We start from the raw sequence: 57,671 nt of genomic DNA, 5'->3' as shown, positions 1-57,671 counted from the left end.
TCGCCGTGACGCGGGCGATCAGCCACTGCTATTGGCATGTGGAGGCGGCCAATGGCGAGGCAGCCGGCGTGCCTCGAGCCTCCAGCCAGGTCGATGGCCGGCAAGCCTTTTTCGAAGACTTGCGCGGCCAATAGCGCCTAGCCCAGGGCGTCCTGCTGACGGGTCAGGCGCGTGTAGAGCGCTTCGAGCTCAGCTTGGCGCTCGCTCATCAGGCGGTCCAGCGCAGCCTGGTATTGCTGGCTGTTGAGCGCCATGCGCTGCAGCCGTCCTGCGCCGTCTTGCAAGGGGGCGGGGAGCGCTTCAGCCAAGTGCTCACGTACCCGACCGTCCAGCTCGGTCACCGGCTCTGCTTCGGGGTCGAGGCAGTAGTCCAGGTATTCCATGCCCTGATACCAGCGCCTGTCCAGTGCACCGAAGTGCAGGGCGAAGCGCTGCCTGAGCAAGCGCCGCCAGCTCGGCTGCGCGGCAATCCATGCCTGGCGCGCGCGGCTATCCCCGTCGAGCTCGAGCACCGCCTGCTCGACGTTGAAGCTGGTGGTGCTGCTGATGTGCGCCGACTCGCGGTAGAGCATGTCCTGGCTTGGCTCCGGGAAATCCAGGGTCGGCGCCGTGGCCTGGCGCAGGGCCAGGCGAATCTCGATATCGTCGACGCCACCTTGCTCCAGCTCGGTCAAGCTGATGTCGTCGAGTTCGTCCAGCGCAGGCAGCTGTGGAAACTGCGTGCGCAGTTCCGGCGCTTCGCCCAGCCAGGTCAAAAAAGCGGCTTGACGCGCGAGCCGCGCAGCGTGGATACGGGCCGCCAGCACATTGACCTGCTCACGGCGGAACAGGCGTCGATAAAAGCCGAATAGATCAGCGGTGGGAATCTCGGCATTGCTGCTCTCGCGGTAGGCCAGCAACTCGACCTCCAGGGTGCTGAAACCATCGGCGCCGGCGTCGCCACACGATGGTGGAAAATCACTGGCTACCTCGTCCAGGCGTTGGCGCAAGCCCTGATCGTGGCTGGCGGCCTCTATCAGGCGCCACACCTGAGCGCCCAGCGACTGTTGATTGTGCTGGGCTTGTGCCGAGCGCCCGACCCGTTCCAGCACCTCTCGCAGCGCACGGTGGTTGTCTTGGTCGAACAGCGCGTCCCACTGCTGGCGCTGATCGGGGTTGGCACTGGCGCGCCAGTCCACCGTCTGGTCCTCGGCCAGGAAGTCAGCATGCTCGACGATGCCCACGCCGATCGCACGCAGCCGTTGCGCTTGTTCCGGGGCAAGTTGGTTGAAATGAAACTCCCAGGCCAACCTGTGTTCGCTCAGCAAGTCGCTGGCATAGGCAGACGCGAGGATCTCATCGAGCGTCGGCAACTCGTGTATGGCGTTCTCGCTCAGGTGCAGGGTGCGCAGCGCGTAGTCGGGCCGCTGCATCAATGCGCTCAGACCGTGCGGCCAGTCCTGCAAGCCGCAGCCACTCAGGTCCAGGCTCTGCAAATGCTCCAGCGTGGCCAGCTCAGGCGCCATTCCCAGCGGGTTGTGCGACAGGTTGAGCTCGGTGAGACGCGTCATCTGGCCGATCCGCGCAGCGGCTTGCGCGCTCAGGGTAATCGCGTTGTCGCTCAGTTGCAGGTGCTCCAGCGGCAAGGCTGCCAAGGTTTGCCAGTCGCCTTCGCCAAGCGCCAGTTCGACGCCGTGCAAGCGCAACGCTCGCAGCCCCCGCAAATGGGCCAAGGTGGCCCGACCGGCGTCGTCCAGTGCCCCAATCGGGCTGCCGGTCACGGCCAATGTGCGCAGCCGCGGCGCCTGTCTGAGCGCCTGCATCAGTGACTCAGGCTGCAACCGGGGGTTGCGTGAGAGGCGCAGATGCTCCAGGCGCGGGAAGCTTTGCAGAAATTCGCCCGACAGGCTTTGTAAACCAAGCCCCTGCAGGTTCAGCGAGGTTATGTGATCCAGGCGTGCCGGCAGCGCCGGCAGTTGCTCCAGGGTCATATGCTCGAGCGTGAGGGTGGCGCCATCATCGCGACGTGCGGCACGGGTGATAGCCTGTTCGAACTGTTGGCGGCTGTGCCGTGCCGCAGCGTCGGCCTCACTGACCCAACGCTGCAGATGGCGTTGCAAGCCGGTGCGCTCGCGTTGCAGATGACGGATCTGCTCGGCGGCATCGCCACGTTGGCGCAGGGTTTCCACCAGCGCGCGGCGCTCAGGTGCAGACAGTGCGGGATACAGCTCTTGCAGCCTGCGCTCCTCAATACTGGTGGTGGCTTGGCGAATCCACTCGCGCCATCTGCCGCGACCGCTCAAAGGGTAGCCAAAGCGCCCATCGGCCAGGCGCAGGGGTGAGCGATAGCCCGCGCGTTGCGGCTGCTGGCCGAGCAGTCGCGCCGTTTGACGGCGATCGAGCAGGGCATGCTGCAGGCGCTGCGCCGGGCTGGCCTCGGGATACATCGTTTGCAGCGCGTGCTGCAAGGTCGCGCTATCGGCATTGGCCAACCTGGGCTGGTACAGGCCGAGCAGGGCCCGGTCCAGCCGCCCCCGGGCTTGCAGGCTGCGGGCTTCTTCGGCGATGCGCAGCGGCACGCGTCCACTGCCCAGACGTGTACGTTCGAGCGCACTGGCGTGGGCCACCAGGGTTTCCAAGGTGCGCTGCGAGAGGCTGTTGAATTGGCGCTGTAGCACCTGCGCCTCTTCGCTCAGCGGTGGCTGGGCCGCCGTGTATATCCGCTCGATCAGCTCAGTGCGATGGGCGCCCAGGGCATCGGCGAGCACGCCGTTCAGCGCACTGGCCCGGTCGTTCGCTTCAGCAATGCTCGGTAGCAGGGCGCTCGCTGCCGACTCGTCCAGTTGGCTGAGCACGGTCTGGCTCAGCTGGCCCAGTTCCAGATCGTTGCGCGTCAGTGTCACGACGCTGGCTTCAGGGCGTGCGGCGCTGCCATACAGGGTTGAAGGTCCCCAGGCTTCAGGACCCTCGAACACCTCCACCATATGATCCGCTGGCCAGCCCGGCAGCTCGAGCAATTGGTCGACGACGTAACCCGGATAGTTTGCCACCGATGCGCCGTGCCGCAGCGCGCCAATCAGCTGGTCGACGTTCTGGTCGACCCGCAGCAGATTCAGGACATCGGCCAGCAGCGGCGGCGTGTTGCCTTCGCTCACATGCACATGGCGCAAGGTGTCTTCGTCCAGGCCTGTGCAGCGCAGCGCGGCATCCAGGTCGGCCTCGGCAAGGTCCTCGGCGTCGCCTGCCAGGCGGCTGAGCAGTTGTTGTCGCGGCCAATCCAGCGGTTGTTCGCCTTCGATTCGCCATGCGCCCTCGCCAACCTGACGCATGACAGGCTGGTAGGCGTGCGGGTCGGCCGGATGAACAAGCCGCCATTGACCGTCAGCGCCTAGGCGTTGCTCGTATAACCGCCCGTCCAGGCGCGCGTAAAAACGCCCTTGATGCAACAACTGTCCGCGTGCGTTGGCCGTGACCGATGCGGGCAGCGTGCGGTTTGTTGCGTAAGACGCCAGCTCCGGCCGCCATAGCCGCTCACCACCTGCGTGTTCGATGCTGATCAGCGAGTCGACGAACCGTGAGCTTTTCAGCACTGCCACACCACCGCCGATTGCGCCCATCAGCGCAATGTTGAGCAGGACCGACTCCAGCTGGGCGGCTGCCTGGGCCTTGTCATCCTGCTCCCAGGCTTCGATGCCATGAAACACGCTGTTCATCAACTGTGCACCGCCCACCGCCAGCATCACGCCATTGAGCCCAGGGACGAACAGCGCGGCCACATTGGCCAGGTCCAGGCCCACGGAGGCGATATGCTCCAGCAGTGCCAGTCGCGCCTGGGCGTCGACTTGAGCGGTAGGCACGGCCAGGCAGGCGGCGTCAGCCTTGAGCCTGGCGACATGGGCGGCGTACAGGCGGGCCCAGGGGGCAGCGGGCAGGGGGTGGGTGGCGAAGTCCAGATGCGGGTCGGGCTTAGGCAGCAGCGGCGGGACCGTGGGCGGTTGCGGTCGGTCGAACAGGCGCTCGGTCACCCGCTTGAAGAGCGCTGCCTGCAAAGCCTGCGGTGCACGGCGGATCATCCACTGCAGCATCGCGCTGTGCTGCATGCGTCGGGTGAGACCGGCGGCTGCGGCTTGGGCCGAACTGTACTGCTGTAGCGGCGCGTCTGGGGCGCCAGGGATGAACAGGATGCACGGGTTGGCTGCGCCGGGCTGCGCGGGGCCAATGACCAACACGTCGTGCAACGGCACCCCAAACAGTTCCAGTCGCCGGCACACCCAGGGCTCGCCGGAATGGGAGGGCGTTCGCGCGTGGGCACACAGCTGCTCGATGGCAGACAGGCCGAGCGCGTCGAGCCTGTCCTGCATGGCGGCGATCTGCGCGTGAACCCGCAGCTCGTCGCGGCTCGCTTGGCACCAGCGCGCTTCGAGCAGTGCTGCCTGCTCGCCGTCGTACAGGCTTGCGAGGTGATCTTGATAACGCTGCCCGAGGTCCAGTTCACGGCAGGTCTGGACAAATCCGGGCACGCTCAAGCCCACCAGCCGCGTGCTGTCGGTCTTGCTGCTGTGCAGTTCGCTGTAGGGGCCGGTTTCCGTGCTATCGACGAAGTTGTGCAGGGCCGCTTCGAGCAAGCTGACTTTGCGCGCGGTGCCGCTGGCATCGTACTCGAACTGCTCGTGCTCCAGCCCTGCCGCCAGTCCAGATTCGCCTTCGACCTGGACGAAGGGGCGGCGTTTGAACGGCTGGAAGAAATACACCGCCCGATCGACCGGGGCGGGAATCGCCAACGCCTGCTGCAACAGCGGCTGGCAAAACTCGGTCAAGCCCTGCAGCGGCTGCAGGGCCTTATGCAAGGCCTCGAGGCTGTGGTCACGCTGCTTCAGCGCCGCCCGCAGCGCCTCGCGCTGCTGCGCGGCGGCGCTCAGGTACCACGGTTCGGCCTGGCCATCGGCCTGAAGGTATGGGTGGCGTTGAGCGCTCATGATCGCCTCGACCGCACTGCTGTGCAGATGTGTGGTCCACGACGGCAGGCTGCGCGCCAGCTGCTGGGCATGATAAGGACGGACTGGGTTCATCGGGATGCTCCATGGTTTGCCGAAGCGCCCATTGAGCACAGAGCCCGCCCTGGCCCTTGGGGTAGATAGGTAGCACGGCATGCGTCGGTGTCGCCTACGCCTGTGTCGGTCAGGGAGCAACGTGACGGCGCTCATCGCGAGAAGGTAAGACGTCGAAGTCTCTTGCAGGCCCGGCCTGGTGGTTGCGCTCCGGCACGCGTGCCAGGCCTCCAAACAGGAAGGTATTCATGCGTTCATCATCGACACCCAGGGACCATCTGCTTGACCTCAATGGCATCGAAATCGCCGTGCGCTGTTGGGGCGAGGAGGGCGGTATCCCCGTGCTGGCCCTGCACGGTTGGCTCGATAACGCCGCCAGTTTCGAGCGCTTGGCGCCCATGCTCGACGGCTGTTTCGTGGTCGCCCCTGATCTGGTCGGGCACGGTCGCTCGGACCATCGCCGGCATGACAGCGGTTATTACCTGTGGGAACACGCCGAGGACATGCTTGCCGTCGCCGAAAGCCTGGGCCTTGCGCAGTTTCATGTACTCGCGCATGGCATGGGCAGCGGCGTTGCCTCGGTGCTGGCGGCGATGACCAGTGGCATCGCCAGCATGACCTTTCTCGACGGCATGGGCGCACCGTTCACGGTTGCCGAAGACGAGCGCGTGCAGCACCTGGCGCGGGCCTATCGGCTCAAGCGCATGGTCCAGCGCAGCCAGTTGCAAGGGTTTGCCGAGCCTGCGGCGAGCCGCTTCGACAACCTTGAGGCAGCCTTGGAGCAGCGGCGCAAGCGCCTGGATGGCGAGCTGAGCGAAGATGCAGCGCGGATCCTGGCGCTGCGTGATTTGTTGCAGTTGACCGACGGCTATTGCTGGCGCCACGACCCTCGGTTGGTGCTGCCCGAACCGATGCCACTCACCGAACGCGAGGCGTGCGAGCTGCTGCAGGAAATCCGCTGCCCGCTGTACCTGATGTTCGGTCGCCAAGGTGCGTTCGCCGGCACCGGCTTCGAGGCGCGCCGGGAGGCCTTGCCGGCGCAGGCCAAGGTTTCATGGCACCCAGGCGGGCATCATTTTCACCTGGAGGCGCCGGACCGGGCGTTGGTCGATCAATTGCTGCGTATCCTCGCGCGCCATGAGGGCGGGTTGCTGCAGCGGGCGGTGAACGAGTAACGCGCCAGCCACATTGGCCAGACTGTCGGCATGCTGGCCAGTGGATATCTCGGCAAAGCGGATTATGCTTGAGATGACCTTGCTGCGATCCGAGGCCCTGCGTCTCGTCGTGCTTCGCGCAACCAATGCTAGCCCTAGGGCCTGGGTGCGATGGTGAAAGGGGTACTGGGTACTCCGGCCTGCGAACACGACAAGACGGAGGCAACCCATGGCGGTTCTCGACAGCGCATCCACGGGCAGTAGCGCGCCCCAACGCGGGATCACCAAGGAGGAGCGCAAGGTCATCTTCGCTTCCTCCTTGGGCACGGTATTCGAGTGGTACGACTTCTACCTCTACGGCTCACTGGCGGCGATCATCGCCAAGCATTTCTTCGCCGGGGTCAATGAAACCACCTCGTTCATCTTCGCCTTGCTGGCCTTCGCCGCAGGCTTTGCCGTGCGGCCCTTCGGCGCTATCGTGTTCGGCCGCCTGGGCGACATGATCGGGCGTAAGCACACCTTCCTCATCACCATCGTCATCATGGGTATTTCCACCGCAGTGGTGGGTCTGCTGCCCAGCTATGCGACCATCGGCGTGGCGGCGCCGGTCATCCTGATCACCTTGCGCCTGCTCCAGGGCCTGGCGTTGGGGGGCGAATACGGCGGCGCCGCTACTTACGTGGCCGAGCATGCGCCCAAAGGGCGGCGAGGCTTTTTCACCGCGTGGATCCAGACCACCGCGACACTGGGGCTGTTCCTGTCGCTGCTGGTAATCCTCACCTGCCGCACCCTGATGGGCACCGAGGTGTTCGAAGCCTGGGGCTGGCGCGTGCCATTCCTGCTGTCGATCGTGTTGCTGGCGATTTCGGTGTATATCCGCCTGCAGCTCAATGAGTCGCCGGTGTTCCTCAAGATGAAAGCCGAGGGCAAGGCATCCAAGGCGCCGCTGACCGAGTCGTTCGCGCGCTGGGACAACCTCAAGGTGGTCATCATGTCGCTGCTCGGCGGGACTGCCGGGCAAGCGGTGGTGTGGTACACCGGGCAGTTCTATGCGCTGTTCTTCCTCTTGCAGATGCTCAAGATCGAGCCGCAGACCGCCAACCTGTTGATCGCAGGTTCGCTGCTGATCGGCACACCGTTCTTCATCATCTTCGGCAGCCTGTCGGACCGCATTGGCCGCAAGAAAATCATCATGGCCGGCTGCATCATCGCCGCACTGACCTATTTCCCAATCTTCAAGGCGTTGACCCAATACGGTAACCCCGATGTGTTCGTCGCCCAGGAGCAGAACCCGGTGGTGGTGGTGGCCGACCCGGCGCAGTGCGCGTTCCAGTTCGATCCGGTGGGCAAGGCCAGATTCACCAGCTCCTGCGACATTGCCAAGAGCTTGCTGGCCAAGCGCGCGATCCCGTACACCAACCAGGCGGCCGAGCCCGGCAGTACTGCGCAGGTGCGCATTGGCGAGCGGGTGATCCCAAGCTTCGAGGGGAGCGCCTTGACCGCTGGCGACCTCAAGGTCCGCAGCGATGCCTTTACCGCCACCCTGGGCGGCGCCTTGAAGGAAGCGGGTTATCCGGAAAAGGCCGACCCCACGAAAATCCACTACCCGATGGTGCTGTTGCTGCTGACCATCCTGGTGATCTACGTCACCATGGTGTACGGGCCGATCGCCGCCTGGCTGGTCGAGTTGTTCCCCGCACGCATTCGCTACACCTCGATGTCGCTGCCGTATCACATCGGCAACGGCTGGTTCGGCGGTTTTCTGCCGACGGTGGCATTCGCCATGGTCGCGGCGACCGGTGATATCTACTACGGGCTGTGGTACCCGATCGTGATTGCCGTGATGACCGCGGTGCTGGGGATCTGCTTCCTGCCGGAAACCAAGGACCGCGACATCAATCACACCTGAAGTGCGCTGCCAGTGAGGTGGCGCCAAGGCCTGCGGCCTTGAGCGCCACGCTCAATCGAAATAGCCGCGCAAGCTGAAGGCATAGCCAGTGTCTACCTGCTTGGCTTCGCCCCGGCTCCAGCGCTTGGTCAGCACGAACTCGAACGCCGGTTCGTACAGGCCGTCGCGGATCAGCGCCCCGGCCAGCACCTCGACGTCATACCAACCGTTGTCCAGCTCGATGATCGGCCGTCCCGGCACCTGGTAACGGGCCAGCAGGTCGCCCAGGGTCTTGTTGGTGAAGTGCTGCAGAATGCGCCAGGTGTACAGCATCACGGCCCGGTGCTGGACGTGCAGCACATAACCATTGCGCCTGTGCTTGAGGCGACTTCCAGGTTCGAGCAAGGCTGGCGTGGTGCCATCGAGGGTGAAGAGTATGTGATAGGGCAGGTTATCGACGCCGGCCAGTGGCACCACCACACCCTCGGCAACCGCCTGATCGCCGCTGTCGGTGCTGGTGAACGCACGGGCGAGGTCGTCTGGCAGCTGGTTTTCCTGCTTGAAGCGCTCGAGCATCTGGATATCGCCCAGCAGAAAATAATCCACCAGGTCGTTGAGCACGTCGCTGAATTCGTGGCGCATTGGTTTTCCTTGTTGTGGCGCACTGGCTACGGCAGCACTGTAGCCAGGGCTACAGCGCCTGTCATGGGGGCGATCAGTGTTTCTGCGCGATCTGGATCAGGTTGCCGCAGGTATCGTCGAACACCGCGACGGTCACGTCGCCGAGGCTCGTCGGCGCCTGGGTGAAGATGACGCCGGCCTTGCACAAACGGATATATTCAGCGTCGATATCGCGCACCGCGAAGGTCGTTGCAGCGATGCCGTCCTGCTTGAGCGCCTGCTTGTAGGTCTTGGCCGCAGGATGCGCATCCGGTTCGAGCAGGAGCTCGACGCCGTTGGGGTCGTGGGGTGAGGTCAGCGTCAGCCAACGATGTTGGCCCATGGGGTTATCGTGTTTGGGCATGAAGCCGAGCACGTAGTGGTAGAAGGCCAAGGCCTTGGCTTGGTCGTCGACGAGGATGCTGGTGACAACGATCTTCATAGGCGCACACCGTTCCTGGGGTCGTTATTAAGCAGTAAAGACGCTTTGGCTTGTTTCACCAGTCGTGTCGGGGTCTGCAGACGAGCGCGGAGGACATTCCAGCTGCGCGCGCGCGCCACGCAGCCCTAGCCTGATCACCCAGTTCAATCCCGATCAGGAGGTGACAGGTATGGAGATGGCTACGTTGATAATGCTGCTGGTGCTGGCAGGTGGAGTTCATGCGCAACGGGAACAAGCCTTGAGCGTCGATGCGGATGCCCAGCTGGCGATCAGCACATTCGATCAGCGCGACGCCTCGGATAGGCCGCAGCGTTGCAAACGCTCGGTAGCGCCGATCGTCGGCATGCCGTGTGAAGCAGGCTTCAAGCCGGTGGGGGATGACTGTGTCATGGTCAATGTCGAGTTCGAGTGAGAGCTGGCAGCGCTGACCGACAAGCGCCATCGATGCAGTAAATATATGCCCAAGCCATAGGCAAATCCTCGAACCCTCGGCCGTCCGCTGTGCGCCGCGCCGAGGTAAAGTGGTGGCACATCAGAACCAGGCGCCTGTTCCCAGCGCCACCGAGGTGCCCATGGCTTCCTATACCCTGCGACAACTCAAGTATTTCGTCACCACCGTCGAGGCCGGCAGTGTTGCCGAGGCGTCACGCCAGCTGTATATCGCCCAGCCGTCGATCTCCACCGCGATCAAGAGCCTGGAAGAGAGCTTCGGCGTGCAGCTGTTCATCCGCCACCATGCCCAGGGCGTGTCGCTAACGCCCAGTGGCAAGCGTTTCTATGCCAAGACCAAGTCACTGCTGCAGATGGCTCACGAGTTCGAGCAGAACGCGCTGGCCGACAACGATACGGTGGCCGGGCAGATCGACATAGGCTGTTTCGAGACAGTGGCGCCGCTTTACCTGCCGCGTTTGATCGCAGGCTTTCGCCAGCGTTACCCCGGCGTCGATATTCGCCTGCGCGACGGCGAACAACAAGACCTGATTCAAGGCCTGACTGCCGGCACATTCGACCTGGCGTTTCTCTACGAACACGACCTCGATGGCACCATCGAGGCCGAACCGCTGATGGCGCCGCAGAAGCCCTATGTGCTGCTGCCGGAAAAACACCGCTTTGCCGGCCAGGCCCAGGTGTCGCTGCGCGACCTGTGTCCGGAACCGATGATCCTGCTGGACGTCGCGCCAAGTCGCACGTATTTCGTCAGCCTGTTCAATGACCTGGGCCTGACGCCCAATATCGTGTTCAGCTCGCCGTCGATCGAGATGGTGCGCGGCATGGTCGGCCAGGGGTTCGGCTTCTCGCTGCTGGTGACGCGGCCACATTCGGAATGCACGTATGACGGGCAGAAGCTGGTGATGATCGACATCGCCGAGCCGGTGGCGCTGTCAGGGCTGGCGGCCGCGCATCTGAAGCGTGTGCAACTGACCAAGCCTGCGCAGTTGTTCGTGGAGTTCTGCCGCGAAGAACTGGCCAAGTTCTAAACACCAAGGGGCGCGTGGCGCCCCTTGGGTAGCGAATCACGGCTGATCCGGCACCACTGCAATGACATCGATTTCCATCAGCCACTCAGGCTGCGCCAGGCCCGCGACCACCAGGCCGGTGGAAATCGGGAACACTCCCTTGAGCCATTTGCCGACTTCCATGTACACCGGCTCGCGGAAGCGTGGATCGGTGATATAGGTGGTGGTCTTGACGATGTGCGAGAGGTCCGAGCCGGCCTCCTCGAGCAACTGCTTGACGTTTTTCATCGCCTGTTCGGCCTGGGCCCGTGGATCGCCCAGGCCCACCAGCTTGCCGGCGAAGTCGGTGCCGACCTGGCCGCGCACGTAGACGGTGTTGCCCGCCCGCACGGCTTGGCACAGGTCGTTGTCCAGGCTCTGATTGGGGTAGGTCTGTTTGGTGTTGAACATGCGGATGCGGGTATGCGTAGGCATCAGTGTGCTCCGAGGTGGCTGACAGTGCTGAGGGTTGGCTGCTGATCCGCTTCACGCTGCTCGCGGTCACGGTAGGCCAGGTAGGTGCGTTGGGTAGCGATATGGCCGGCGACGTGCTTGGCGTCATGCCACACCCCCCAGATGAACGACGAACCGCGCCGCGACAGCCATGGCAGGCCGAGGAAGTACACGCCCGGTTCCCGCGCCACCCCGCGCTGATGCTGCGGCTTGCCGTTGGCATCGAAGGTGTCGACCTGCAACCAGCTGAAGTCGACGCCGTAGCCGGTCGCCCAGATGATGCTGGTCACGCCGGCTTCGGCCAGGTCCAGCTGGCGCAGCGGCTCGACCATGCAAGCGGGGTCGGCCAGGCGCTGTCGAGCTTGCGGTTCCAGCGGCAGATCCAGGCCGTTGCGCTCGACATAGGCGTCGGCGGCGTCGAGCAGGGCCAGGTAGTTCTCATCGCCTCGCTTGATGTTGTCCACCAGGTTGTCCTGGAAGTGCGCCACGCCGTTGTCGAACGACTGGGTCAGGCCGACCAGGGTCATGCCCTGATGAGCAAGGGCGCGAAAATCCACGGTGTGGCCGCCACGGGCGCCGCTGACGGCGATGGTGACGTGCTCGCGTCCAGGCTTGGCGATTTCCGCGTCCCACTCACCCAGCACGCCTAGCCACCAGCAGAAATCACGGTTGCGGTAGGCACGCGGCGGACGGTCATGGGCGCCGACCGACAGGTAGACCTGGCGACCGGCGCGCATCAGTTCCTCGGCGATCTGCACCCCCGAAGAACCGGCACCTACCACCAACACCGCGCCCGCGGGCAATTGCTCGGGGTTGAAGTAGGCGGCGGAGTGGATCTGATGCAGGCTGTCGTCCTTGGGCGCGATCGCCGGGATCACCGGCTTCTGGAACGGCCCGGTCGCCGCCACCACGCGATTGGCGCGGATCACCCCTTCGTTGGTCTCGACGGTGAAGCCTGGGCGGTCGGCATTGCGCACCACGCGTTTGACTTCGATGCCCGTGCGTACCGGCAGGTTGTACTTGCGCACGTATTGCTCGAAGTAGTCCGCCACCTGGTCCTTGCCGGCGAAGGCGTCGGCGTCGAGGTTGAATTCAAGGCCGGGGAAACGGTCATGCCAGACCGGGCCGTTGGCCACCAGAGAATCCCAGCGTCCGCTGCGCCAGGCCTCGGCGATGCGGTTGCGCTCGAGCACCAGGTGCGGCACGCCAAGCTTGCTCAAATGTTCGCTCATGGCCACACCGGCTTGGCCGGCGCCCACCACGAGCGTGTCGATGTCGATGTTGTTCAGTGTCATGTCCGAGCCCTTGTTCAGGCGGTTATTGTCAGGTCGGTTGGAAGACCGCCATTGCCTGGGGCCAGACTAGGGATGCCCGGAACAAGGCGAAAATAGTATTTAGCTGGGGCTTGCCGATAAAACGGCGAAGGCCTTGGGATACATGGCTTGCAACGGCCCGATCGGTGCTGCCCGGCCGGGCTCGGAGGGCTTAGTTTTTTCCTGTTCAAGGGGCAGGAAAATGGTCGTTTGCTGGCGTGTGGCTTGCCTACAGAATGCGGGGTAACGCTTAAATCAACAGGAGTTGCACCATGACCTTTTCCATCGTTGGTCGCTGCCAGGAAACCGGCCAGGTCGGCATCGCCATCAGCTCGTCGAGCATCTGCGTGGGTGCCCGCTGCCCATGGGTGCGGGCCGGCGTAGGTGCGGTCGCTACGCAGAACATCACCTTGCCGGCACTGGGGCCGCAGATCCTCGATCTTCTGGAACAAGGCCAACTGGCGCCAGCGGCCGCGCTGGATCGCGCACTCAGCGCCAATGGCTGGAGCGAGTATCGCCAGGTCACGGTGATCGACAGTCACGGGGAAGTGGCACTGTTCACCGGCAACCAAGCGCTGGGCGTACACCACGCCGTGGCCGGCGAGCAGTGCGCGGCGGCCGGCAACCTGTTGTCCGGGGTCCAGGTGATCGAGGCGATGGTGGACGCTTTTGAGCACACCGGCGGGCCTCTGGCCGACCGCTTGCTCGCCGCCATGCAGGCAGCCATGGCCGCAGGTGGCGAGGCGGGGCCGGTGCACTCGGCGGCCCTGAAGATCGCCGGCGAGCTGACCTGGCCGCTGGTGGACCTGCGGGTCGACTGGGCCGAGCAGGACCCGATCGGCGAACTCGCTCGCCTTTGGCAAGCCTATCGCCCGCAGATGCAGGACTACGTGACCCGGGCGCTGGACCCCACCACCGCCCCGAGCTATGGAGTACCAGGCGATGCGTGAGTGCAGCAGCCGCGAACTGCTGGCGCGCCTGGTCGCATTCCCCACGGTGAGCCGTGAATCGAACCTGCACCTGATCGACTTCATTCGCGACTATCTCGCCGCGCTTGGAGTGCACAGCGAGCTGTTCCATAACGCCGAGGGCACCAAAGCCAACCTGTTCGCCACCATCGGTCCGCAGGACAGGGGCGGTGTGGTGTTGTCCGGGCATACCGACGTGGTGCCGGTGGACGGCCAGGCGTGGACGCTGCCGCCGTTTGCCCTGAGCGAGCGCGATGGCCGTCTGTATGGTCGCGGCACTGCTGACATGAAAGGCTTCATCGCCTCGGTGCTGGCGGCGGTGCCGGCGTTTCTCGCCCAGCCACTGCGCCTGCCCGTGCACATGGCGTTCTCTTACGACGAGGAAGTAGGCTGCCTGGGCGTGCGGTCGATGCTTGCGGCATTGCAGCAGCGCGCTTACAAGCCGCGCCTGTGCCTGATTGGCGAACCTACCGAGCTCAAACCAGTGCTGGGCCACAAGGGCAAGCTGGCCATGCGCTGTCATGTGCAGGGCGCTGCCTGCCATTCGGCGTATGCGCCGCAGGGGGTCAACGCCATTGAGTACGCCGCCCGGCTGATTGGCAAGCTGGGTGAAATCGGCGCTGATCTGGCCCAGCCAGCCCACCACGACACGCGCTTCGACCCGCCGTTTTCCACGGTGCAGACCGGTGTGATCAGCGGCGGTACGGCATTGAACATTGTGCCTGAGGCCTGCACATTCGACTTCGAAGTGCGCGCCCTGCCAGGGTTCGAAGCGCAGACCGTGGCCGATCAATTGCAAACCTACGCCGAGGCCGAGTTGCTACCGCGCATGCGCAAGGTCAGTGCGGCCAGCGCCATTCGCCTGGATGGCCTGAGCGCCTACCCAGGGCTGGCGACAGCGGCCGACAGTGAGGCAGCCCGCCTGGTGGCGCTGCTCAGTGGCTCGACGCAGTTCGGCACCGTGGCATTCGGCACCGAAGGTGGCTTGTTCGATCAGGCCGGTATCGCCACGGTAGTCTGCGGTCCGGGCAGCATGGAGCAGGGCCACAAACCCGATGAGTTCGTCAGCCTCGAGCAATTGCAAGGCTGCGATGAGATGTTGCGCAGGCTGGTCGACTACCTGCAGCAGGGCTGACCATGCGGGGCTGCAGCGCAGCCCCACAGGGGTTAGAAGCTGGCCTTGACTTGCAGGCCAAGCACCAGGGCGTTGTCGATGGCTTTGCCCGAAAACGCGCCAGGTTCGATGATGTATTGCACATCCGGGCGCAGGTTCAGCCAAGGCGTGGCTTGATAGCCGTAGCTCAACTCGATCAACTGCTCGGCGTGGTCGATGTCGGGGAACGGCGCGCCCGCATCGAACGCTGCGTCTTCGAGCACCTCGCGGCTACGCGGGTTCGGCACGGCACGCCCATAGCCCAGGGCCACGGTGTCGCGCGGACGGCCCGCGAATGGCTGGTACAGCACCACGCCTGCGCCGTACCACTTGGTGAAGGGCGAAGCGGCCTTGCTCGATGCCGAGTATTGGCCGAACGCATGCAGACTGCGCCCCGCCAGGCTTGGGTCATTCCATACGGCCTGATCGACCAGCAGGTAGTGGCCGCTGCGGCCGGACACCTGCCCGTCGCTGCCGATGCGTTTCACATCGGAGCTGTCGTAGTAGTAGCCGAGTTTGTATTCACCCGGCAGTTCCCCTTGCAGCTTGTACACCAGCTCCACCGGCAGCACGGTACCTGTGGTGTGCTTAGGCCCCAGGTGCCAGGCGCGGCTGGAGTTGCCGTTGCTTTGCGGATCAACGTTGAACGCGGCAACGCGCAGCTGCCAGGACGGCGAAAAGTCGTATTTCACCCGCGCCCCGAGGTGCGCGTTCGGGTAGTTACTCCAGCCGCTGCCGCCCGACATGTTCAACGGGTGTCCACAGAAGCCTGCGTTCATGAAATTGCACAGGATGCCGCTGTCCAGGCCGCCCAGGTCGTTGCCCATGGCCATGTAGCCGAGCTTGAGGTTCAGGGCCGGGGTGAACAGGGTGCGCTCGTAGCTCAACTCGGTCAGCCGGGTATACAGGCCGCCGTAGTTTTCCTGGATCGGCAGACGGTTGCCGACCAGGTCTTCGGAGGCGCTGTTACCGCGCCTGTCGTTGATCGTCAGCTGGACCTTGCCGCCATTGTCCAGGCCATACAGTTTCGACAGGTCGAACTGCACGCCCAGCTTGACGTTCTGCGAGTAGCGGGCGGAGCGGTGCAGGCCACCGTGGGCGTTGTACGCGGTTTCGCCGCTGTAATCGCCGGTGATCTTCACGCCGTCAGCTTCCAGCTGCTGGCGCAGGCCGCCCCAGTCGCCGGTCAGGGTACTACGGGCGAGCAGGTCGCCGTCGGCCACGGCGGTGCCGCTGACCAAGGCCAGCAACAGGGTAGGGGTGATGCGTATTGCGGATGGCATTGCGGTCTCTCGTGTTTTTCAAGGCCTGTGCGCAAACGAGCCCGCTCCTTCAAGCACTGCGCCATGGGCATGGGCATGGGCAGCGAAGGTCTTGAGGGAGCGGGCTCGGCCGCGCATGCAGCGACGCGGGGTTATGGCAGGGCGTACGAGATCACGTAGTCGCCGCGGTCAGTGGACTGGCGTGCGCCGCCTGCGGTGATCACCACGTACTGCTTGCCGGTTTTCGGCGAGACGTAGGTCATCGGGCCACCCTGGCTGCCGACTGGCAGGCGGGCTTTCCAGATTTCGTTGCCGTTGCTGCTGTCGTAGGCGCGCAGGTAGAAGTCCTGGGTACCGGCGATGAACACCAGACCGCCTTGGGTCGACAGGGTGCCGCCGAGGGTTGGCAAACCGATCTTGATCGGCAGGTGCATGCGGATGCCCAGGGGGCCTGTGTCTTCGACGGTACCGACCGGGACCTGCCAGGCGATCTGCTGGGTTTTCATGTCGATGGCCGTCAGCGTACCGAACGGCGGCGCCTGGCACGGAATACCGGCAATCGACAGGAAGCGGTTCTTGTTCACCGCGTAGGGCGTACCCTTGAGCGGTACCGCACCCATGCCAGTGTTCAGTGCTTCACCGCCGGCAGCAGCGTCGCCTTTGTTCTGCGAGGGGATCATCTGGATCCACAGGCCCAGGCGCATGTCGTTGACGAAGATGAAACCATGCACCGGGTCGGTCGACAGGCTGCCCCAGTTCATGCCGCCCAGCGACCCTGGGAAACTCAGCGACAGGTCGGTGCCCGGTGCAGTGTACAAGCCGTCGTAACGCATCTTCTTGAAATCGATGCGGCACAGCAGTTGGTCGTACGGGGTGGCGCCCCACATGTCCGCTTCGGTCAGGGTCTGCGCGCCGATCTGCGGCATGCCGACCGATTTAGGTTGGGTCGGGGAGTACGGTTCGTTGGGAATGTTGCTTGGCTTGACCGGGACTTCTTCGACCTTGGTCAGCGGCTTGCCGGTGGCGCGATCGAGCACGTAGATCTGCCCGGCTTTGGTGCCGATCACCAGCGCAGGCACCGAGCTGCCATCGTCCTTGGTGAAGTCGATCAGGCTCGGCTGCATCGGCAGGTCGAAGTCCCACAGGTCGTTGTGTACGGTCTGGTACACCCATTTTTCGTTGCCCGTGGTCGCGTCCAGGGCCAGCACCGAAGCGCCGTAGGTGTGATCCAGCTTGTTGCGTTCCACACCATAGATGTCGGTGGATGAAGAGCCCATCGGCAGGAACACGGTGTTCATCGCCGGATCGTAGGACATCGGCGCCCAGCTGTTCGGCGTGCTGCGCACATAAGTGTTGTCGCCTTCCGGCGCGTTGCGCTGTTGCGGGTTGCCCGGGTCGAAGGCCCAGCGCATTTCCCCGGTGATCACATCGAAACCGCGGATCACGCCACCTGGCATGTCGGTCTGGACGTTGTCGGCGACGCGCCCGCCGACCACTACGGTGGTGCCGGCCATCAATGGCGCAGACGACAGTTGATAGTAGGAATCTGGCACATTGCCCAAGCCGGCCATCAGGTTGACCTGACCGTCGTTGCCAAAGCCCTGACAGAACTGGCCATCGTCGGCATCGACCGCGATCAGGCGGCCGTCGATGGTATTGGTCAACAGTCGGCGCTGGCAGTTGGCACCTGGGGCCACCGTACCGCCAGTGACCGGCGAGCTGTCAGGCTGGGTCGGCTGGGCGACGGCGTTGGTGGCGTCGAAGTAGGCCAGGCCGCGGCAGCGCTGCCAGACCTTGGACTGCGCGTTGATTTCATTCTTCCACAGCTCCTTGCCGGTGTCGGCGTCGAGCGCGATCAGGTTGTTGTGCGGGGTGCAGATGAACACCTTGCTGCCGATCTGCAGCGGCGTCATCTGGTCTTCAGCGCCGTTGCCGTCGCTGAACGCCACATCACCGGTGTGGTAGGTCCAGGCCACCTTGAGCTTGTCGACGTTGTCACGGTTGATCTGGTCGAGCGCGGCAAAGCGGCTACCGCCTTCGGTGTTGCCGTAATGCGCCCAGTCTTTCTGCGCTTTGCCGGCTTCGACCGGCGTTATGCCAGGGCCTTTGCCGGTCGGTGCCACACTTGGGTGGGCGACGAACATGTTGCCGGCGGCGATCACCAGCGCGATGGCCAGCACCCCGGCGATGCCGTAGGCGCCGCGCCCACTGGTGACACCATTGGCACGCGCCAGCAGCGGGTAGACCAGGGCGACCACCAGGCCGATGGCGGCAAACATGAACAGGCGCGAGAACAATGGCCAGAACACCAGGCCGGCGTCGATCAAGGCCCAGAGTGCGGTACCCAGCAGGAACACTGCATACAGCCAGGCACCAGCGCGTTTGCGCCGGGCGATGAGCACGCCGGCGATGGCCATGGCCAGCCCGCCGATCAGGAAGTACCAGGAGCCGCCCAGACCGGCGAGCTTGATGCCGCCGGCAGCCAGGAGCAGGCCGAGCAGGGCGATGATCACGCCCAAGCCGACCAGGATGAAAGTTGTGGCGCGAGACGTGCGCGGTGTTTCGTTCATGCCAGGGATCTCAGCAGGTGGAATGCGCGCAGTTTAAGCCCTTAGCTTGCTAATTAACAAGTTAGTACAAAATAAATCGAGGCGGATTGTCGCAGGGCTGAACTTTACGTTTGATCAGTAAAAGTCTAGAACATGCTTGGAAAAACGCAGGAAAAACGGCATTTCTGCGATTTAAAGAAGGCGCTACAGACTTTGGTATTAGGCGTGATCAGCCGATCACCGGCTGAGCGGCAGGGCCACGCCGATGAGGGCGAACAGGCTCCCGCAGCAGCGATTGAACGCTTTGCCGCCGCGTGCCAGCCAAGGACGTATGCGTCCGGCTGCGGTGGCCAGGGCGAACTCCACGGCGCATTCGACGCAGACGAAAGTCAGCGCCATGATCGCAAATTGCCTAAGCAGGCCAAGCTTGGGATCGATGAATTGCGGCAAGAAGGCCGCGTAGAACAACACCACCTTGGGGTTGGCCAGGGCCGACAGCAGACCCTGGCGGAACATGCCGGCATTGCTCAGGCGCGCGGCGCCTTCGCTCAGTTCCAGGTGCAGGGCAGGGCTGCGCCAGAGCTGGATGCCGAGCCAGAGCAAGTAGCCGCCGCCGACCCATTTGAGCACGGTCAGCACCGAGGCCCCCGTCTGCAGCAACGCGCCGAGCCCGAACATCGCCAGGGCGATCAAGGCGCAAAAACCCAGCGCCCCGCCGCTGATGGTCAACAGCGTACGGCGCGCACCGTAGACTGCACCGTGGGTCAAGGCGAGCAGGCTATTGGGGCCGGGAGTCAAGGACAGGCCGATGCTCGCCAGCAGGTAGAGGATCCAGGTATCGAGTGCCATGTCCGAGTCCTCGCAAGATTGGACTGCGCTCAGTGTAGACCAGCCCGAAGGATCATTGAGCGGTGCCGAACAGGCTGGTCCAGTAGATCCCGGCATCGCTTTTCGGATCGACTGCGTAGGCGGCGCCCAGCTCTTTGAAGTCAGGATTCATCAAGGTCGCGCAATGGCCTGGACTGTCCAGCCAGCCCTCCACCACCTTCTGCGCCGAATCACGCCCGGCGGCGATGTTCTCGCCGATCTGCTGGTACAGGTAGCCGGCCAACTCTGCGCGATCGCCGGGGGTGCGGCCCTCTTTGTCGATATGATCGAAGAAGTTCTGATTGGCCATGGCCCGGGTATGCTCGGCCGCTACACCGGCCAGCACGCTGCTCCAGGTGAGCGCCGGTGCGGCGGCGAACGGTTGACCGCCGCATTGGTGCGGCGCGCTGCGCGCCGTATTGATGGCCTGCAACAGCTTCTGCCCCTCAGCCTGCCAGTCGCCCAGGCGCCCGCTCAGAAGCGGTCGGGCTAGCACGATGCGCCAGTCACGGCCCTCCTGACTCACGCCGATGTCGACGAACTGCGGGTCGAGCACGACCTGGCAGAAGCTCTCTTCGATGGCATGCATGGCTGCGGGTGCGTCGCGTGGGCCGGACAGGCTGATGGCCTGGACGTTGACCATCGGGTAAGCCGCGCGGCTCATGGCCTGCTGCAGGTCACGAGTGCCTTCTGGCGACAATGCCAGACGGGTATCGCTATTGAGCGGCGGCAGTTCCAGCGAAGCACCGCTGCCGCATGCTTGGGCCTGGCTGCGGTAGCTGTTGATCGAATCGATCAGTCGCGCCTCTTCGCCGGTAACGGCCAGGGCCGCGGTCGAGAAGACCAGCCCCAGCGACAAGGCGGCAACGGATGACAGGACGCGCATGTGGATCTCCCTGTGACTGGCAGCGTCATGGTATGCGCTGCTCATCCTACACAAGCGCGAGGGTTTTGGCCCGTCTCGTGCAAAGCGTGGAAAGCCCGCAAGGCTTGCGGGCGGCAAAAGAGCAAGTAGACCCGGAAAGCCCGAAAAAGTGCGACGGCGGCGCTAGCGCGCGAGGGCCTGATTGGGTTTGTAGAACAAAAAGTGTCGCGTCTCGCCGGTCTTGCGATAGGCCTTGATCCAGCTTGGGCGCACATTGCGGTCGTGAAAATACAGGGCGCCACCGGTGATGTCCTGGAGTTGCTGGTTGAGGGCCTTGCGTGCAATTTCCTTGGCGATCCCGTAGCGGTCCTCTTCCTCGACCTGATCGGGACGGCCGTCGCACCACCAGGAAAATTGGCATGACTTGCTCTCTAGACCCTGCTTGACCACCGCGCAGATGGTGTCGGGGAACCCGTCGTGGCCCAGGCGATTGAGCACTACGCTGGCTACCGCGCTCATGTCCTTGGCACCGGCACCCTTGGCTTCCCAGTAAATGGTGCGCGCCAGGCAGGTGATGCTGTCGTCGATGGCATCCTGGCCGGCCGGATCGACAGCCCGCACCTCTCTGGGTGACAGGGTTTCGGCCTCTCTGGGCAGTGGACCGTCTTCTACCACTTTTTCTTCCAGGACCTGGGCCTTGTCCTGCGCCACTGCGGCTGAGGCGCCCTCTGCGCCGTGTACGGGGCAGGCCAGCGCAACGCAGATGAAGCTAACAGTGATCCAGGAGCGACACATGATTGAGCATCCACGACGGGCGATACCTGATAGTCTAGCCAAGCGGCTTCAATTAAGCGTAAGCATTAATACCAAAGGCAGTGTCAGGCCTGCCAAGAGTGTCTGTAGTGCAATGATCGTCGCCATCAAGGGCGCATTGCCACCCATTTGCCGAGCCATCACATAAGACGAGGACGCCGTCGGTAATGCCTGGAACAGCACCGCCACCACTGCTGCCGGCCCGCTCAATCCAAAAAGCCTGCACAGCCCCCAGGTGATCAGCGGCATCGCCAGAAATTTGAACGCCGAGGCTGCCGCGAGGGGGCGTAGGTGCTGGCTCAACCGTGCGCCGCCAAGCGCTGCGCCCACGCACAGCAGGCCCAAGGGCAGGGCGGCTTGGCCAAGCGCCTTGATGGTAGGCTCCAACCCTTCTCCCAGGCCTGTTCCAGTGAGCCGCAGCAGCAGGCCGATGACACAACCGATGATAAGTGGGTTGGCGAAAATCGCGCGCAGGACGTGGGCCACTGAACTGTGCCGTGCGCTGAAACGGGCAAATACCAGCACGCAGAGCAGGTTGACCAGCGGCACGATGGCCGCATTGGCCACGGCCGCCAGAGCAATCCCTGCACTGCCGTAGATCCCGGCAGCCAACGTGGCGCCGATGTAGTTGTTGAAACGCACCCCACCTTGGAACAACGATGTGAAGTCGGCACCCTCATGGTCGGCGATACCTTGATAGAGCATTAACAGCCCGCCACCGAGCAGCGTAGCCAGCATGAGTACACCGACCATTCCCAGCACGGGTACGCCTTGAAGATCGGCGGTCGCCAAACCATGCACGAACAGCGATGGCAGTAACACGTAGTAGCTCAAACGCTCGGCACCGGGCCAGAACGCCTCGGCAAGAAAGCCGCGGCTGCGCAAGAAGGTGCCCAGGCCGATCAGCAAGATGATCGGAAGGAGAGTGTTTAGAAGCAGGTGGATCATGGGCGCGTTCCGTTGTCGGCAGGCGGCACAGATTAACCCGGTCTGCCCATGCGATTAAGACCCATCAGCAGCGTGCTTGAGAACGGAAGGAGCGGGGTGCACATAAGGTGTTACAGTCTGTGGCCCAAGGGAATGCCTTGCACCTGGCATAGTCCTATCCCATATGTGGATAGCCACCTGCCGATTTCACACCATGGAGAACACACATGAAAGCAGTCGTCTTCACCGCCTTGCTGGCCTCGGCCGGCCTCGCCCAGGCCGCCCAGACGGTGGAACTGAAGCTGGCCGGGAGCGATGGCCCCGGCAAGTCGATCGGCACCATCACTATCGAGCAGAACAAATACGGCACCCTGCTGACGCCGGACCTCAAAGACCTGCCGCCAGGCGTGCATGGTTTCCACCTGCACCAGAAGCCGTCCTGCGCGCCGGCCGATGACAATGGCAAGGCGGTGCCGGCCGGTGCTGCCGGGGGCCACTGGGACCCAGATTCCACCAATGCCCACAAAGGTCCGTACGATGACAGCGGCCACCGTGGCGACCTGCCCGCGTTGTACGTCGCAGCTGACGGCAAAGCCACTTACCCGGTTCTGGCGCCGCGTCTGAAGGCCGAGGATTTCAAAGGCCACGCGCTGATGGTGCACGCCGGTGGCGACAACCACAGCGATCATCCGGAGAAACTCGGCGGCGGCGGTGCCCGCTTCGCCTGTGGCGTGGTCGAGTAAGCACCCTGCACAAACGACTGAGGCCGCAATGCGGCCTCAGTCGTTTTCAGCAAGCAACCAGTGTCAGCGCTGCGGGTTGAGCGTCAGGTGCACGTGACGGTTGACGTCCTTGTACAGCAGGTAGCTGAACTTGCCTGGGCCGCCGGCGTAGCACGCTTGCGGGCAGAACGCGCGCAGCCACATGAAGTCGCCGGCTTCGACTTCGACCCAGTCCTGGTTCAAGCGGTACACCGCCTTACCTTCCAGCACATAAAGGCCATGCTCCATGACGTGGGTTTCGGCGAACGGGATCACGCCGCCCGGCTGGAAGGTGACGATGTTGACGTGCATGTCATGGCGCATATCGGCCATGTCGACGAAGCGGGTGGTGACCCAACGGCCTTCGGTGCCCGGCATCTCGATGACCGTGGCGTTGTCGCGATGAGTGACGAACGACTCTGGCACGGCCAGGCCTTCGACTTTCTGGTAGTGCTTGCGCAGCCAGTGGAAGGTGACGTTGGCCTGGCTATTGTTGCGCAGGCTCCACTCGGCGCCTGGCGCCAGGAACGCGTAACCGCCCGGGGTCAGGGTGTGGTGCTTGCCTTCGACGGTGATGTCCAACTGGCCTTCGACGATGAACACCACCGCTTCGGCGTTAGGGTCCAGCTCAGGGCGCTCGCTGCCGCCTTCCGGCGCTACTTCGACGATGTACTGCGAGAAGGTCTCGGCGAAGCCGGTCAGCGGCCGGGCGATGACCCACATGCGCATCTTGTCCCAGAACGGCAGGTGGCTGGTGACGATGTCACGCATCACGCCCTTGGGAATCACGGCGTAGGCTTCGGTGAACATGGCACGGTCAGTCAGCAGCTCGGTTTGAGCCGGGTGCCCACCGTGAGGGGCGAAGTAGGAATGGTTCGACATGAGCGGTCTCGATTTGTTGTTCTCTCCCCGTGCCTTGGACCACACCGGCCGGTGCGCGCAGGGAAGTTGCGCACAGCATAGGGGGCCGTGCGCGTCATCCACAAATTAAATGTTGTAATACTCGACATTCAATTAACGAATGGCGGTGCGCCGCCCGACGTGACGGTCGGGCAACTGGTCGCCTGCCGCGAACAACTTGTGCCGCAAGGTACCGTCACGATAAGTCGAAGGGTAGCGGCCACGACGTTGCAACTCCGGCACCAGCAGCTCCACCACATGGGTCAGATCGTCAGGTTGCACGGCATAGGTCAGGTTGAAACCATCGATACCGGTCTGCTCAAGCCAGGTTTCCAACTGATCGGCGACGTCGCTGGGCGAGCCCACCAGTACCGGCCCGCGTCCACCCAGGCCAATGAATTGCGCCGCTTCAGCCACGGTCCAGCGCCGGTTCGGGTCGGCGGCGGTGAAAGCCGCCAGCGCCGCGCGGCCGGCGTCGTTCTCGACATATTCTATGGGTGCCGTACGGTCGAGCCCGGCCAGGTCGATGCCGGTCCAGCCCGATAGCAGCGCCAGGGCCGCGTCCACATCCACGTAATGCCGATATTCGGCAAAGCGCGCCTCGGCCTGCTCGGTGGTCGGCGCTACGATCAACAACGCCTGGGCGTAGATCAGCACCTCGCCCGGCGCACGGCCGGCGGCGGCAACGGCGCTGCGAATGCCGTCGGCGTAGCGCCGCAGCACGGTGGTCGAGGGGCCGCTGATGAATACGCACTCGGCGTGGCGGGCGGCGAACTGCTGCCCGCGCGGCGAAGCGCCGGCCTGGAACAGTACCGGGGTGCGTTGTGGCGAAGGCTGGCACAGGTGCATGCCCGGTACCTGGAAATGTTCGCCGTGATGAGCGATCGCATGCACTTTGCTGGGCTCGATGTAGCGTCCGGTGTCGCCCTCTAGTTGCACCGCGTCGTCTTCCCAGCTCTTCTCCCAGAGCTTGTACAGCACTTCAAGGTATTCCTCGGCCAGCTCGTAGCGCTGGTCATGTCCCAACTGCCTGGGCAACCCGAGATTGCGCGCCGCGCTGTCCAGGTAACCGGTGACGATATTCCAGCCGACCCGGCCATTGCTCAGGTGATCGAGCGTGGACATGCGCCGGGCGAAGGGATAAGGGTGCTCGTAGGTCAGCGAGAAGGTCACGCCAAACCCCAGGTGTTCGGTCACGGCGGCCATGGCCGGCACCACCAGCAAAGGGTCGTTGACCGGCACTTGCACGCCGCCGCGCAAGGCGGCCTGTGGGCCGCCCTGGTAGACATCGTAGATGCCCATGACGTCGGCGATGAACAGCGCATCGAACAGACCGCGCTCCAGCAGGCGGGCCAGGTCGGTCCAATAGTCGAGGCGGTTGAACGCCACGCTGGTATTGCGCGGGTGACGCCACAGCCCCGGCGACTGATGGCTGGCGGCGTTCATGCTGAACGCATTGAAACGGATCGGACGCGGCATCGTCAGCACTCCCGCTCAAGGCAGCACGGATGAGGGGTAGACCGCGTCGGCCACCTGCAGCTTGCGCGGAATCAGGCCCAGCCCCTGGAAGGTATCGGCCAGCTTCTGCTGTTCGGCGATGATCTGCGGGGTGATCGCCACCGCATTGTAGTTGCGTCGTTCGCTGGCTACCTCCAGCACACTGGCGCTGATGCCCAGCTGCGGCGCCAGCAATGCCGCGACTTCGCCGGGTTTGGCGTTAGCCCACTGGCTGACCTTGGTCAATTCGCCGAAGAATGTCTTGAGCAGGTCCTTGTGCTGGTCGGCAAAGCTGGCGGTCGACAAGTAGAAGGTACGGTTGTTGGACAGGCCGCTGCCATCGCGCAGGTTCTTCAAGCCCGGCTGGCGCTCGGCCGCCGCCAGAAACGGATCCCACAACGTCGCGGCTTGCACGCTGCCGGACTGCAGCGCCGCCACCGCATCGGCGGCATTGTTGACATAGGCCGGGGTGATGTCCTGGTAGCTCAGGCCGGCTTGTTCAAGCGCCACCGCCAGCAGGTACTGGGCATTCCAGCCGCGACCAGTGGCCACCCGCTTGCCCTTGAGCGACTGGACACTGCTGAGTTGGTCCTGCTCACGCACGACCAAACCGATGCCACGCGGATAGGGTTGTTCAGCGGCGAGGTAGACCACCGGTTTACCGGCCGCCTGGGCGAACACCGATGGCGCATCGGCGGCGTGCCCCAAATCGATGGCGCCGGTACTCAGTGCTTCGAGCAATTGCGGGCCAGCAGCGAACTCATGCCAACTCACCTGCACGCCCTTTGGCGCAAGGGCTTTCTCCAGGGCGCCGCTGCTTTTCAGAATGTTGATGCTGTTGAATTTCTGGTAGCCGATGCGCAGTGTCTTGGCTTGCTCGGCCAGTGCCGAAGCGCTTGGCAAGAGGCTGGCGGCGAGGCTGGCAAAGAGGCCGCCGAGCAACACTCGGCGCAGGGAAGAAAAGGGCATGGTGCAGGTTCCTCGAGATGGGCAACGGTGACCCAAGCGTAAGGAGGCTGCAGCGGCCTTTCAATTTGTTAATTCCATTTGGTTAGATTGTTTTGTTCTTTTTATATCATTTTGTGTTTGTGTCGTATGATGACGAAATTTTCACATGCTCTTGCTAGCATTCGCGCCAGTTTCAAGGAGTCCAACCATGTCGATTCTCCACTGGCGCAGCACGCGCATCGTTCTCATTGTCACCGCGGGCCTGTTGTGCGCCACCCTCGGGTTTTTCGCCTGGCAATCGTTCTACCCCGTTCAGGCAGCCGATGGCTGGAACGTCAGTGTGTTGCACCGCGATGTGGCCAAGGCCGCCTCGCTGCTGCCCCAAGCCGATGGCAGTCTGCTGGTCAGCCGCGAACTGGATGATGGCAAAGGCAGCATCCTGAAGATCACCGCCAACGGTCAGCGCCAGGTGCTGATCGACAGTTTGTCCAAGCCCGATGGCATGACCGCCGCGCTTGGCGGCTGGGTATTCAGCCAGGAAGGCGGCAGCGCACCGGTCAGCCTGTCGCGCAACGGCACAGTCACTGACCTGTTTCACGGCGAGAGCGTCCAGGGGCTGTGGAACGACGGCGACCACCTCTATGCCATCGAAGATCGCAAGGGTAATGGCCGTCTGATGCGCTACGACTGGGCGAGCGGGGAGGTTGAGGTGTTGCGTTCCGGCCTGACCGAGACCGAGGGCCTGGCGCGCTGCGATGGCGGCCGCCTGCTTTACACCGAAAAAGGCACCGGTGTGGTCCGGGCACTTTCCGAAGACGGCAATGACCCTGTCGTGGTCGGCGGCTTGAGTCATCCGACATTCCTGATGTGTGACCAGCGCGGCTTGTGGATCAGCGAAGACAACACGCACCGCGCACGCCTGCTGCGGGTCGACCCGGACGGTACACAGCACACCGTGTTGACCTTCCTCAAGGCGCCGCAGTCGATCGTCGCCGACGGCCACGGCGGCTACTTGCTTGCTGAAGGCGGCCGCGACCGGGTATTGCAACTGACGCCCCCTGACCAGCCGACCGAGGCGCAGCGCTGAGCCGAGCGTCTAGCCCGCAAGCGCCTGGCGGACGATGTCGGCGCCCTTGACCAGTGCCTCCAGCTTGCCCCTGGCCACCTGCCGGGGCAGCGGTGCCATGCCGCAGTTGGTACAGGGGTACAGCTTGTCGGCATCGACGAATGCCAGCGCCTTGCGCAAGGTGTCGGCGACTTCCTCAGGCGTTTCAATGGCATGGTTGGCGACATCGATGGCGCCAACCATGACCTTCTTGCCGCGGATCAACTCGAGCAGCTCCATGGGCACCCGCGCGTTGTGGCACTCCAGCGAAATGATGTCGATGGCCGATGTCTGCAGTTTGGGAAACGCCTGTTCGTACTGCCGCCATTCAGACCCCAGGGTCTTTTTCCAGTCAGTATTGGCCTTGATCCCGTAGCCGTAACAAATGTGCACCGCTGTTTCGCAGCGCAGGCCTTGCGCAGCGCGTTCCAGTGTGGCGATGCCCCAGTCGTTGACCTCATCGAAGAACACATTGAAGGCCGGCTCATCGAACTGAATGATGTCCACCCCCGCAGCTTCCAATTCACGGGCTTCCTCATTGAGGATCTCGGCAAATGCCCAGGCCAGCTTTTCGCGGCTTTTGTAGTGGCTGTCGTACAGCGTGTCGATCATCGTCATGGGGCCGGGCAGTGCCCACTTGATCGGCTGGCCGGTCAGTTGCCGCAGACGCTTGGCGTCCTCGACGAACACCGGTCGTTGCCGCGCCACGCTGCTGACCACCGTAGGCACACTGGCGTCATAGCGATCGCGGATTCTCACGGTCGCGCGCCGGTCGAAATCGACCCCATGCAGATGTTCGATGAAGGTCGTGACGAAGTGTTGGCGGGTCTGCTCGCCGTCACTGACGATATCCAGCCCGGCCTGTTGCTGATCCAGCAGGGCCAGGCGCAACGCGTCATGTTTGCCGTCATCCAGTGCCTGGCCCTGCAACTGCCAGGGTGCCCACAAGGTTTCAGGGGTCGCCAGCCAGGCAGGCTTGGGCAGGCTGCCGGCCGTGGAGGTAGGAAGCAATGTGTTCATGGAAAGTAGCCTTGTTGAAGTGCCTGGGTCAGGCAGCGTGACGGGCGAGCCACTGCTGCAGCAGTGCCTGGTGAGGTTTGATGAAGTGCGCTTCGGCGAAGCGTCCTTGTTCGACGGCCAGGCGCGCGCGTTCGGCGCGGTCGTAGACGATGCGCGTCAAGGAGTGGTCCGCATGCTGCAAACTGGGTTGGAACACCGCGCCCGCCGCTGCGTTGGCGTTGTAGATCTCCGGGCGGTAAATCTTCTGGAAGGTGTCCATGGTGCTGATGGTGCTGATCAGCTCGAGGTTGCTGTAGTCGTTGAGCAGATCGCCTGCGAAATAGAAGGCTAGCGGCGCGACGCAGCCGGTGGGCATGAAGTAACGAACCTGCAACCCCATGTGAGCGAAGTACTGGTCGGTCAGGGAGTGGGCATCCTGGCGGTATTCGACGCCGAGTACCGGGTGGTGATTGTCGGTGCGTCGATAAGTCTTGCTGGTTGAAACGCTCAAGCAAATGACCGGTGATTTGGCGAACTGCTCACGATAGGCCGCCGAGTTGACGAACTGCTTGAACAGTTGCCCGTGCAGCACGCCGAAGTTTTCCGGTGCGCTGAAGTTAGGCCGTTGCTCATTATGCTGCGCCAACAAGACACTGAAGTCGTAATCACGCACATAAGATGAGAAGTTATTGCCGAGCATGCCAGCAGTGCGCGTCTGGGTATGCCGATCGATAATCGTCGTTTGCAGTATCTCGATCAGCGGCAGGGGCGCAGCAGCACTGTTCGAATCCAACTGCACAGCGCCGGAAACAATCTCGAGCTCAAGCGCGAAGCGCTCTGCCTTGGGGTTATCCCAGCACGCCAGGGCGTTGAAACGGTGGTTGATCATGGCCAGCGTATTGCGCAGATTTTCTTGCCGGTGCTCGCCCCGCGCCAAGTTGGCGAAGTTGGTGGTAATGCGCGTGGTGTCGGCCGGCCGGTAGTGTTCATCGAACGCTACGCGACTGAGCGTGAAATCAAAGGCTGGGCTGTTCATGACAAGTTCCGCGAATCCTTACGGGCTCAATAAAGTGAGTTGTAGTGTAGGGGCGGCCGCTGTCACTTAATACTGAATTGATTTCACTGCTACTTCGATGATGTTCATGACGGCGCATCGTTGGCGTCAACGGCTGCGCCGTACTGTTTGCGCGATTATTTGAGCGCTTGCAGCTGATGTTGCAGGCGTGATGCAGCCCGAGCCGGCAGGTCTGCTGGCAATGCCGGGGCTTTCGCTTGCGCAGCGCCTACCTGAATGAGCATGACCATGCCCATTCCCAGGTGAGGGATGCACTGGATGCCGTACAGTCCCGGCACCGCGAACCTGTGCACGAAGGGTTGGCTGATCTGGCTCTTGAACGGCTCGGCACCGGCCGGTAGCAGCGATGGCATGCTGGCTGCGTTGTGGCTGCTGTGGGTGGGCACGAAGCGCACGCTGTCACCCGGCGCAATGCGCAGATGGTCGGGTTCAAAAACCATGGCTCCACCAGCCCCACGGTTGAGCATCTTCACCTCGAAGGTTGCGCCGAGGGCAGCGGTGGCAGCGCTGGCCGCCGCGAGCAGTACCAGCACTGCGCCTGTGGTACGGCCGTTCATTGACCGCCCTCACCGCTGGCAAATGCCGTCGACAGGGTTTCCAGGCCGCGGAACAAGCGAATCCCGGCCTGCATTGCATCGGCGTCGAGAATCACGATGCGCCCGTTCTTCACCGCCTCCATCTGCCGGGTGACCGGGTCGTTGCGCAAGAATTCCAGCTTCTTGTGATAATCGTCGGCGGGGAAGCGTCGGCGGTCCATGCGCGCGATGATGATCCAGGTTGGATTGGCCTTGGCCAGCGTTTCCCAGCCCACGGTCGGCCACTCTTCGTGGGATTGCACGACGTTGCGCACGCCAAGGGTTTGCAGCATGAAATCGGCCACGCCTTGGCGACCGGCGACGTACGGATCGATCTCAAGATCCGCGCTGGAGAACCAGAACATCGCCGAGGTGTGCGACAGGTCCTTGCCGGCCAGATGCTGCTTGGCGCGCTCCAGCCGCCTGCGCAGGTCGTTGTTCAAGGCTTCGCCACGGTCTTGTACGTCGAAGATCGCGGCTAGCTCGCTGACGCTTTTATAGACCGTGTCGATGCGAAACGGCTGCAGGCGAGTGCCGTCTGCGCCGACCAGGTTATCCTTGCCTTCGCAGTCGGAAGGCAGCAGGTAAGTGGGGATGTTCAGCTCGCTGAACTGCTCGCGGGTACCAACTACACCCTGGGGCCCGACCATCCATTCGAACTGCACCGTCACCAGTTGCGGACGCTTGTTGACCACTGCCTCGAAACTAGGATCGTTGTCGGCCAGGCGCTCGACCTGCTGATCCTGCGCCTTGAATTCAGGCAACACATTGTTGAACCACAATGAAGTGCCGGCCACCTTGCTGCCCAGGCCCAAGGCGTAGAGCATCTCGGTACCGGCCTGGCCGATGGTCACTGCGCGTTGCGGCGCCTGGCCGAAGGTCTGCGCTACGCCACAATTCTCCACCGTAAGTGGGTAGTGCGTGGCTTGGGCATGGGCCAGCGCGGGGGCGCTGATGGCGGCGAGCAACAGGTACAGGCGGGGCAACATGGGCGATCTCCTATCGAGCGGTGCGCGGCAGGCACGCAGGACAGGCATCGCCAGGCTCCATGGACACATGGAACAGAACCCCAGGCAGGGCAGAGGATGGCCATCCCGGACACCCCGCCGGTTGGTGATATGTGCCGGCAGGTCTCCTGACTGATGCGTCATGGCCCGGCTCCTGCCTTCCCGGAATTCATCCAGTGGCGTTGATGGAGCAGGCTCGGCACCTACAGTTGCGGGGGCAGTTCCGTTTCGCTCACCGGGGGCGAACGACGGATTCCCTATTAATTCCGTGATGGAAACCGGCGAGCGGCATCCTAGAGCATCGAGCCGCCCAGGGAAAGGGCGTGCAAGCCCTTTATGCCAGCGGCTCTGCCTCGGTGCCGGCCTGGCTGGCCTGATCATCAAGCTTCAACCGGTCAGCCTTGCTGATGTACCTGGGCTTGTTGCTCTTGGGCGCGAGCTTTGCATTGGCTTTCTTCTGGTGGGCTTTGAGCAGCTGTTTGAGTTTCTTCTGGCGGTTCATCTTCCGGCTCGCTGTGCAACAGGTGCGCGCATTGTACCCGGGCCTGATGCGCAGCCGGGTTTATTAATTAATGAAATGAGTTCATGTCAGTTGGGATAAAACACCATAAATCATCATTTAGGGAATGAATAAACTGAGTGGCCCTCTGTCGGAGCCCTTCAATGTCTGTTTATGAAACATCCGCCCAAGTGAGTACTACCTCCCGGGCTGCAGGCGTCAGCATCTTGATTCTGGCGTTTTCCGCATTCCTGATCGTCACCACCGAGTTCCTGATCGTCGGGTTGCTCCCGGCGTTGGCCCGGGATCTTGGTATTTCCATTGCGCTTGCCGGGCAGTTGGTGACGCTGTTCGCGTTCACAGTGATGATCTTCGGCCCACCGCTGACGGCGATGCTGTCGCACCTGGATCGCAAGAAGCTGTTCATTGGCATCCTGTTGCTGTTCGCCGCATCCAATGCCGTGGCCGCCGCGTCGAACAGCTTCTGGCTATTGGCGCTGGCGCGCGTGGTGCCTGCCTTGGCACTGCCGGTGTTCTGGGGCACTGCCAGTGAAACCGCCGGGCAATTGGCCGGGGCGCAGCGCGCCGGGCAGGCGGTTTCGCGGGTGTACCTGGGAATTTCTGCAGCCATGTTGCTGGGCATACCACTGGGCACCGTCGCGGCCAGTGCCGTTGGCTGGCGCGGTGCATTCTGGCTGCTGGCAGGGCTGTCGCTGATCATGGCCGTGGCCATGTGGGTGTACATGCCCACGGTTGCGCGCACGGCCAAGGTGGACCTGCTCAAGCAGGCGCAGATCTTCAAGCAACCCGTGTTTCTCGGCAACGTGCTGCTGTCGGTGCTGGTGTTCAGCGCGATGTTCATCGCCTACACCTACCTGGCTGATATCCTCGAGCGGGTCGCGGGGGTGGCGCCGCAACAAGTAGGCTGGTGGATGATGGGCTTTGGCGCCATCGGCCTGGTCGGCAATTGGATTGGCGGCAAGGCGGTGGATCGTTCGCCGATCAACGCCACCATCGGTTTCCTGGCCCTGCTGGGGTTGGGCATGGCTGCCACGGTGGCCCTGGCTGGCAGCGGCTGGCTGTTCTGCGTGGCGCTTGGCCTGTGGGGGATTGCCAACACGGCGCTGTATCCGGTGAGCCAAGTGCGGGTCATGCAGTCGGTCAGTCAGGCGCAGGCATTGGCAGGCACGACCAATGTATCGGCGGCCAATGCCGGTATCGGCATCGGCGCGATCGTTGGCGGCATGACAGTCGCCAATCTGGGCGTTGCCTGGCTCGGCTACGTGGCCGCCGCCGTGGCCGCCCTGGCGCTGCTGTTGGCCGTGCTGGTGCGCAGGCTCAAGCCCGGCCGCTAGGGCAGGGCACCAGGCTGGCTACCGTGCGGCGCCAGCCTGGGTAGCAGGTAGTCGAGCAGCGCTCGCACCTTGGGCAGGTTCTCACGGCTTTTCAGCCACACCAGGTGCATGGGCAGGCCATCGGTGGCCAGCTCCGGCAGCACCTCGACCAGGGTGCCCTGATCGATGTGCCGCTGGGTCAGCCAGGTTGGCAGCTGGCCGATGCCATGCCCGGCGAGCACCGCCGCCACTTCGCCTTCGCCATCGCCTACGGCAATACGCGTCTGCAGCGTGCGCCGTTCCATCTCGCCGGGCTGGCGACCCTTGAAGAACCACGGGCTGACCTGGCCATCGCCATGGCCGTAGCCAACACAGTGGTGCTGGTCCAGATCCCGCGCGGTGCGTGGCCATCCGTGCTGCGCGAGGTAGGCGGGTGAGGCGCAGAAGATCAGGCGTTGCGCGCCAAAGTACTGATGACCCAGCGCTGCCGACCAGGTATCCGGCCCACCGATGCGCACGACGATATCGATACCCTCGTGGACCGGGTCGATGAACCGGTCAGAGAACGAGATGTGCGGTTGCAGCAGCGGATGCTGGTGGATGAACGCCAGCACCAGCGGCAGCACGTGCAGGCGACCATAGGACGCGGGCAGGTCCAGGCGAACCTTGCCATGGGGCTCGTCGCCCTGGGCACCAAGGGCATGCTCGACCTGCTCCAGGTCTGCCAGCACCGAGGTACAGGTGCGGTAGAAGGTGACGCCCGCTTCGGTCAGCGCCAGGGTCCGCGTGGTGCGGTTGAACAGCCGTACGCCCAGGCGCTGCTCGAGGCGCGCCATGCTCTTGCTGACCGCAGAACCGGTCAGGTTCAGCCGGTCGGCCGCTGCGGTGAAACTACCAAGATCGGCCACGGCGACGAACACGTCGAGCCCTTTGAGCCGTTCAGACGAAAACATCACCCAGTTCCTTGAGTATCATCAAAGCCGTTTTATTCGCACGATGGGGTGCAAACCGCAACTGCCAATGAGCCGCGACACCTGGGCGAAGTTCCAGCAACCCGGTGCCAAGGGTATGGATGACGTGCGCAGCGGTGAGTAGCTCGAGCATTGCGGCTATACTCCGCGGCCATTTGTAGTGTTCAGGAGCGGTTCATGCAGCAAGCTTTGCTGATCGTCGATGTGCAGTCCACCTTCAGCCCACCGGAGTGGCTGGTCGATGGCATCCGCTTGTTTTCGGCGAACATTCCGTCGATCGCCTCGATCGAGTTGCACGATGAGGCGGTGACGCCGTTTCAACAGCAACTGGGCTGGCACCCGGCCGCCGAAGATGAATGCCTGATCGAGGTGGACCAGGTGTTCGTCAAGCACGGTTACGGACAAACCCCTGCAGCGATCGAATACCTCAAGCGACTGGGGGTGGCGCGTGTACTGGTGTGCGGCATGCAAACTGAAACCTGCGTGCTGGCCGCAGGCTTTGCGCTGTTCGACGCAGGCCTTTGCCCGACACTGGTCACCGACCTGACCGTCGGTTCGGCGCTGGACCGCTCCGGCAAACTGGGTACAGAGCTCTGGCAGCATCATTTCGGGCGCCTTACCACTCGGGCCGAGGTGATGGCTGACATCGCCCCATCATACGCTTGAGAAAACCGCGTCATACTTGCGTGCCTGGTTTAGCATGCACACGCCGATGCTTCGGTTCTTTTATCCACCAGCGCCATTTCTAGCGATTGCCCACGCCAATGACTGTTTTCTACCTCAAGTTCTTGATCACCCCGACCTTGATGCTGGCCATTTCGCTGGCGGCCAAGCGCTGGGGGACGCACATCGGTGGCTTGCTGTCAGGGCTGCCGGTCACGTCCGCGCTGGTAATGCTGTTCCTGAGCCTCGAACAGGGGCCTGGCTTTGCCTTGCAAGCCGTACCTGGGGCCTTGGCGGGCCTGGCTGCGGTACAGGCGACCTACCTTTTCTATTATCAGATGACAAAGCGATCAGGAGCGCTCATCGGCAGCATCGCGGCGCTGCTGGTCTATGCGCTCAGCGCTGTGCTGATCAGTCATGTGGGCAAGGTGAGTGTTTCGGTGGCGCTGACGCTGTTGTTGCTGAGCGTCATCATCGCTGTCACCACCAAGCCATCGCACAGCGGCGAAAGCAAAGTCGTGAGCCTGCCGCGCTGGGTCATCCCGATGCGCATGTTGACGGCGACGGCGCTGCTGCTGGTCATCACCGCCTGCGCCCAGTGGCTGGGGCCGGTGCTCAGCGGCTTGCTGGCGCCGATTCCAATCATTGCCTGGCCGTTGGCAGTGTTCGCCCACGTCCAGGGCGGCCATGACGAGCTGGGGGCGATCGTGCGCGGTAATGCTATCGGCGCCATCGGTGTGCTGGGTTTCTATCTGGCGATCAACATGACCATCGTGCCATGGGGCACCGTGCCAGCCATCGCCGCTGCCGTGGTGCTGGCAGTAGTGGCCACTTTCGCTGTGGCCAAGCTGCTGCAGCGCCGCTGAGCGGCGGCGCTGGGTGATTTACCGACGGTAGTGGCGGTGATCGCCGTCGTGACGATGTGCCCGCGAGTGATGGCGTTCCCAGTCACGGCGCCGTTCTGCTTCGCGACGCGCCTGCTCGCGATGCCACTGGGCGCGGCGCCATTGTTCGCGGCGCCGATCATCGCTGTGGTAGTGCCAGCGGCCGTCATGCCAGTAGCGGTCGTTGTGGGCCAGCAGCGGGGTAGCCTGGATAGCGCGGTTGCTGGCCAGCGCCGGCCAGGGGTTGGCTGCTGCGTGGCCTGGCGCCTGAGCTGTGTGGGCGCTGGGCAGATCTGCCGGGATAGCGCGCATAGGCGTCGCGTTGGCCTGGCCGAGGGCCACACAGGCAAGGCCTGCAGCGAGCAGTTTGATCAAGGTATGTTTCATGTGCGTAGGCAACCCCAGGTTGTCATCGGACTGCGCTGGCGCGGCCTGCTGCGGCGGCGCCAGCGCTCGTTAGAGCATGCCCAGATAGACAAGTTATTGGGGAAAAGTTCTATCCGCTCAGGACCTTAAGCGTCCATGGCAGGCAGATTCGCCACGCCGGGGGCAGCGCTTGCTCAACGTCCGAGCATCACCGTGCGCAGCTGAGTCTGCGCCTGTTGCACCGTCTTGGCCTGGTTGGTCAGGTCTTGCAGCATGGTGTTCAGCTCGGCCTGGACCTGCGGGTCGTTGACCTTGACGATGGCACCGTTGATCTCGATCTGGGCTTTGTGCGCTTCGACGTAGTCGGCCACGTTCAGGCTGCTGTCGAGGGTGCCGTTGATTTGCGGCAGCACCTGCAGGAAGGTATCGGCCGGGGCGGTGACGGTGCGCTCATAGGCTTTGTCATACACCGCCTTCAGGTCCTCTGGCTGCTTCAGCGCGGCGTGGGCGCTATCGGCCTTGGCCTTCTGCTCTTGCAACTGGCTGCCCATGTCGTTGAGGCCGGCCTGCACCGCCTTGAGATCGTCACGGCGCGCCGTGATGTCGCCCAGCGAGCGCACGGCGCCTTTTTGCAGCAGGTTGCCCAAGGGCTTCACGGCGTTGTCCATGGCGCCGTTGAAATCGGTGATCACCGCGTAATGCTCGGTGTACGGACCAAATGCCTCGGACTGCTCGTTGTTCAGCTTGGGCACGTGGATGCCCGGCTTGTCGATGATGCGGGTCTGGAGGAACTCGCTGAAAGCGGCGCGCTGCTTCGGTTCATTGTCGCCACAGGCGATCAGCGCCAGGGGCAGGGCTAGGGCAAGCAGCCAGTGGGGACGAATCGAGACGTTCATGTCAGTGCTTCTTCCTGTGTGGTAGGCAGGCGCCGGGCAGAAGATCCGCCTGGCGCGGCGAGCAAGAATAGCCTCTGCTCGCACCCAAGCCAAGCGTCTGCGCGGCCGACGCTGACTGCCTGCGTCACTTAACGAGCAGCCTGTAGCGGCACCTCGCGTAGCAGCCAGGCCAGGGCAAAAGCCACGGCGGTGATCGCTGCGGCCAGCATGAACACACCCTGCATCGCCCCGGAAAACGCCTGCAGATAGGCTTCTTGCAGCGGCGCCTCCAGGGCATGCACCGCGCTCGGTGACAAGCCCCCCGAGCCGGCGCCACGGGCGGCGAAGTCCGCAGGCAAGCCCGCCAGCAGCGTATGCGAGAACAGCGCGCCGAACACCGACACGCCGACGGCGCCGCCAATCGAGCGAAACAGCGTGGCCCCGGAAGTCGCCACGCCCATGTGGCGACGTTCGACACTGTTCTGCACCGCCAGGATCAGGACCTGCATCACCAGCCCGAGGCCCGCGCCCAGCAGCCCCATGTACAGGTTCATCTGCCACATCGGCGTGTCCACCTGCAGGCGACTGAGCAAACCCAGCGCCACCACCTGCAACAAGGTGCCGGCGATCGGGAAGATCCGGTACCGCCCCCAGCGGCTGATCAGCCGCCCGGTGATGGCCGACACCACCAGCAGGCCGCCCATCAAGGGCAGCATCTGCAGGCCTGCACTGGTCGGCGAGGCGTCTTTCACCACCTGCATGTACAGCGGCAGGAACGTCACCGACCCGAACAGCGACATGCCGACGATCAGGCCGATCAGCCCGGCGAGCACGAAGGTGCGATGCCTGAACAGGTGCAGCGGCAGGATCGGCTCGGCCGCGCGGCGCTGTTCATGGACAAAGCCGACCAGCCCGATCACCGTAAACAGCACCAGGCACAGCACATCCAGCGACGCCCACGGCACTTGGCTGCCACCCAGGCTGGTCAACAGCACCAGCGCACCGAGGGCGATGGTGAGAAAGACAACGCCGATGTAGTCGATCTGATGTTTGACCGGCGCTACCTGGGTTTGAAACACGCTGCCAATCACCGCCACGGCCACCGCGCCCAATGGCAGGTTGATGAAGAAGATCCAGTGCCATGACAACTGTTCGACCAGAAAGCCGCCGACCAGCGGACCGACTACCGTGGCCAGGCCGAACACGCCGCCGAACAGGCCTTGGTAACGGCCGCGCTCAGCTGGTGTTATGACATCACCGATGGCCGCCATCGCTACCACCATCAGGCCGCCACCGCCCAAGCCCTGCAGGGCACGGAAGATGATCAGCTGAGTCATGTTCTGGGCCAGGCCGCACAAGGCCGAGCCGAGCAGAAACAAGCCGATGGCGATCTGCAACACGCGCTTGCGTCCGTACAGGTCGCCGAACTTGCCATACAACGGCACCACCACCGTGGAGGCCAGCAGGTAGGCCGTGACCACCCACGACAGCCAGCGCAGGCCACCCAGGTCGCTGACGATGGTCGGTAGCGCCGTGGAGACGATGGTCTGATCCAGGGCCGCGAGGAACATCACCAGCATCAGCGCGGCCAACAGCAGAGGCAGCGAAGCTGGCGTGGGTGTATCGGCCGTGGCCGGGGCAGTCGTTTCAGGGGGTATTTGCGGCATTCAAGTACCTGAAGGCTGGGGAAGGCGTTCGAGTGGGCCTGGCCGATAGCGCAGGAGACTAGGGATAGAGACCTCAGGTGTGATATACACGTTCTATATCGCCAGCACCAATGCCCTACGCCCGGATGCGTTTTGGCCCATTCGGTGCATTTCTGAAACTGCTGTGAAACGGAGATTCCAAGATGACCGCCACCGACCGTCTGAGCCTGCTGCAGTACGAGCACCTGGGCCTGGACGATGTTGCCGCTGCCGAATTCAAGGTCGCCCTGGAAGAGCTGCGCAAACTGGCGCTGGAAGACCGTTACGAACACCCTGCGGCACTGCACCTTGGTGATATCGCCGATGCCCTCGATCGCCAGGAGCTGGCCGAAACCAAAGGCTGGGGTATTGGTTTTCTGCAAGGCCTGACCTGCGCCAAGGCGCTTACTCAAGATCAGCTCGAAGCGCTGCGCCGGGTTTTCCAGGCCGCCGCCGAGCGCGCGATCAAGCGTATGTGCAGATAAACCTGCGCCACGCGCCCCAGGTCATGTTCAAGTCCATGCATCGGGGCACCCTGGCGTCTGGCCGATCCTCAGCCAAACTGTGAACAGCGCGCCACTGGCAGGTCGCCCGCGGCCCAACCCGTGGCAACCCCCGCCCCCCGTCCTGGCCGCCACACGCCACGGCCAGCGAGGGGTTCAGATGATCCGGTATCGAGCTTGCGAGTGTTCGTCGCTGATCGCGGTGTTGATGCTGCCGTTGCTTGCTCTGGCGCAACCGCCCTGTACCCGGCTGACAGCGACCGGTAATCCGGAATATCCTCCTTATCTGTGGCGCGACCCGCAAGACCCGCAGCACCTGATTGGCGCCAACGCCGAGTTGCTCAAACGGGTGGGCAAGGTGCTTGGCTTGCAGGTCGAGGTGCTGTACGGCGGGCCATGGTCGCGGGCGCAGGAAGAGGTACGCAGCGGTCGAATCGACCTGATGGCCGGGTACTTCCAGACGCAACAGCGCCAGGCGCAGATGGACTTCATCCAACCGGCCTTCCTGCATGTGAACAGCGTGGTCTGGGTACGCCAGCACGATGCGTTTGCCTATCGCGAGTGGGCCGACCTAAAGGGGCGCCGCGGCGGGACGCTGGTGAGCAACAGCCATGGGCAGCAGTTCGACGACTACGCCAAGGCCAATCTTCAACTCGAAGCCGTGCCGGGCGCTCGCCAGGCGTTCGAGAAGCTGCTGCTCAAACGCAATGACTACCTGATCTACGAGCAATACCCGGGCATGGCGCTGGTGCGCACCCAAGGCTGGCAAGCACAATTGCAGGTGCTCGAACCTGCAGTCGCCAGCGAGGGGCTCTACCTTGCGATGTCGCGCGAGTCTCCCTGCAACACCCCTGAGCTTCGCGAGCAGCTGGCGCGCAAGATGAAAGAACTGGCAGCAGGGCCCATGCCTGAGCGACTGGTCGAGCAGCACCTGGAACGTTGGCGCCAGCAGGCCGAAGCCGCCCCCTGAGTCGCGGCGTCATTCGTCGGTTTCGAGTGCTCGTTTGGCTTCGCTGACCCGCACGGCACCGGGCAGCGCCACATCATTCTTCACCGCGAGAATCTCGGCCATCACACTGACCGCAATCTCTGCAGGGGTCTTGCTGCCGATGTAGATGCCGATCGGTCCATGCAGACGCTGCAGTGACGCCTGGGTTTCGCCAAAGTGCTCGATCAGGCGCTCGCGGCGCAGCTGATTGTTGCGTCGTGAGCCGATCACGCCGATGTAGAAGGCCGGGCTTAGCAGGGCTTCGAGCAGCGCCAGGTCGTCCAGTTTGGGATCGTGGCTCAAGCCGACGATGCAGCTGCGCACATCCGGGGCGAAACTGCGTACCACGTCATCGGGCATGCCGATGATCTTCTCGACCCCGGCAACGTTCCAACCGTCCATGTATTCCGGGCGCGGGTCGCAGACGGCCACCTTGAATCCATTGAACAACGCCATGGTGGCCAGGTACTCGGCCAGTACCCCAGCGCCGATCAGCAGCATGCGAAATCCCGGCCCCAGGGTATTGAGCATGTGCCGGCCATCGAAGCTGAACTGCTCTGGCGCGCGCGTGGCGCTCAGTTCGACCCGGCCATCATTGACGTCCACCTGCCGGCGCACCAAGTTGCCGCTGTCGAGCAGCGGCAGCAGACGCTCGAAGCTGGCAAGGTCCGGATTGAACTCCAGAATCAACTCCAAGGTGCCGCCGCAGGGCAGGCCAAAACGCTGCGCTTCATCGGCGCTGACGCCGTAGCGCACCACCTGCGGCGCACCGTTGGGCATGCCCGCGCCTTGATAGGCTGTGGTGTAGCGGTGGATCAGGTCATCCTCGATGCAACCACCAGAGACGCTGCCGATCACTCGGCCATCGCCACGCAAGGCCATCATCGACCCCACCGGGCGCGGCGACGAGCCCCAAGTGCGGGCCACCGTGGCCAACAGCACGTCGTCGCCCGCGCGCAGCCAATCTCGGGCGGTGCGCAATACCAACAGGTCAATACTTTCCATGAAGCCTCTTCAGCGTGCTGATTCAATCGTTAGCGGCGCGGCTAGCGCATGTGCAAGATGATCGGACTGCTGCTGGCGGGGTCGGTTCGTTCGCGCAGCTTCGAGACCGCCTCGGCGTCCACCGCGCTGGCCTGGTTACCCCAGGTGCTGCGGACAAAGCTCAGCACCTGGGCGATCTCCTGATCTGACAACTGCTGGCGGAACGCGGGCATGCGATAGGCATCCGGCACGCCGCCGGCGACGATGCGTTGCGAGCCGTTGAGGGTGATGTTGATCGCGGAGGCGTCCTCTTTGGCCAGCGCTGAGGTGGCACCGGCCAACGGCGGCATCCACTCGGCCTGACCCTTGCCGTCCAGGCCATGGCACGTCGCACAGCGAGTGACATAGGTGTGCGCGCCAGGCTGGTCCAGGCGGGTGGCGGCGGAGACGGCCTGGTACTGCCACGGCGCGCCATCGCGCTGCGGGTCACCGGGCAGCGACTTGAGGTAGCGGGCGATGGCGCGCAAGTCTTCATCGCTCATGAACTGCGTCGAGTTGTTGAATGCCTCGGTCATCGAGCCGTAGACCACCGCGTGCTGGTTACGCCCAGTCTTGAGAAACTGCACGATGTCCGCTTCGCTCCAGCGCCCGAGCCCGGTGTTGGGATCATCGCGCAGGCTCGGTGCGTACCAGCCATCGAGCAGCGCCCCGGCCAGGTACGGCTTGCCGTTCTCATCCAGGGCTTTCTCATTGAACGCCAGGCCTCGCGGTGTATGGCAACTGCCGCAGTGACCAGGGCCCTGGACGAGGTAGGCACCGCGATTCCACAGCGCATCCTGTTCGGCCTTGGCCGCGTAGGGGGCATCGGCGGCGAACAGGCCGTTCCACACGGCGATGGGCCAGCGCATGTTCAACGGCCACGGTATGTCATTGGGGATATTTGCCTGGCGGGCGGGCTGCACGCTTTTCATGAAGAAGGCATACAGTGCCTTGACATCGTCGTCGCTGAGTTTGGCGTAGGACGGGTAGGGCATTGCCGGGTACAGGCGGCGACCACCGGGTGCGACACCCTCGCGTACGGCGCGGTCGAAGTCAGCCAAGCTGTAGTTGCCGATGCCGGTTTTGCGGTCCGGGGTGATGTTGGTGGCGTGGATGGCACCCAGTGGAGTAGCCATCTCCAGCCCACCGGCAAAGGGCTTGTGCTCGGGCAGGCTGTGGCAGGCCACGCAATCGCTCAGGCGTGCGACATACTCGCCGCGGCTGATCAACGCAGCATCGAAGCTGGCACTGCTGTCGCCGGCGAACGGTGAAGCAGGCTCGCGGGTCACATACCAGGCCAGCAGCCCAGCGGCCGCCAGGCAGGGCAGTACCAGCCAGGCAGCGGTTCTCTTGAAACGACTGTGGGTCATGGGGCGGTCCTGGTCCGGTCAGCTGAAGGTATGGCGGCTCAGCGGCAAGCTGCGTACGCGCTGGCCGGTGAGCTGGGCGACCGCATTGGCGACGGCGGGGGCCACGGCCGGCAACGGCGGCTCACCAATGCCGCCCATCTTCGCCCCACTCTGGACGATGCGCACATGCACCCTGGCCATCAGCGCGGGGGGCAGGATGGGATACAGGTCGTAGTTGCGCGCCCGTGGTTTGCCGTCCACGTACACCGCCTCCTCGACCAACGTCTGCGAGAGGCCCAACGCGACCGCGCCGTTGACCTGGTGCTCGATGATCGCCGGATTGACGATGCTGCCAGGGTCGATGGCCTGCCAGATGTCGTGCACCCTGACTTGGCCGTTTTCGATCGACACCTCGGCGATCGCTGCCGCCTCCGAGCCGAACGGCGACGCCATGGCGATGCCTCGGGCGCGTTTGCTGCCGTCTTCGGCGGTGAACGGTCCACGCTTCCAGCCACCCGACAATTCGGCAACCGCCTGCAGCAGCGTGGTCAGACGCCGGTTGTCGCGCAGCAGGTGCAGGCGCAGTTCGTACGGATCCTTGCCGCCCTTGTCGGCCAGTTCATCGAGAAACGACTCGTAGAAGAAGTCGTTCAGCGAATTGCCCACCGAGCGCCAGTAGCCGAGCATGGCCGGACCTTTGACGTAGATCTGGGCGATGCGCTTGTTGGCGATTGCGTAGGACTTGCCCGACAGCCCCTCGAGCGCCGTCGGGTCGACCTTGTCGCCTTGCTTGCCGGCCAGTGCCTCGGTCGGCCCTTCGGTGGCGCTGATCGCCTCGATGGCCACTGGCAGGCCATCGGCATCGAGCCCGGCGCGGAACTTGACCACCGCCAGCGGCCGCAGCACGTCGCGCAGAAACTCCTCTTCACGGCTCCAGATCAGCTTGACTGGGCGACCCACAGCCTTGGCCAGGGCAATGGCCTGGGGGTAGGGGTTGGCCGAGTCATAAAGGAAGTGGCGACCGAAGAAGCCGCCGAGCAGCGGTGAGTGCAGGTTGATCTGCGCAGCCTCAAGGCCGGTGCGCTTGGCAATGTCGTCGCGGAACATGTCCGGTGCCTGATTGGGCAGCCAGACGTCCAGGGTGCCGTCGGCGTTGAAGCGGGCCAGGGCAGAGGGCGGTTCGAGTTGCGCGTGGTTGAGGTACTGGTTGTGGTAGCTGGCTTCGACCTGGGTCGTGGCCTTGGCCAATGCTCCGGCGACGTCGCCCTGGTTCTCTTCGTCGCGGGCCGGGCCATCGACGCTGGCCAGGTGCTCGCGCCAGCCATCGCTGGAGAAATCGGCTGGCATCACGCGCAGCGGGGTATCGGCGGGTGGTTCTTGCCAATCCACCTGGATGGCCTCGACCGCGCGCTTGGCATGCCACCAGCGCTCGGCGACCACCGCCACGGCACCGGGCAGTGAGTGCACCGAGTGCACGCCTTTCATGGCCTTGACCTCTGCTTCGTTGCGCAGGCCGCCGACGGTCATGCCCAAGCGCGGCGCATGCTGCACGGCTGCGTGAAGCATGCCGTCAAGCTTGATATCGATGCAGTACTGGGCTTTGCCGGTGGACTTGTCGTAGGCGTCCAGACGCGGCACGGGTTTGCCGATCCAGCGAAATTGACTGGGGTCGCGCAGGGCGATGCTGGAAGGGTCTGGCACCGGCAGGTCCATGGCCCGGCTGGCCAGTTCGCCGTAGCTCAGCGAGCGTCCGGAGGCTGCGTGGATGACCTTGCCTGGTTCGGTGCTCAGCTCGCCCATCGGGACCTTGAGCTGTTCAGCGCCGGCCTGTATCAGCATCGCTCTGGCCAGCGCGCCGAGGCGGCGCATGGTCGGGTAGCTCATGCGCACCGACATGCTGCCGCCGGTGATGCGCATGCCGTTTTCCATCACTACATAGGTATCGCCCGGCGGTGCGCTGTCGACCAGGAAGTTGGCCGGGTCGACGTCGAGTTCCTCACCGACGATCTGCGCCATGGCGGTGAAGGGGCCTTGTCCGCCTTCCATGAAGGGGCTGAGCAGGCGCACTTTGCCGTCTGGGCGGATTTCCAGAAAGGCCGGGACTTGCGTACCGCGTTCAGCGGCGGCAGGCGCCGCTGCTTGCACGCGCGCCGAGCCCAGCGGCAGGCCGAAACCGAGCACCAGGGCGCCGACGGCCGAGCCTGCGAGAAAGCGTCGGCGCGACAGGTTGACGGTTTCGCCGTGTTGCAGCTTGAGCAGTTCCGGGGGCAGATCGCGGGGCGTGTTCATCAGGCCTGCTCCTCTTGGGCGAGGGCGTGGACGGCGGCATGGATGGCGTTGTAGGTGCCGCAGCGGCAGAGGTTGACCATGGCGGCGCTGATCTGCGCGTCGGTGGGCTTTGGTGCATGCTTGAGCAGGGCGGTGGCGGCCATCACCTGGCCGGACTGGCAATAGCCGCATTGGGCGACCTGGTGTTCGACCCAGGCGGCGACCACGCGTTTGCCGACGGGGTCGGCTTCGACGGCTTCGATGGTGGTGACTTCGCGACCGACCACGCCGGCGACGGGGATGACGCAGGCGCGTACGACGTTGCCGTCGACCAGCACCGAGCAGGCGCCGCATTGGGCCAGGCCGCAGCCGTACTTGGTGCCGGTCATGCCCAGGTCGTCACGCAGTACCCACAACAAGGGGGTGTCGGCGTCGGCATCGACCTGATAGGTCTGCTGGTTGATACGAAGTTCCATGACTCACCTGCTGATCAACGGTTGGGGGCGTTTTTATGGAGGTAGGGAATGCGTTGTTCCCCGATTGTGGAACGCTAGCACAGGGGTACGATCATGGGTTTATGGCAGCGTGCGGGTTCGGAGGATCAGGCAAGTAATTCGTTGAAATACGCAAGCGACACCGTGCATGCACGCAGCGCAGCGCAGCGCAGCGGTTGCTGTTGCTGTTGCTGTTGCTTCTAAGCGCGCGGTAGTTCAGGCAACGCAAATTGCGACTTCAGGAGGCCGAACGTAGGCGCCTGGAGGGCCCAGGGTGCGTAGCACCCCCGACGGCGTAGCCGGAGGACGCGAGCTGTACGACTTGCGAAGCAAGTTGTGGCCGCGCAGGGCCCGCAAGGTGCCGGAGTGAGGGGACCCCGGAGCGCAGCGCAGGGGCCGTATGTAGGAGCCCAGCGTTTTTTGGTTACTTTTTGTCGCGTTTGACAAAAAGTGACTCGCCGTAAGGGCGAAAAGGTGAGTGTGCGTCGCCATCGTCAATGAATACTGTTGCAGTGTTCAAAACCATCACGGCTTCTAGCTTCTAGCTTCTAGCTTCTAGCTTGAAACTTGAAACTTGAAATCTGAAATCTGAAATCTGAAATCTGCAATCTGGAACCTGAAACTTGAAGCCTGACAGTAACGCTACGTAGTGAGCGCTTTCATAGCGCACGCGCATTCATTGGCGATGGTGGCGCTTACTCACCTTTTCGCCCTTACGGCGAGTCACTTTTTGTCAAACGCGACAAAAAGTAACCAAAAAACGCTGCGCTCCCACATACGGCCCCTGCGCTGCGCTCCGGGGTCCCCTCGCTTCGGCGTCTTGCGGGCCCTGCGCGGCCACAACTTGCTACGCAAGTCGTACAGCTCGCGTCCTCCGGCTACGCCGTCGGGGGTGCTACGCACCCTGGGCCCTCCAGACGCCTACGCTCGGCCTCCTGAGGTCGCAATCCGCGTTGGCTGAACTACCGCGCATTTGAAGCAACAGCAGAGCAACAGCAGAGCAAGAGCAGGGCAAAGCAACTGCAACAGCAGAGCAACAGCAGGGCAAAGCAACTGCAGCAGCAGAGCAACAGCAAGAGCAGGGCAGAGCAACTGCAATAGCAAGAGCAGTGCGGGTTGGGCAGGGGATTGGTGTTGGCTATGGGTCGCATCGCGACTCGGATTGTCCCTGCTTCCCATGTCAGACCATCAAGTCACGATCCTTTAGCGTGTCGGCGATCCTTTTCCAGGCAAAGCAGGATGCTTACCGATGCTCTTCAGCGAACTGATGGCTGCTCTCTCCACCCATGCAATCCGACTCCAGCGCGAAGACCAGGACCTGATCGTCCAGGGCAGCGACGAAACCCTGGATGACACCCTGTGGGAGGCGCTGTCCCGGCACAAGCCGGCCTTGCTGGAGATGCTCGCCGAACGCAATGACGACTGGCAAAGCCCCGCCCTGCGCATTACCCCCGACATGCTGCCGCTGGTCAGCCTCGACCAGCAAGCCATCGACCGTATCGTCGCCACCGTCCCAGGCGGCGCCGCCAATGTGCAGGACATCTACCCACTGGCCCCCCTGCAGCAAGGCATGCTCTACCAGCACCTGGCCGCCGACGCCGGCGACCCCTATCTGGCACAGGTGCAACTGCGCTTCGCCAGCAAAGACCACCTCGAAGCCTTTGCCCAGTCCCTGCAGTGGGTGATCCAGCGCCACGACATCCTGCGCACCGCCTTGCACTGGCAATACCTGGACGAACCCGTGCAAGTCGTCTGGCGCGAAGCGACCCTGGTGCGCGAGGCCCTCGACACCCACGGCGACGATCCGCTGGCCGAACTGTGCACGCGCTTCGATCCCCGGCACTACCGCTTCGACCTGCAGCAAGCACCGCTGATGCGGCTCATGCACACCCCAGGCGAAGACGGGCAGTGGCTCGCCTTGCTCATGTTCCACCACGTCATCATGGACCACACCGCCCTCGACATCGTCCGCCGCGAGATTCAAGCGCACCTGGCAGGCCAGGCCGCGCAACTGCCGGCACCGATGCCATTTCGTAACATCCTGGCCGCCGCCCGCCAGGCCCTCGACGAGCAGGCTCACGAGCGCTTCTTCCGCGACATGCTCGGCGATATCGAGGCGCCGACCCTGGCCTTCGGTGTGCAAAGCGCTGGCGACACCCCTTTGCAGCAGGCCCGTATGACCTTACCCGCGAGCCTCAGCCTGCGCCTGCGCTACCTGGCGCGCCAGCTCGGCGTGAGCCCGGCCAGCGTGCTGCATCTGGGTTTTGCCCGCCTGGTCGGGCAACTGTCGGCGCGCCAGACCGTGGTGTTCGGCAGCGTGCTGCTCGGACGCATGACCACCGGCGATGGCAGCGAGCAGGCCCTGGGCATGTTCATCAACACCCTGCCGCTGCGCATCGACCTCGGCCAGCACAGCGTGCGCCAAGGGCTGCTGGCCACGCATAAACGCCTGAGCGCCTTGCTCGGTCACGAACAGGCATCGCTCGCCTTGGCCCAGCGCTGCAGCGCGGTCGCCGCACCGGCGCCGCTGTTCAATAGCATGCTCAACTACCGCCACAGCGACGCCGGCGATGCCCAGCAGATCATTCCGGTAGCACCCGGCATCGACATCGTCGGCGCCGAAGAGCGCACCGACTACCCGCTGACCATCAGCGTCGATGACCTGGGCGAGGACCTGCGCCTGACCGTGCAAACCCTGCCGCAGTGGGGCGCCGAACGGCTGTGCGCACAGTTCGAGCAGGTGCTGGCGAGCCTGGCCGAGGCGCTTGAGCGTGACCCTGACGCACCCTTGCAGGGCTTGCCCGTATTGCCGCCCGCCGAGCGCGAGCAGGTGCTTGAAGCGTTCAACCTCACCACTGAAGCCTACCCGCAAGGGCAAACCATACACGCGTTGGTTGAAGCCCAGGCGGCCCGCGCGCCGCATGCGCTGGCCTTGGTGCAGGGCGAGCATTCGCTCAGCTATGCGCAACTCAACCAGCGCGCCAACCAGCTTGCCCATCGCCTGATAGAGCAAGGGGTGCAGGTTGGCGACCGCGTGGCCCTGTGCCTGCCCCGCGAGCCTGAGCGGCTAGTGGCCTTGCTGGCGGTGCTCAAGGCCGGGGCTGCCTACGTGCCGGTCGACCCGTCCTACCCAGCCGAGCGCATTGCCTACCTGCTTGCCGACAGCCAACCGGCGCTGGTGCTCGCTCATTCCGCCACTGACAACCTGCCATCGCTACCACGCCTGGACCTCGATCAAGCCGCCAGCTTCGCCGCCAACGACAGCAACCCCGAATTGCCGCGCATCGATGCGCAGCACTTGGCCTACCTGGTCTACACCTCAGGCTCCACCGGCCAGCCCAAGGGCGTGATGATCGAGCATCGAACCCTGGCCAACCTGGTGCACTGGCACTGCCAGGCGTTCGCCGTGCAAGCCGGGTCCCATGGCGCCAGTGTCGCCGGCTTCGGGTTCGACGCCATGGCCTGGGAAGTCTGGCCGACCCTGTGTGCCGGTGCCACGTTGCACCTGCCGCCGGCCAGCATCGGCAACGAGCACATCGACGAACTGCTCGACTGGTGGCTGGCGCAGCCGTTGCAGGTCAGCTTCCTGCCCACCCCGGTCGCCGAGCAGGCGCTGCGCCGCGACCGTCAGCACCCGACCTTGCGCACCTTGCTGATCGGCGGCGATCGCCTGCGCCAGTTCGATCGCGACCCAGGCTTCGCCGTGGTCAACAACTATGGGCCGACCGAAACCACTGTGGTGGCGACCTCCGGCACACTGGTGCCCGGCGGTGAGCTGCACATCGGCCAGCCGATCGCCAACACCCGCGTGTATGTCCTGGACCAGGGCCTGCAACCGGTGCCAGTCGGTGTCGAAGGTGAGCTGTACATCGGCGGCGTGCAAGTCGCGCGGGGCTATTTCAACCGCCCCGAGCTGAGTGCCGAACGCTTCCTGGACGACCCCTTCAATCCTGGCGGACGCATGTACCGCAGTGGCGACCTGGTGCGCTGGAACGGCGACGGCAGCCTCGACTACCTGGGTCGCAACGACGATCAAGTGAAGATCCGAGGCGTGCGCGTGGAATTGGGTGAAATCGAGGCCGCTCTGGCCGCCCAGCCGGGTATCGCCGACGCCGTCGTGCTGGTGCACGACCAGCGTCTGCTGGCCTGGTACACCGAAAGCGCACCGCTCGACCCCGAGCAATTGCGCCAGGCCCTGCAGGCCAGGCTGCCGGCGCATATGCTGCCCTGGGCGTTGCTGCGCCTGGAGGCATTGCCGCTGACCAGTCATGGCAAGCTCGACCGCCGCGCCTTGCCGATGCCTGACGCTGCAGCGTTGCCAGGGCAGGCCTACGAGGCGCCGCAAGGTCAGACCGAAGCGGCCATGGCGGCGATCTGGGCCGAGGTGCTGGGCGTTGCACGGGTAGGGCGGCAAGACAATTTCTTCGAACTCGGTGGCCATTCCTTGCTGGCCGTGACCTTGGTCGAACGCTTGCGCAAAGCCGGGCTGGTGATCGATGTTCGCGTGCTGTTCGCGCAGCCGACCATTGCTGCACTGGCCAGCGTCAGCGGCCAAGGTACCCAGGCGCACGTCCCGGCCAACCGCGTCCCTGCAGGCGCGGCGCGCATCACCCCGGACATGCTCAGCCTGGTGCAGCTCGATCAGGCCAGTCTCGACGCCATCGTCGCCACGGTGCCCGGAGGCGCGGCCAATGTGCAGGAAATCTACCCCCTGGCGCCGCTGCAGGAAGGCATTCTTTATCACCACCTGAGCGCCGCGCAGGGCGACCCCTACCTGCTGCAGACACGCCTGGCATTCGACAGTGTCGAACGCCTGCTGGCCTGGGCCGGCGCGTTGCAGCAGGTCATCGACCGCCACGATATTCTGCGCACCTCGGTGCTGTGGCAGGGCCTGGCGCAACCGGTACAGGTGGTATGGCGCAGCGCCGCGCTCGCCGTGACCGAAATCGACGACCTGCTCGACACGACGGAGCCAGCGCGCATCGAACAATTGCACGCCCGCTTCGATGCCCGCCATCACCGCCTCGACCTTGGCCAGGCGCCGCTCACGCGGCTCTACTACAGCCTTGACCCTGACCACCATCAGGTGGTGGCGATCCTGCTGTTCCATCACCTGACCCTCGACCACACGGCGATGGATGTGATTGCCCGCGAGATGCGCGCATTGCTATTCGGCCAGGGCGAGCAGTTGCCGGCCGCCGTGCCGTATCGCAACTACGTGGCCCAGGCGCGGCTGGCCGACCCGGCTGCCCAGGAAACCTTCTTCCGCGAGATGCTCGCCGATGTCGAGGAACCCACGCTGCCACTGGGCTTTGCCGATGTGCAGGGCGATGGTCGCGACGTCGAAAGCGCCACGCTGGCACTGGACGACGCACTGAGCCTGCGCCTGCGCAGCCACGCGCGGCATCTGGGGGTCAGCGCTGCAAGCCTGATGCACCTGGCCTGGGCGCGGGTGCTGGGGGTATTGGCCAACCGCCAGGATGTGGTGTTCGGCACCGTGCTGATGGGTCGCCTGCAAGGCGGCGAAGGCGCCGATCGCGCGCTGGGCATGTTTATCAATACCTTGCCGTTGCGCATCGACACCAGCGCAAGCGCCCACGCAGCGCTGCGCGCGACCCATCGCAGCCTGTCTGCGCTGCTGGGGCACGAGCATGCGCCGTTGGCCCTGGCCCAGCGCTGCAGCGGCGTTGCGCCGTCGTTGCCGTTGTTCAGTGCCTTGCTCAATTACCGTCACAGCGCCGCCGATGCTCCGCGCGAGGGCGAGGGCATCTGGGCAGGCGTGCGTCTGCTTGGCGGCGAGGAGCGCAGCAACTACCCCCTGACCCTGAGCGTCAACGACCTGGGTGAGGGCTTCAGCTTCAACGTGCTGGCGCTGCACGGCATCGGGGCGACCCGTGTGGCCCAGTGGATGGCCAATGCCGTCGCGCAGCTGTTGCACGCCCTCGAGCCTGGGCAGGACGCCAGCGTCGACAGCTTGTCGATCATCGACGAACGTACCCGCCACCACGTGCTCGGCGACTTCAATGCCACCGCCCAGGTTTACCCGCAGGGGCAGACCGTGCATGCCATGGTCGAGGCCCAGGCGGCGCGTACACCCGACACCACCGCGATCTGCCAGGGTGAGCGCGCGCTAAGCTACGCCGAACTCAACCTGCGGGCCAATCGCCTGGCCCAGCGCCTGATCGAACACGGCGTGCGTGGCGGCGAGCGGGTCGCCCTGTGCTTGCCGCGCAGCATCGAGCGGCTGATCGGCTTGCTGGCCGTGCTCAAGACCGGCGCGGCCTACGTGCCGGTGGACCCGACCTACCCCCAGGAGCGCATCGCCTACCTGCTGGCCGACAGCGCACCGACGCTGGTGCTCAGCGATTCGAGCATCGACGGCCTGCCCGCCGGGCTTGCACGCCTGGACCTGGACCAGGCCGGCAGCTGGCACGCCGACGCCAGCAACCCACAGGTGCCGGGCCTGGACGCCCAGCACCTGGCCTACGTGGTCTATACCTCCGGCTCCACCGGCCAACCCAAGGGCGTGATGATCGAGCATCACACCTTGGCCAACCTGGTGCACTGGCACTGCCAGGCGTTTGCCCTGGGCGCCGGCGAGCGCACCTCCAGCGTCGCCGGATTCGGTTTCGATGCCATGGCCTGGGAGGTCTGGCCGGCCTTGTGCGCCGGGGCGACCTTGCACCTGCCACCGGCGCACATCGGCAACGAGCACGTCGAAGCGCTGCTCGACTGGTGGCTGTTGCAGCCGCTGAAAGTCAGTTTCCTGCCCACTCCGGTCGCCGAGCTGGCGCTGCGCCGCGAGCGCCAGCACCCGACCTTGCGCACCCTGCTGGTTGGCGGCGACCGCCTGCGCGCGTTCCAGCGCGACCCCGGATTCGCCGTGGTGAACAACTACGGGCCGACCGAAACCACCGTGGTCGCCACGTCCGGCACGCTGCTGCCCGGAGCCGACCTGCACATTGGCCAGCCGATCGCCAACACCCGCGCGTATGTGCTCGATGGGCGCCGCCAGCCGGTGCCGGTGGGCGTGCCGGGCGAGCTGTACATCGGCGGCAGTCAGGTCGCCCGCGGCTATTTCAACCGTGCGCAATTGACCGAGGAGCGCTTCCTCGCCGACCCGTTCAGCCGCCTGCCCGGTGCGCGCATGTACCGCAGCGGCGACCTGGTGCGCTGGAATGCCGACGGCACCCTCGACTACCTGGGCCGCAATGATGACCAGGTGAAGATCCGCGGCATGCGCGTCGAGCTGGGCGAGATCGAAGCAGCCATCGTCGCTCAGCCGGGCGTCGAGCAGGCCCTGGTGCTGGTGCGCGCCGAGCGCTTGCTGGCCTGGTTCACCTTTAATGCGCCGGTCGATCTCGACGCCCTGCGCGAGGCCTTGCAGGCCAGCCTGCCGGCGCACATGCTGCCGCAGGCGCTGATACCCCTGACGCACTGGCCGCTGACCAGCCACGGCAAACTCGACCGGCGCGCCTTGCCCGAGCCCGCGCTGCAGGCACAGGTTCACGCCGAACCGCAGGGTGAGCGTGAAATCCGCATGGCGGCCATCTGGGCCGAGGTGCTGGGCCTGGAGCGAGTAGGGCGGGACGATGATTTCTTCGAGCTGGGCGGCCATTCACTGCTGGCCGTGACCCTGATCGAGCGCCTGCGCCAACAGGGCTTGGGCACCGATGTGCGGGTGCTGTTCAGCCAGCCGAGCGTGGCGGCGCTGGCAGCTGCCATCGACCACGATCGGCAGGTCGAGGTGCCGGCCAATCGCATCGATGCTGGCTGCACGCAGATCACCCCGGACATGCTGCCACTGATCGAACTGGATCAGGCCAGCATCGAGCGGATTGTCGCCAGCGTGCCCGGCGGCGCCGCCAACGTGCAGGACATCTACCCACTGGCGCCGCTGCAGGAAGGTATCCTCTATCACCACCTGAGCGCGCCCGACGGCGATCCGTACCTGCTGCAGTGGCGCGTGGTGTTCGACAGCCTTGCGCGCCTGCAAGCGTTCGCCGCTGCCCTGCAACAGGTGATAGAACGCCACGACGTGCTGCGCACGGCGGTGCTCTGGGACGGCCTGGCGCAACCGCTGCAAGTGGTCTGGCGCCAGGTGCCAGGCCCCGTCCTGCTGCACACGGCCCAGGGTGCTGCGGCGGGCGCACCGCCGCTGGCGCTGGACCAGGCGCCGCTAATCCGTCTGTTGCACGCAGGCGGCGACCGTGCGATCGAGGCGACCTTGCAGTTCCACCACATCGTGCTCGACCACACGGCGATGAAGGTCGTGCTCGGCGAAATTCGTGATCACCTGCGTGGCCAGGTGCCCAGCCAGCCGGCGGTGCCTTACCGCAACTACGTGGCCCAGGCCCGCCTGGCCATCAGCGAAGCCGAGCATGAAGCGTTCTTCCGCGCCGAGCTGGGCGATATCGATGAGCCGACGCTGCCTTACGGCCTGAGCGACCTGCAGGGCCAGGCCGGCGATTTCGAGCGGGTTACCGTGCAGGTGCCAAGCGCCCAGTATCAGCGTCTGCGCCAACAGGCCCAGCAGGCCGGGGTCAGCGCGGCGAGCCTGCTGCACCTGGCCTGGGCCCGCCTGCTGGCGGCCACCAGTGGCCAGGACTCGGTCGTGTTCGGCACCGTGCTGCTTGGCCGACTCCAAGGCGGTGCCGGCGCCGACCGTGGCCTTGGCATGTTCATCAACACCTTGCCGCTGCGCCTTGATCTCGACGGCCTGGGCGTGCGTGATGGCGTGCGCCTGGCCCATGAGCACTTGGGTGCGCTGCTGGTGCACGAACACGCCTCGCTGGCGCTGGCCCAGCGCTGCAGCGGCGTGGCCGCGCCGACGCCGTTGTTCAGTGCCATGCTCAACTACCGCCACGGCGCCAGTGCCGATGAACAACTCGTGCAGCGCGAGGCGCTCGAGGGCATCGAAGCGCTGCCCAGTGGCGGGCACGGCAACTACCCGCTGAGCGTCGACGTCGATGACCTGGGCGACGGCATGCGCCTGACCGCCCAGGTCAGCGCGGCGATCGGTGCCCAGCGCGTCTGCGAGCAATTGCTGCAGGTACTCGGTGGGCTGCTCGATGCCCTGCAGCAACAGCCGCAGTTGCCGGTGCAGCAGCTGCCGGTACTGGCTGCAAGCGAGCGTGCGCAGCTGTTGCAGCAGGCCCGCTCGAGCGCTCGCGGCGGCGAGCGGCAGCAGCCGTTGCAGCACCTGTTCGAGGCCCAGGCCAGGCTCACCCCCGAGGCCATCGCACTGGTCGGCGAAGACGGCGAACTCAGTTATCGCGAGCTCAACGAACAGGCCAACCGCCTGGCTTATCACCTGCTCGCCCTGGGCGTACAACCGGACGATCGCGTGGCGATCTGCGTCGAGCGCAGCATGGCGCTGGTGGTCGGCCTGCTGGCCATCCTCAAGGCCGGCGGCGCCTATGTGCCGCTGGATCCGAGCTATCCGCCGCAGCGCCTGGTGCACATGCTCGAGGACAGCGCGCCGCGGGCGCTGCTGGTCCACAGTGCGACCCGCGGCGTGGCAGCGCATGCGCTGCTGGTCGACCTCGATCTGCCCAGCTGGAGCGACAACCCCGTCAGCGATCCGCACGTACCCGGCTTGAGCGCGCAGCACCTGGCCTACGTGATCTACACCTCAGGTTCCACCGGCGTGCCCAAGGGCGTGATGGTCGAGCACCGCAACGTGGTCAACCTGGTGCGCTGGAGCCAACGCCTGTGCGCAGATGCCGGCAGCGTGCTGCACAAGACCCCAGTCAGCTTCGATGCGTCGGTGTGGGAGTTGTTCTGGCCGCTGTGCAGCGGCCTGCGCCTGGTCCTGGCCCGCCCGGATGACCAGCGCGATGCGCAGTACCTGGTGCAGTTGATCGAGCAACAGCAAGTGAATGTGGTGCAGTTCGTACCGGCATTGCTTCAGCAGTTCCTCGAACAGCCACAGAGCGCCGCGTGCAGCAGCCTTAGCGACATCGTCTGTGGCGGCGGCGAATTGACCGCCGCCTTGGCGGCGCAGGTGCGTGAGCGGCTACCCGCGGTGCGCCTGCACAACGTCTATGGGCCCACCGAAACCACGGTCGATTGCAGTGTCTGGACCCTGCACCCCGGCGCAGCGCTACCGCGCGGCAGCTTGCCGATCGGGCATGGCATCGACAATACCCGCCTGTATGTCCTCGACAGCCGCGATCAACTGGTGCCGTGGGGCGTGGCCGGGCAGTTGCATATCGGCGGTGCCGGCGTTACCCGTGGCTACCTGGGCCTGGCCGAGCAGCAGGCCGAGCGCTTCATTGACGACCCTTGGTTGCCAGGCGAGCGCCTGTACCGCAGTGGCGACCTGGTGCGCCAACGCGCCGATGGTGCTCTGGAGTTCCTCGGGCGCAACGATCACCAAGTGAAAATCCGTGGCCTGCGCATCGAACCAGGCGAAATCGAAGCCTGCCTGCTGCGCATCCCTGGCGTGCGCGAGGCGCTGGTGCTGGCGTTCGACGACGGCGTCGCCGGGCCGCGCCTGGTGGCTTACCACAGCGGCGAGCCGGTGCCGGCCGAGCAGCTGCGCCACGTGCTGCTCGGTGATCTGCCGGACTACATGGTGCCGGCGCAGTACATCCACCTTGAGCAGCTGCCCCTGACCCCTAACGGCAAGCTCGATCGCAATGCCTTGCCAGCGCCGGACGCGGCCTTGCTGCAGCGTCCGTTCGAGGCGCCGCAAGGTGCCACCGAGCAGCTGCTTGCGCAGCTCTGGGCGCAGCTGCTGGGAGTCGAGCAGGTGGGGCGGCACGACAACTTCTTCGAGCTGGGCGGCCATTCGCTGCTGGCGGTCACGCTGACCGCGCGCTTGCGTCAGCAAGGCCTGCAAGTGGATGTGCGCACCCTGTTCGGCCAGCCCACCATTGCCGCCTTGGCGGCAACCCTGGGCCAGGCCCAGCAGGTGGCAGTGCCGGAAAACCGCATTCCAGCAGGCTGCGAGCACATCACCCCGGACCTGCTCAGCCTGATCGAGCTCGACCAGGCCAGCATCGACCGTATCGTGGCCAGCGTGCCGGGCGGCGCGGCCAACGTGCAGGACATCTATCCGCTGGCGCCGCTGCAGGAGGGCATTCTCTATCACCACCTCAGCGCCGCCGAGCACGATCCCTACGTGCTGTACTCGCGGCTGCGCTTCGATAGCGTCGAGCGCCTGCACGCCTTCGCCGGAGCGCTGGATCAGGTGATCGCCCGTCATGACGTGCTGCGCACCGCCGTGTTGTGGGACGGCTTGGCGCAACCGGTACAGGTGGTGCTGCGGCGTGTGGCGGGTGTCCTGGGCGGTAGGGAGCAGGGCGACTTGCCAACCCTGCGGCTCGACCAGGCGCCGTTGTTACAGCTGTTTTACCGCCAAGGCGAGGAGGGCATCGATGCAACCTTGCAGTTCCACCACATCGTGCTCGATCACACGGCTTTGGAGGTGATCGGCGAAGAATTGCAAGCGCTGCTGCACGGTCTACCAGCACCCGTTGCCCGACCTGTACCGTACCGTAATTACGTAGCACAGGCGCGACTGGGCATCAGCCAGGCCGAACACGAGGCCTTCTTCCACGCGCAACTGGCGGAGATCGATACGCCGACCTTGCCCTTCGGGTTGAACGACGTCCAGGGTGACGGCCGGGCCATGCAGGAGGTCAAGCTGACCTTGCCGACGCCGCTGGCCGCCGCGTTGCGGCGCCACGCTCGCGTCTTGGGTATCAGCGTCGCCAGCTTGTTCCACCTGGCCTGGGCGCGTTTGCTCGGCGCTGCCAGTGGTCAGGATCGCGTGGTGTTCGGCACCGTGCTGCTCGGCCGCCTGCAAGGCGGCGAGGGTGCCGAGCGGGCGTTGGGCATGTTCATCAATACCCTGCCACTGCGGGTCGATCTGGGTGCTGTCAGCCTGCGCGAAGCCGCCCATGCCACGCACCAACGCCTCAGTGCGCTGCTGGCCCACGAGCACGCTTCGCTGGCCCTGGCGCAACGTTGCAGCAGCGTGGCCGCGCCACTGCCGCTGTTCAGCGCGATGCTCAACTACCGTCACGGCGCTCTCGCAGATGCCGAGCAGCGCAAGGCCTGGCAAGGGATCGAAGTGCTCGATGGCCAGGAGCGGACCAATTACCCGCTGAGCCTCAACGTGGATGACCTGGGCGAAGGCTTCCGCCTGGTCGCCATGACCCCTGCCGAGGTTGGCGCAGCGCGGATCTGTGGGCAGATGCAGCAGGTGCTCGCGGCCATGGTCGAGGCGCTCGAGCATGAACCGCAGTTGCCGGTGCAGCGCATACCCGTGTTGCAGGCCGCAGAGCGGCAGCAAGTGGTGGTCGAGTTTAATGCTACTGCTGTCGATTACACCCTCGATCAGACCCTGCACGGGCTGATCGAGGCCCAGGTCGCGCGTACGCCGGATGCGCTGGCGGTCCGTGCCGATGAAGGCGAGCTGAGCTACCGGCAGCTCAATGAACAGGCCAACCGCCTGGCGCATTACCTGATCGGCCTGGGAGTCAAACCCGATGACCGTGTGGCGATCTGCGTCGAGCGCGGGCTGTCGATGGTGGTGGGGCTGCTGGCGATCCTCAAGGCCGGCGGCGCCTATGTGCCAGTCGATCCGGATTATCCGGCCGAACGCGTGCGTCACATGCTCAGTGACAGCGCGCCTGTGGCGGTGCTGGTGCATGCGCCAACTCGGCACGTGCCGGACGCGGGGCAGGTGATCGATCTGGATCAGTTTGACTGGGCGGATCACCCGTCGGTCAACCCTCTGGTCGCCGGCCTGACCCCGAGCCACCTGGCCTACGTGATCTACACCTCCGGCTCCACGGGCCTGCCCAAAGGCGTCATGAACGAGCACGCCGGCGTGGTCAACCGCCTGCTGTGGATGCAGGACGCCTACGGCTTGAACAGCACTGACGGGGTCCTGCAAAAGACCCCATTCAGCTTCGATGTCTCGGTCTGGGAATTCCTCTGGCCCCTGCAAACCGGCGCGCGCCTGGTCATGGCGCGTCCTGGCGGCCACCGCGACCCCGAGTACCTGCGTCAAGTCATCGAGCACGAAGCCATCACCACGCTGCACTTCGT

At 64.4% G+C, this 57,671-nt stretch carries 43 protein-coding genes and 1 riboswitch (1 of these 44 running past the window's edge); of the genes, 15 read left to right on the top strand and 28 right to left on the bottom strand.

The window, feature by feature from the left end:
* Window positions 1-134, top strand: partial view of a UvrD-helicase domain-containing protein gene (locus FS665_RS09020; protein WP_145186566.1) — the 3' end only. 2,338 nt of this gene lie to the left of the window's left edge; the window shows 134 of its 2,472 coding nt (coding positions 2,339-2,472); its start codon lies beyond the left edge, outside the window; it ends in the stop codon at window positions 132-134.
* Window positions 135-137: 3 nt separating this feature from the next.
* Here FS665_RS09020 and FS665_RS09015 read toward each other — a convergent pair whose 3' ends face one another.
* Complete coding sequence (locus FS665_RS09015) at window positions 138-5,048, bottom strand: NEL-type E3 ubiquitin ligase domain-containing protein (RefSeq protein WP_178108315.1); 4,911 nt, start codon at window positions 5,046-5,048, stop codon at window positions 138-140.
* A 227-nt stretch (window positions 5,049-5,275) separates the two neighbouring features.
* Here FS665_RS09015 and FS665_RS09010 point away from each other — a divergent pair, with 227 nt between their 5' ends.
* Both FS665_RS09010 and FS665_RS09005 read left to right on the top strand, forming a co-directional pair.
* Entirely contained in the window at window positions 5,276-6,202 is a 927-nt protein-coding gene (locus FS665_RS09010) for an alpha/beta fold hydrolase (protein WP_145186560.1), read from the top strand.
* Between the two features lie 208 nt (window positions 6,203-6,410).
* On the top strand, window positions 6,411-8,090 hold the full coding sequence (locus FS665_RS09005; protein WP_145186557.1) for an MFS transporter: 1,680 nt from the start codon (window positions 6,411-6,413) through the stop codon (window positions 8,088-8,090).
* A gap of 51 nt (window positions 8,091-8,141) precedes the next feature.
* On the opposite strand, the gene FS665_RS09000 is transcribed toward FS665_RS09005, so the two are convergent.
* Together FS665_RS09000 and FS665_RS08995 are read right to left on the bottom strand one after the other, a co-directional pair.
* On the bottom strand, window positions 8,142-8,711 hold the full coding sequence (locus FS665_RS09000; protein ID WP_145186554.1) for a hypothetical protein: 570 nt from the start codon (window positions 8,709-8,711) through the stop codon (window positions 8,142-8,144).
* A 73-nt stretch (window positions 8,712-8,784) separates the two neighbouring features.
* On the bottom strand, window positions 8,785-9,171 hold the full coding sequence (locus tag FS665_RS08995) for a VOC family protein (protein WP_145186551.1): 387 nt from the start codon (window positions 9,169-9,171) through the stop codon (window positions 8,785-8,787).
* A gap of 175 nt (window positions 9,172-9,346) precedes the next feature.
* Between FS665_RS08995 and FS665_RS08990 the strand changes: the two genes are divergently transcribed.
* On the top strand, window positions 9,347-9,583 hold the full coding sequence (locus FS665_RS08990) for a hypothetical protein (RefSeq protein WP_145186548.1): 237 nt from the start codon (window positions 9,347-9,349) through the stop codon (window positions 9,581-9,583).
* Between the two features lie 160 nt (window positions 9,584-9,743).
* Window positions 9,744-10,649: a LysR family transcriptional regulator gene (locus FS665_RS08985; protein ID WP_145186545.1), complete on the top strand. Its 906-nt coding sequence runs from the start codon at window positions 9,744-9,746 to the stop codon at window positions 10,647-10,649.
* A 36-nt stretch (window positions 10,650-10,685) separates the two neighbouring features.
* Here the strand turns inward: FS665_RS08985 and FS665_RS08980 are convergent, their stop codons facing one another.
* Complete coding sequence (locus tag FS665_RS08980) at window positions 10,686-11,102, bottom strand: RidA family protein (RefSeq protein ID WP_145186542.1); 417 nt, start codon at window positions 11,100-11,102, stop codon at window positions 10,686-10,688.
* On the bottom strand, window positions 11,102-12,415 hold the full coding sequence (locus tag FS665_RS08975) for an NAD(P)/FAD-dependent oxidoreductase (RefSeq protein ID WP_145186539.1): 1,314 nt from the start codon (window positions 12,413-12,415) through the stop codon (window positions 11,102-11,104). The genes FS665_RS08980 and FS665_RS08975 overlap by 1 nt, the downstream gene beginning before the upstream one ends.
* A 290-nt stretch (window positions 12,416-12,705) precedes the next feature.
* Between FS665_RS08975 and FS665_RS08970 the strand changes: the two genes are divergently transcribed.
* Entirely contained in the window at window positions 12,706-13,383 is a 678-nt protein-coding gene (locus tag FS665_RS08970) for a DUF1028 domain-containing protein (RefSeq protein ID WP_145186536.1), read from the top strand.
* Window positions 13,376-14,536 (top strand): acetylornithine deacetylase, encoded by a 1,161-nt coding sequence (gene argE, locus FS665_RS08965; RefSeq protein WP_145186533.1) that lies wholly within the window; start codon window positions 13,376-13,378, stop codon window positions 14,534-14,536. Before FS665_RS08970 ends, argE begins: the two co-directional genes overlap by 8 nt.
* Window positions 14,537-14,568: 32 nt before the next feature.
* Here the strand turns inward: argE and FS665_RS08960 are convergent, their stop codons facing one another.
* From FS665_RS08960 to FS665_RS08935, 6 genes are all read right to left on the bottom strand, one after another.
* Entirely contained in the window at window positions 14,569-15,837 is a 1,269-nt protein-coding gene (locus tag FS665_RS08960) for a carbohydrate porin (protein WP_145186530.1), read from the bottom strand.
* Between the two features lie 131 nt (window positions 15,838-15,968).
* Window positions 15,969-18,386, bottom strand: coding sequence for a glucose/quinate/shikimate family membrane-bound PQQ-dependent dehydrogenase (locus tag FS665_RS08955; protein WP_145186527.1), 2,418 nt, complete (start codon window positions 18,384-18,386; stop codon window positions 15,969-15,971).
* Window positions 18,387-18,602: 216 nt separating this feature from the next.
* Window positions 18,603-19,214: a LysE family translocator gene (locus FS665_RS08950; protein WP_145186525.1), complete on the bottom strand. Its 612-nt coding sequence runs from the start codon at window positions 19,212-19,214 to the stop codon at window positions 18,603-18,605.
* A gap of 52 nt (window positions 19,215-19,266) precedes the next feature.
* On the bottom strand, window positions 19,267-20,118 hold the full coding sequence (locus FS665_RS08945) for a CAP domain-containing protein (protein ID WP_145186522.1): 852 nt from the start codon (window positions 20,116-20,118) through the stop codon (window positions 19,267-19,269).
* Window positions 20,119-20,280: 162 nt separating this feature from the next.
* The gene (locus FS665_RS08940; RefSeq protein WP_145186519.1) at window positions 20,281-20,892 is read right to left on the bottom strand and encodes a cell wall hydrolase; all 612 of its coding nucleotides are present in this window, start codon (window positions 20,890-20,892) and stop codon (window positions 20,281-20,283) included.
* A 48-nt stretch (window positions 20,893-20,940) separates the two neighbouring features.
* Window positions 20,941-21,858: an AEC family transporter gene (locus FS665_RS08935; protein ID WP_145186516.1), complete on the bottom strand. Its 918-nt coding sequence runs from the start codon at window positions 21,856-21,858 to the stop codon at window positions 20,941-20,943.
* 206 nt (window positions 21,859-22,064) lie between these two features.
* On the opposite strand from FS665_RS08935, the gene sodC reads away from it, so the two are divergent.
* Window positions 22,065-22,580 (top strand): superoxide dismutase family protein, encoded by a 516-nt coding sequence (gene sodC / locus FS665_RS08930; RefSeq protein ID WP_145186513.1) that lies wholly within the window; start codon window positions 22,065-22,067, stop codon window positions 22,578-22,580.
* 63 nt (window positions 22,581-22,643) lie between these two features.
* On the opposite strand, the gene FS665_RS08925 is transcribed toward sodC, so the two are convergent.
* The 3 genes from FS665_RS08925 to FS665_RS08915 all read right to left on the bottom strand — a co-directional run bounded on the left by FS665_RS08925 (window position 22,644) and on the right by FS665_RS08915 (window position 25,964).
* On the bottom strand, window positions 22,644-23,480 hold the full coding sequence (locus tag FS665_RS08925; RefSeq protein ID WP_060477124.1) for a bifunctional allantoicase/(S)-ureidoglycine aminohydrolase: 837 nt from the start codon (window positions 23,478-23,480) through the stop codon (window positions 22,644-22,646).
* Window positions 23,481-23,612: 132 nt separating this feature from the next.
* Window positions 23,613-24,977 (bottom strand): LLM class flavin-dependent oxidoreductase, encoded by a 1,365-nt coding sequence (locus tag FS665_RS08920; RefSeq protein WP_145186511.1) that lies wholly within the window; start codon window positions 24,975-24,977, stop codon window positions 23,613-23,615.
* Between the two features lie 15 nt (window positions 24,978-24,992).
* The gene (locus tag FS665_RS08915) at window positions 24,993-25,964 is read right to left on the bottom strand and encodes an aliphatic sulfonate ABC transporter substrate-binding protein (RefSeq protein WP_145186508.1); all 972 of its coding nucleotides are present in this window, start codon (window positions 25,962-25,964) and stop codon (window positions 24,993-24,995) included.
* A gap of 187 nt (window positions 25,965-26,151) precedes the next feature.
* Between FS665_RS08915 and FS665_RS08910 the strand changes: the two genes are divergently transcribed.
* Window positions 26,152-27,030, top strand: a complete 879-nt coding sequence (locus tag FS665_RS08910) for an SMP-30/gluconolactonase/LRE family protein (RefSeq protein WP_145186505.1) — start codon at window positions 26,152-26,154, stop codon at window positions 27,028-27,030.
* A gap of 9 nt (window positions 27,031-27,039) precedes the next feature.
* Here the strand turns inward: FS665_RS08910 and FS665_RS08905 are convergent, their stop codons facing one another.
* From FS665_RS08905 to FS665_RS08885, 5 genes are all read right to left on the bottom strand, one after another.
* Entirely contained in the window at window positions 27,040-28,068 is a 1,029-nt protein-coding gene (locus FS665_RS08905; RefSeq protein WP_145186502.1) for a methionine synthase, read from the bottom strand.
* A gap of 28 nt (window positions 28,069-28,096) precedes the next feature.
* Window positions 28,097-29,083, bottom strand: coding sequence for a DUF1852 domain-containing protein (locus tag FS665_RS08900; RefSeq protein WP_145186499.1), 987 nt, complete (start codon window positions 29,081-29,083; stop codon window positions 28,097-28,099).
* A 155-nt stretch (window positions 29,084-29,238) separates the two neighbouring features.
* The gene (locus FS665_RS08895) at window positions 29,239-29,679 is read right to left on the bottom strand and encodes a pseudoazurin (RefSeq protein ID WP_145186496.1); all 441 of its coding nucleotides are present in this window, start codon (window positions 29,677-29,679) and stop codon (window positions 29,239-29,241) included.
* Window positions 29,676-30,686, bottom strand: a complete 1,011-nt coding sequence (locus FS665_RS08890) for an ABC transporter substrate-binding protein (protein ID WP_145186492.1) — start codon at window positions 30,684-30,686, stop codon at window positions 29,676-29,678. The genes FS665_RS08895 and FS665_RS08890 overlap by 4 nt, the downstream gene beginning before the upstream one ends.
* Window positions 30,687-30,804: 118 nt before the next feature.
* Window positions 30,805-31,002: riboswitch (cobalamin riboswitch) on the bottom strand.
* 36 nt (window positions 31,003-31,038) lie between these two features.
* Entirely contained in the window at window positions 31,039-31,206 is a 168-nt protein-coding gene (locus FS665_RS08885; protein WP_145186489.1) for a DUF2986 domain-containing protein, read from the bottom strand.
* Between the two features lie 161 nt (window positions 31,207-31,367).
* On the opposite strand from FS665_RS08885, the gene FS665_RS08880 reads away from it, so the two are divergent.
* Window positions 31,368-32,558: an MFS transporter gene (locus tag FS665_RS08880; RefSeq protein WP_145186486.1), complete on the top strand. Its 1,191-nt coding sequence runs from the start codon at window positions 31,368-31,370 to the stop codon at window positions 32,556-32,558.
* Here the strand turns inward: FS665_RS08880 and FS665_RS08875 are convergent.
* Both FS665_RS08875 and FS665_RS23380 read right to left on the bottom strand, forming a co-directional pair.
* A complete protein-coding gene (locus tag FS665_RS08875) occupies window positions 32,555-33,490 on the bottom strand; it encodes a LysR family transcriptional regulator (RefSeq protein ID WP_145186483.1) in 936 nt (311 codons plus the stop codon). The two genes, FS665_RS08880 and FS665_RS08875, sit on opposite strands and share 4 nt — an antisense overlap.
* Window positions 33,477-33,641 (bottom strand): hypothetical protein, encoded by a 165-nt coding sequence (locus tag FS665_RS23380; protein WP_178108314.1) that lies wholly within the window; start codon window positions 33,639-33,641, stop codon window positions 33,477-33,479. The genes FS665_RS08875 and FS665_RS23380 overlap by 14 nt, the downstream gene beginning before the upstream one ends.
* Window positions 33,642-33,685: 44 nt before the next feature.
* Between FS665_RS23380 and FS665_RS08870 the strand changes: the two genes are divergently transcribed.
* The gene (locus FS665_RS08870) at window positions 33,686-34,174 is read left to right on the top strand and encodes an isochorismatase family protein (protein ID WP_145186480.1); all 489 of its coding nucleotides are present in this window, start codon (window positions 33,686-33,688) and stop codon (window positions 34,172-34,174) included.
* Window positions 34,175-34,272: 98 nt separating this feature from the next.
* Complete coding sequence (locus FS665_RS08865) at window positions 34,273-35,037, top strand: hypothetical protein (protein ID WP_145186477.1); 765 nt, start codon at window positions 34,273-34,275, stop codon at window positions 35,035-35,037.
* Between the two features lie 18 nt (window positions 35,038-35,055).
* Here FS665_RS08865 and FS665_RS08860 read toward each other — a convergent pair whose 3' ends face one another.
* The 3 genes from FS665_RS08860 to FS665_RS08850 form a co-directional block, all read right to left on the bottom strand.
* A complete protein-coding gene (locus FS665_RS08860; RefSeq protein WP_145186474.1) occupies window positions 35,056-35,442 on the bottom strand; it encodes a hypothetical protein in 387 nt (128 codons plus the stop codon).
* 173 nt (window positions 35,443-35,615) lie between these two features.
* Window positions 35,616-36,317, bottom strand: a complete 702-nt coding sequence (locus FS665_RS08855) for a DUF3053 domain-containing protein (protein ID WP_145186469.1) — start codon at window positions 36,315-36,317, stop codon at window positions 35,616-35,618.
* Between the two features lie 128 nt (window positions 36,318-36,445).
* A complete protein-coding gene (locus FS665_RS08850; RefSeq protein ID WP_145186466.1) occupies window positions 36,446-37,963 on the bottom strand; it encodes an MDR family MFS transporter in 1,518 nt (505 codons plus the stop codon).
* 182 nt (window positions 37,964-38,145) lie between these two features.
* Between FS665_RS08850 and FS665_RS08845 the strand changes: the two genes are divergently transcribed.
* Together FS665_RS08845 and FS665_RS08840 are read left to right on the top strand one after the other, a co-directional pair.
* On the top strand, window positions 38,146-38,466 hold the full coding sequence (locus FS665_RS08845; protein ID WP_145186463.1) for a hypothetical protein: 321 nt from the start codon (window positions 38,146-38,148) through the stop codon (window positions 38,464-38,466).
* 178 nt (window positions 38,467-38,644) lie between these two features.
* Entirely contained in the window at window positions 38,645-39,454 is an 810-nt protein-coding gene (locus FS665_RS08840; RefSeq protein WP_145186461.1) for an ABC transporter substrate-binding protein, read from the top strand.
* 9 nt (window positions 39,455-39,463) lie between these two features.
* On the opposite strand, the gene FS665_RS08835 is transcribed toward FS665_RS08840, so the two are convergent.
* The 4 genes from FS665_RS08835 to FS665_RS08820 are packed head-to-tail and all read right to left on the bottom strand — an operon-like array spanning window position 39,464 to window position 44,588.
* Window positions 39,464-40,477, bottom strand: a complete 1,014-nt coding sequence (locus tag FS665_RS08835; protein WP_145186458.1) for an XdhC family protein — start codon at window positions 40,475-40,477, stop codon at window positions 39,464-39,466.
* Window positions 40,478-40,518: 41 nt separating this feature from the next.
* A complete protein-coding gene (locus FS665_RS08830) occupies window positions 40,519-41,865 on the bottom strand; it encodes a cytochrome c (protein ID WP_145186455.1) in 1,347 nt (448 codons plus the stop codon).
* An 18-nt stretch (window positions 41,866-41,883) separates the two neighbouring features.
* Entirely contained in the window at window positions 41,884-44,133 is a 2,250-nt protein-coding gene (locus tag FS665_RS08825) for a molybdopterin cofactor-binding domain-containing protein (RefSeq protein ID WP_145186452.1), read from the bottom strand.
* Window positions 44,133-44,588 carry a (2Fe-2S)-binding protein gene (locus tag FS665_RS08820; protein ID WP_145186449.1) on the bottom strand — a complete coding sequence of 152 codons (456 nt, stop codon included), beginning with the start codon at window positions 44,586-44,588 and terminating at the stop codon, window positions 44,133-44,135. The genes FS665_RS08825 and FS665_RS08820 overlap by 1 nt, the downstream gene beginning before the upstream one ends.
* Before the next feature lie 1,267 nt (window positions 44,589-45,855).
* Here FS665_RS08820 and FS665_RS08815 point away from each other — a divergent pair.
* A partial coding sequence (locus tag FS665_RS08815; protein WP_145186446.1) for a non-ribosomal peptide synthetase occupies window positions 45,856-57,671 on the top strand: 11,816 nt, incomplete at its 3' end.

It is taken from the genome of Pseudomonas sp. URMO17WK12:I11, from assembly GCF_007677725.1.
GTDB lineage: Bacteria > Pseudomonadota > Gammaproteobacteria > Pseudomonadales > Pseudomonadaceae > Aquipseudomonas.
Note: the sequence above shows the minus strand (reverse complement) of the source record. Positions and strands in the feature narration are given on the sequence as shown.

Coding starts and splice junctions, on each gene's coding strand:
- FS665_RS23380 (WP_178108314.1), bottom strand. CDS start 33,641: ATGCTCGAGCTACTCACCGCTGCGCACGTCATCCATACCCTTGGCACC.
- FS665_RS08895 (WP_145186496.1), bottom strand. CDS start 29,679: ATGAACGGCCGTACCACAGGCGCAGTGCTGGTACTGCTCGCGGCGGCC.
- FS665_RS08900 (WP_145186499.1), bottom strand. CDS start 29,083: ATGAACAGCCCAGCCTTTGATTTCACGCTCAGTCGCGTAGCGTTCGAT.
- FS665_RS08925 (WP_060477124.1), bottom strand. CDS start 23,480: ATGTCGAACCATTCCTACTTCGCCCCTCACGGTGGGCACCCGGCTCAA.
- FS665_RS08835 (WP_145186458.1), bottom strand. CDS start 40,477: ATGGAAAGTATTGACCTGTTGGTATTGCGCACCGCCCGAGATTGGCTG.
- FS665_RS08955 (WP_145186527.1), bottom strand. CDS start 18,386: ATGAACGAAACACCGCGCACGTCTCGCGCCACAACTTTCATCCTGGTC.
- FS665_RS08850 (WP_145186466.1), bottom strand. CDS start 37,963: ATGCCGCAAATACCCCCTGAAACGACTGCCCCGGCCACGGCCGATACA.
- FS665_RS08880 (WP_145186486.1), top strand. CDS start 31,368: ATGTCTGTTTATGAAACATCCGCCCAAGTGAGTACTACCTCCCGGGCT.
- FS665_RS08935 (WP_145186516.1), bottom strand. CDS start 21,858: ATGATCCACCTGCTTCTAAACACTCTCCTTCCGATCATCTTGCTGATC.
- FS665_RS09010 (WP_145186560.1), top strand. CDS start 5,276: ATGCGTTCATCATCGACACCCAGGGACCATCTGCTTGACCTCAATGGC.
- FS665_RS08975 (WP_145186539.1), bottom strand. CDS start 12,415: ATGACACTGAACAACATCGACATCGACACGCTCGTGGTGGGCGCCGGC.
- FS665_RS08870 (WP_145186480.1), top strand. CDS start 33,686: ATGCAGCAAGCTTTGCTGATCGTCGATGTGCAGTCCACCTTCAGCCCA.
- FS665_RS08840 (WP_145186461.1), top strand. CDS start 38,645: ATGATCCGGTATCGAGCTTGCGAGTGTTCGTCGCTGATCGCGGTGTTG.
- FS665_RS08860 (WP_145186474.1), bottom strand. CDS start 35,442: ATGAAACATACCTTGATCAAACTGCTCGCTGCAGGCCTTGCCTGTGTG.
- FS665_RS08940 (WP_145186519.1), bottom strand. CDS start 20,892: ATGTGTCGCTCCTGGATCACTGTTAGCTTCATCTGCGTTGCGCTGGCC.
- FS665_RS08905 (WP_145186502.1), bottom strand. CDS start 28,068: ATGAACACATTGCTTCCTACCTCCACGGCCGGCAGCCTGCCCAAGCCT.
- FS665_RS08920 (WP_145186511.1), bottom strand. CDS start 24,977: ATGCCGCGTCCGATCCGTTTCAATGCGTTCAGCATGAACGCCGCCAGC.
- FS665_RS08910 (WP_145186505.1), top strand. CDS start 26,152: ATGTCGATTCTCCACTGGCGCAGCACGCGCATCGTTCTCATTGTCACC.
- FS665_RS08825 (WP_145186452.1), bottom strand. CDS start 44,133: ATGAACACGCCCCGCGATCTGCCCCCGGAACTGCTCAAGCTGCAACAC.
- FS665_RS08950 (WP_145186525.1), bottom strand. CDS start 19,214: ATGGCACTCGATACCTGGATCCTCTACCTGCTGGCGAGCATCGGCCTG.
- FS665_RS09005 (WP_145186557.1), top strand. CDS start 6,411: ATGGCGGTTCTCGACAGCGCATCCACGGGCAGTAGCGCGCCCCAACGC.
- FS665_RS09015 (WP_178108315.1), bottom strand. CDS start 5,048: ATGAACCCAGTCCGTCCTTATCATGCCCAGCAGCTGGCGCGCAGCCTG.
- FS665_RS08915 (WP_145186508.1), bottom strand. CDS start 25,964: ATGCCCTTTTCTTCCCTGCGCCGAGTGTTGCTCGGCGGCCTCTTTGCC.
- FS665_RS08890 (WP_145186492.1), bottom strand. CDS start 30,686: ATGTTGCCCCGCCTGTACCTGTTGCTCGCCGCCATCAGCGCCCCCGCG.
- FS665_RS08885 (WP_145186489.1), bottom strand. CDS start 31,206: ATGAACCGCCAGAAGAAACTCAAACAGCTGCTCAAAGCCCACCAGAAG.
- FS665_RS08980 (WP_145186542.1), bottom strand. CDS start 11,102: ATGCCTACGCATACCCGCATCCGCATGTTCAACACCAAACAGACCTAC.
- FS665_RS08945 (WP_145186522.1), bottom strand. CDS start 20,118: ATGCGCGTCCTGTCATCCGTTGCCGCCTTGTCGCTGGGGCTGGTCTTC.
- FS665_RS08865 (WP_145186477.1), top strand. CDS start 34,273: ATGACTGTTTTCTACCTCAAGTTCTTGATCACCCCGACCTTGATGCTG.
- FS665_RS08875 (WP_145186483.1), bottom strand. CDS start 33,490: ATGTTTTCGTCTGAACGGCTCAAAGGGCTCGACGTGTTCGTCGCCGTG.
- FS665_RS08960 (WP_145186530.1), bottom strand. CDS start 15,837: ATGCCATCCGCAATACGCATCACCCCTACCCTGTTGCTGGCCTTGGTC.
- FS665_RS08970 (WP_145186536.1), top strand. CDS start 12,706: ATGACCTTTTCCATCGTTGGTCGCTGCCAGGAAACCGGCCAGGTCGGC.
- argE (WP_145186533.1), top strand. CDS start 13,376: ATGCGTGAGTGCAGCAGCCGCGAACTGCTGGCGCGCCTGGTCGCATTC.
- FS665_RS08830 (WP_145186455.1), bottom strand. CDS start 41,865: ATGACCCACAGTCGTTTCAAGAGAACCGCTGCCTGGCTGGTACTGCCC.
- sodC (WP_145186513.1), top strand. CDS start 22,065: ATGAAAGCAGTCGTCTTCACCGCCTTGCTGGCCTCGGCCGGCCTCGCC.
- FS665_RS09000 (WP_145186554.1), bottom strand. CDS start 8,711: ATGCGCCACGAATTCAGCGACGTGCTCAACGACCTGGTGGATTATTTT.
- FS665_RS08995 (WP_145186551.1), bottom strand. CDS start 9,171: ATGAAGATCGTTGTCACCAGCATCCTCGTCGACGACCAAGCCAAGGCC.
- FS665_RS08990 (WP_145186548.1), top strand. CDS start 9,347: ATGGCTACGTTGATAATGCTGCTGGTGCTGGCAGGTGGAGTTCATGCG.
- FS665_RS08845 (WP_145186463.1), top strand. CDS start 38,146: ATGACCGCCACCGACCGTCTGAGCCTGCTGCAGTACGAGCACCTGGGC.
- FS665_RS08985 (WP_145186545.1), top strand. CDS start 9,744: ATGGCTTCCTATACCCTGCGACAACTCAAGTATTTCGTCACCACCGTC.
- FS665_RS08820 (WP_145186449.1), bottom strand. CDS start 44,588: ATGGAACTTCGTATCAACCAGCAGACCTATCAGGTCGATGCCGACGCC.
- FS665_RS08855 (WP_145186469.1), bottom strand. CDS start 36,317: ATGAACGTCTCGATTCGTCCCCACTGGCTGCTTGCCCTAGCCCTGCCC.